Consider the following 54,386-nt stretch of genomic DNA (forward strand, 5'->3'; position numbering starts at 1 on the left):
GGCGATGACATCGCCGCGCAAATCGGCATCAGCGGGCGTGGAAGGTCTTGCCCGACGTCATGCCCTGGGAGGCCGGTGCGCCGACACCGCGTGGGGTCAGCGAAACCCCCATAAAGCGGTTCGGACCATGGCCACCACTGACCTGCTGGATCTCTTGTTCGGTCAAGGGCTGGACTTGTATGTCCCGCGCCTGGCCGGATTGATCCGTGTGCTTGGTTTGTTTCATGCGATTCTCCTGCTGCTTGCTGACGAAGAAAACCGCGTCAGCATCGGCCGAGCAGCAGCGTCCGCACGGCGCCTGCCGCCTCAGGATGCAAACGGAATACGCCGTGTCCGGCGAACGCCGATCTGCTCCGGCCGGACAGTAGCAGCGGGCCGTGGGCGGCGCATCGGTCTTTAGTCGTAGATGGCGGGCGCCGCATCGTCCTGCGCCACGGCCGCCACGGCGGGGCGCGACGCCAGTTCCTCCAGCAGATCCGCCGACGGTACGAAGAACAGCCCGCCCGTCACGGCTCGGCTGTAGTCCAGCAAGCGGTCGTAGTTGCCCGCCGGACGGCCCACGAACATGTTTTCCAGCATCTGCTCGATCGGCGCGGGCGAACGCGCGTAGCCGATGAAATACGTGCCGAATTCGCCCATGCCTGCCCGGCCGAATGGCATGTTGTCACGCAGGATCTTGATTTCTTCGCCGTTTTCTTCCAGCGTGGTCAAGGCGCTGTGGGAAGACGCCGGCTTGATGTCGTCGTCCAGTTCCACGTTGGACAGCTTGTGCCGCCCGATGACGCCTTCCTGGCTTTCCACGGTCAACGCATTCCATGCGGCCATGTCGTGCAGGTACTTCTGCACCAGCACGTAGCTGCCGCCCGCGAACTCGGCGTCTTCATCGCCGATGACGGTGAAATGCACGGCTTCGCGCCCTTCGGGGTTTTCGGTGCCGTCGACAAAACCGATGATGGCGCGGCGATCGAAGTAGCGAAAGCCGTGCACTTCATCCACCACCGTCACCGCGTCGCCCAGGCCGTCCATCAACAAGGTTGCGACTTCAAAGCACAGGTCCATGGCGTCGGCGCGGATATGCAGCAGGATGTCGCCCGGGGTCGACACGGCCACGCGCTCGCCGTCACCGAAGACACGGAACGGGTGCAAGTTGGCCGGGCGTGGCTGCCCGAACAAGGCGTCCCAGGCGTCAGAGCCGAACGCGCACACACAGGACAGGTTTTCCAAGGGCGAGCGCGTGTTGACGGTACGCACACGGGCCGCGACGTCTTCGCACCAGGCCCGCACGGTGGCGGCGGCGGCGGCGCCGGGGTTGATCGTGGCCACGATAAAGATGGCGTGGCGCGTCGTGGGGCTGTGGACGGCTTGGGATTCGGGCGGAAAGTCGGGCATGGGAGGACTCAAGAAGGCGAGGGGAACACCGCCGAAATTGTATCCGGCTGCCCCTACGCCTTCTTGAATGATTGAACGCGCCGTTGAACGATGTATCGCTGCGCGGCCCGCTGTTTTCTTGCCCTTCGGCGCGCGCCCTAGAAGCGGTACATCACCCCCACCGAGCCGAACACGTTGGTCTTGCGTTCGGTCAGCGGGCTGTCGCGCGCGTCGCCCAGCAGCGTGTTGACGCCAATGGTGGACACCGTGCTCCAGCTTGGGTTGATGCGATAAGACCAGGTGGTGTACAGCGCCGCCGACTTGAAGCCGGACGACGGCGAGTACGTCGACAGGCCTTCGCGGCTGCGGGCGGCTTGCGACGAGGTCACGCCGAACCAGGTCTGCATGGCGTCATGGTTGGCCCATTCCGTGCTGACGCCCACCTGCACCGTATGCTGTTCGGTCTTGAGCGCCGCGTAGGACGCGCGCAGTTCCATCGTGCCGCCATAGCCGCTGCGCGCTGCCTGCTTGTAGCCCGCGCCCAGCGAGTAGCGGCCGGGCCGCCATTCCACATAGGCCCCGTAGGCGCCGTGGAACTTGATGTCGTCCAGGCCCTTGGTGCGATCGGCGTCGTCGGCCTTGCGCCCCAGGCTCAAGCCCACGAACACGCCTGCGTCAAGATCAGGCGCCAACGACGTCTTCAAGCCCATGGCGGGCAGGCCCATGCGGGGCGTGATGAAAAAATTGCCGGAATGGTAGTTGATGAGCGGCACGGGCAGCGCGCGATACTCGCTGGACCCTTCATAGACCGGAATGGCTCCGACCCCTAATCCTATGCCGTTCGTGGCCTGCGCCTGCGCGGCGCCGGCGCCGCCAAACACCGCGCCGGCCATCAGGCCTCTTGCTACTATACCCATCCGCATCAGGGCTTCCTTTCGTTCATGACAGTGGCCGTGGGCAAGCGCCCCGGGATTGGCCTGCATTGTCCTGATCAACTTTTAATATTTCTTTAAGACCCCGCCGCGCCGTGCCTGGCGGCGCTCTGGAGTGTGCGTGCGTATCCTGCTTGTCGAAGACGATCCCATGCTGGGCGATGCCTTGCGTGCGGGCCTGGCCGAAGACGGGGCCGACGTGAACTGGGCACGCACCTTGCCCGAGGCGCAACTGGCGTTGGTGGATCACGGCTATCACGCCGTGCTGCTGGACCTGGGCTTGCCCGCCGGCAGCGGGCTGACGCTGTTGAAGACGCTGCGCGGCCGGTTCGACACTACCCCCGTATTGATCATCACCGCGCGCGACCGACTCAGCGAACGCATTCAGGGGCTGGACGCGGGCGCCGACGATTACCTGGTCAAGCCCTTTCAACTGGACGAATTGCTGGCCCGCCTGCGCGCCGTGCTTCGGCGCAGCAGCAACAGCGTGGTGTCGGCGCTGCGTTGCCGCGACGTGGTGCTGGAACCCGCGGGGCGCGTCGTCAAGCGAGGTGGCCAGGAAGTCAGCCTGAGCGCGCATGAATATCACACGCTATTGGCGCTGATGCAGCGCATGGGCCACACCGTCAGCCGCGACCAATTGGAATTGGCGGTCTATGGCAGCAGCGGCACCATCGAAAGCAACACCGTGGCGGTGTACATCCATCAATTGCGGCGCAAGCTGGGCGACGGGCTGATCGAAACGCAGCACGGCCTGGGCTACCGCATGGTGGCGGGCGCGACGCCATGACGACGCTGCGCCGACGGCTTGCCATCACCCTGCTGCTGGCCGTGCTGGCCACGTGGCTGATTGCGGTCTTGCTGGTCTATGTGCAGCAGACGCGCGCCGAAACCGGCATGCTGGACCAAAGCGTGCGCTACGGCGCGCAAAAGGTGCTGCTGTCCTTGCCCACCAGCCTGCTGCAAGCCGAGCCCTTGCACGAAGAAGACCGTTTTGAGTTGCCGGCGTCGTCCCGTTTCGACGGGGAAACCTCGAACTTCCAGGTCTGGTCCTTGGCCGACAAGCGGCTGATCGTGCGCTCGCCGACCGCGCCCGATGCCCCCATGGTGCCAAGCTTTCAAGACAGTTTCCAGGACGTCACGGTGCGCGGCGAATCCTGGCGCGTCTATGCCTTGTCGGATGCAGACGGGCTGGTGCAGGTTCAGTTCGCCAAGTCGATCGATCAAGTGCAGCACGACACCGTGACGCGCATGTGGAACGGGCTGTGGTTCTTCAGCGCGCTTTTCCTCACGCTGACGGGTCTGACGTGGCTGGTGATACGCCGCGCCTTCCGCCCCGTGGACCGTGCGCGAGACGCCATCGTGAACCGCACCGGCATGGACCTGACCCCGGTGCCCACCTCGGGCATGCCGGGCGAACTGCGGCCATTCATCGGCGCCATCAACGGCTTGCTGGAACGCCTGTCGGCATCGTTGGACCGGGAACGGCGCTTTCTGGCCGACGCCGCGCACGAACTGCGCACGCCGCTGGCGGCGCTAAGCGCCTATGCCGACCTGGCCTTGCGCAGCGACAGCGAGCAGGCGCGCGGCCAGGCGGTGGAACAACTGCGCAACGTGGCGTTGCGCACGTCGCGGCTGGCTGAACAGTTGCTGGAACAGGCGCGCATGCAAGCGCAGGGCGAAGGCGAGATCGAGCCCGTGCCGCTGGATCACCTGGTGGAAATGATTGCGCGCGACAGCGAAGTGCTGGCCACCACCAAGCAGCAACGCATCATCCTGGACACCCACGCCACCACTCTGCCCGGCAATGTCGACGCGCTGGGGGTGCTGGTGCGCAACCTGCTGGACAACGCCCTGCGCTACACACCCGAAGGCGGCTGCGTGAAAGTCGGCTGCGGCCCCCTGCCGCAAGGCGGCGCCCACCTGACCGTGGCGGACAACGGACCCGGCATTGCCGTCGCCGAACGCGAGCGCGTGTTCGACCGTTTCTACCGCATGCCCGGCGCCACCGAGCGTGGCAGCGGCATCGGGTTGTCGTTGGTGGCGCAGATTGCGGCGTGCCATGGCGCACGGGTGGAATGGGGCCCGGGACTGGACGGCCGCGGCGTCGGAATCACCATTCATTTCGCCCAGATTCACCCGCCCCTTCGGGTATAGTCTGGAACTCTTTGCCGCCCCCCAGGAAACCCGCGCCACCATGACCAGCGCCCGCGATCTTGTCTATGCGGAACTTCGCCGCCGGCTGATGTCGGGCGTGTTCCTGCCCGGCGAACGGCTGCGCGAAGAACACATCGCGGCCGAGCTTGCCGTCAGCCGCACACCGGTGCGCAGCGCCATCGAACGGCTGGTTGCCGATGGCCTGGTCAAACGCGAAGGCCGGCGCGGCGCCGAGGTGCTGGGCTGGGTGGACCGCGACATCAACGAAGCGTTCGAACTGCGCTTGCTGCTGGAGCCCTACGCCGCGCGCAGCGCCGCCGAACGCGCCACGCCCGAACAGATCGACCAGCTGGAAGAGATCAACCAGCGCATGCTGGACGCAGTGCTGTCTGACGACGCCGACAAGGTGGCGCGCGTGCAGCACTGCAACAACCTTTTCCACCATGCGTTGCTGGACGCGGCGCAGTCCGCGCGCGTGCGCAACATGGTGGAGAACCTGCTGGACATGCCGATCATCATCGGCTCGTTCTACTTCTACACGCAGGACGATATGCTGCGCAGCGTGGAACACCACCGGCAGATCATCGCGGCCTTGCGCGCGCGGGACGCGGCTTGCGCCGAGATTGCCATGCGGTTTCACCTGACGGCCACGCACCTGCTGTTTCGCAGCCAGCGCAAGCCGCCGACGGACGCTTAGTCGTGTCCACGTATTTCTCGTAGTTCACGTCTTCGTCTTCGTCTTCGTCTTCGTCTTCCGCGCATTAAGGCAATTGCTTTGCGCCGACTCCTTTCCTGAAGTCCTCTATGTATTCGCCCCAGATTCTTGTTGCCCTGTTCGTGCTGCTGCTTGCCGTGGCCATTCCGCTTGTGACCATCGTGGTGCAGTTGTTCCGGCTGGCGCAGTGGGCGTCACAAGGCGACCCGACCACGCGCGGCGAGCCTCCGCGCTTCACGGGGCCGGTGCTGGCGCTGTTGTTCAGCGCGCTGGCCGCCAGCGATTTCACGGGGATTGAACCGCTGCGCAGCATTGCCGAACACAATCCAGTGCCGCTGGCCGCGCGCGCCTACTTCACGGTGGCGATGCTGGTGCTGGCGGTGCTGTCGTGGGCCTACGGCGCCACGGTGATGGACCGGCTGCTGCGCCGGTTGGGGCTGAAGCGGGACTGAAGCCCAGGCCTTCACCCGCTTATTGATCAGAGCCCAGCGCTTACGGCTTCCAGCCCTGCGCCTTCATCCGCGCGTCGATCCACGAGGTGTCCAACGTGCCGGCGGCAATCTGCGCCATCATTCGCGCTTCCACTTCCATCTTGGCCGTTGCCGCTGCATAGATCGCGTCCACCTGCTCATACGGCACGCACAGCAGGCCGTCTTCATCGCCCAGGATCAGGTCGCCCGGCGTGATCGTCATGCCGTCCAGCGCAATCACCGTATTGATCTCGCCCGGGCCGTCCTTGTAGGGGCCGCGATGCGTGACGCCCGCCGCGTACACCGGCAACGAACCCCGGCGAATGGCGCCGCAATCGCGGATGGCGCCGTTGATCACAATGCCGGCCAGGCCGCGCGTTTGCGCGTAGGTCGTCATGATTTCACCGATGATGGCGTTGGTGAGGTCACCGCCCGCATCCACCACCACCACGTCGCCCGGCTGGGCCAGTTCCAGCGCCTTGTGCACCAGCAGGTTGTCGCCGGGACGCGTGCGCACCGTCAGCGCGGGGCCCGCCAGCACAGTGCCGTCGTGCATGGGGCGCAGCCGCGCCCCGCCCGCCGTCATGCGCCACATGCAATCGCTGATGTTGGCGACCGGAATGGGGCGGAATTTCTCTACCACTTCGCTGCTGACCGCACGCGCGCGCGGGTGGATGTCAAAGCCGATCATGGGGTGCTCCTGTTGCTGTCGATGTGGGGGGTCATTGCTTCGGAATGCCGGCTTCCTGCACGACCTTGCCGAACACGTCGTGATCGGCGCGATGGCGCTTGGCCAGGTCGGCAGGCGTGCCGGCCATGACGCTGTAGCCGGCGTCCTCCAGCTTCTTCACCAGCTCCGGCTTGGCCTGCGATGCGTTCAGCGCCTTGTTCAGCGTGGCCACCACATCGTCGGGCGTCTTGCCCGGCGCCATCAGCCCCCACCAGATGGTCTGGTTGATGGACTTGAAGCCGCTTTCAGCAAAGGTGGGCACATCGGGCAAGGCGGGCGAACGCGCGTCCGCCACCACGGCCAGCGCGCGCACCTTGCCGCCACGGATCTGCGGCAACAGCGATGCGACGGAACCCGTGTAGAGGTCGATGCGGCCGCTGGCCAGATCGGGAAACGCTTGCGACCAGCCGCGATACGGCACGTGCATCAGTTCCATGCCGGCCGCCTTGCGCCACAGATGGCCGATCAAATCACCGCTGCCGCCGATGCCGGGAATGCCCAGCGACACCTGGCCGGGGCGCGCCTTGGCGGCCTTCACCACGTCATCCAGCGTCTTGTACGGCGAATCGGGCACCACCACGAACACGCTGGGTGACGACGCCACCAGGCCCACCGGCTTGAAGTCCTTGAAGGTGTCGTAGCTGAGCTTGTTGTAGAGCCACGGGTTCAGCACGATGTTGTCCGTCTGCGCCATGACCAGCGTGTGGCCGTCCGGCTTGGCACGCGCGGTGGCGTCCAGCGCCAGGTTGCCACCCGCGCCCGGCTTGTTTTCCACCACGATGTTCCAGCCGGTGTCCTGCGCGATGGCCGTGCCGATCATGCGGGTCAGCGTGTCGGTGCCGCCGCCGGGCGGGAAGGGGGAGATCAGCGTGATCGGGGCGGAGCCCATGTCGGCGGCGCCGGCCGCGGCCGACGAAACGAGCAGCGTGGTGGCCACCAGCAGTTTTTTCAGGGACGTCATTGTCTTCCTCACTATTTTGTATGGATGGTTCGGGCGGCCCTCTTTGGGGCCGGTCCTTGAATCTTGGATCGATCGCGCCGCGTGGGCGGCGCGGGTTAAAAGCGCGGGTCAGAAGCCCGGAACAGCAGCCCCGATCAGGACGTCCGCGCAAGCGGCGTCAGCCAGGCCAGCCGCGCTTCGACGGAATCCGGCACGTTGAACGTGCCGGCCTCGCGCGCCGCTTCGATGCCCTGCGTGGTACGCGCGAAAAGGCGTTCCACGCCGTCCAGCACCAAGGGCTGCAAGCCCGCTTCCACCAACTGTTCACGGGCCTCGCGCACTTCGGCCAGGCGGCGCGGCGCGTGTAGCACGTGCGAACGCACGAAGGAATCCACAAAGGTGGTGAGCGGCGTGCGGTCCATGTCGGACAACACCTCGTACAAGGAAGCCCGCAGGCCCATGCTTTCAGCGGCGACCATGCATTCGACGGCCAGGCTTTCCATGCCCTTGGTCATGATGCTGCGCAACAGCTTCAGGCGAACCGCATCGCCCGCCTGCCCGGCGATGGCCTGGGCCGGCGCGCCGCATCCGGCGGTGAACGCCACGACCGCTTCCGCCCCCGTTCCGGCGCAGAGCAAGGGCGTGCGTGCGCCCAGCAGCGCGATGGCGCCCATGATGGCCACGTCGGTGAAAGGAATACCCGCCGACGCGGCAACGTCGGCCGCCGCGCGCATGTCCGCCGCGCTGGCGGTGGTGAAGTCGGCATAGGCTGCGTCCTGGCGCAGATGCGGCAGAGCCTGCCTGGCGACCTCAAGCGCGGCGTGCCCGAACACGGCCGAGACCACCATGTCCGCCTCTTGCAGCCAGGCGCCCGGTTCCGCGTACAGCGCGCTGCCGAACGACTGCGCGCGCGCCTGCATCTGGGCGTCTTGCCGCAATTCGCAGATGCCCACGATCCGATGTCCGCCCGCCAGCCAGGCCTCGGCATAGCAACTGCCCACTTCCCCACAACCAATCAGCGCAATTTTCATCATCGTAAATACATTAAAAATACATAAAGCGTTATAGCGCAGGAAAAAGGCGGGAATATACCCCGGGCAAACCCTTGGTTTTGCTATACGTAGATACATTAAAAGTACAAAATGGGCGCCAGCACGGGGGTAGGCAATTGCTGGTAGTCTTGCCCCAGCCGCGCGGCTCCCTGCCGTGCCCGCCTTCCCTTATTCAAGCGAGACAATCCCCATGACCCACCCCCTGTACGACGCCTCCGTTCCCGTCATCAAACAGATGCTGTCCGCCCTGTCCGACGTGCTGAAGAAGGCCGAAGCGCACGCCACCGCCAAGAACATCGACGCGGCCGCCTACCTGGGCGCGCGTCTGTACCCGGACATGTTCCCGCTGTCGCGCCAGGTGCAGATCGCCACCGACTTCGCCCGTGGCATCACGTCGCGCCTGACCAGCACCGAAGTGCCGTCCTGGCCCGAGGGCGAGGCCACGTTTGCCGACCTGCAAGCCTTGATCGCCAAGACGCTGGCGCACGTGGGCGCGTTCACGCCGGAACAATTCGCGCAAAGCGCCTCGCTGGAAATCGTGCTGCGTCCGGGCACGCCCAAGGAAAAGAAGCTGTCGGGCAGCGCCTACCTGCTGCACTACGGCCTGCCGCAGTTCTTCTTCCACGTCACCACGTCCTACGCGATCCTGCGCCACAACGGCATCGAAGTCGGCAAGCGCGATTACATGGGTACGTACTAAGTTGGTTTAACCGGTAAGCCCGCCCTCGCCCGTCAGGCGGGGGCCGACATCGTTGACGCTTTCCCTTGGCCTGCACTAAGTTCGCGTGACGCAACGTTGCGTGATGCAGGCAGGCCCCGACAGGAGAGCCCGGATGATGGCGACAACCGTTCTGATAGTGGGTGCAGGCCCCGCCGGCTTGCTCACCGCCGCCGAGCTGCAACGGCGCGGCGTTGACTGCCTGCTGATCGACGCGCACGAGCGCCCGCTGGATTGGGACCGCGCCACCGTGGTCCACCCTCGCTCTATCGAAATCCTGGATGCGCTGGGCCTCGCCGCGCCGCTGCTGGCGGCTGGCGTCAAGCAACGGCGCGCGCGCATCCATGCCGCCGGCCAAGTGCTGGGCGACATCGATCTGGCGCTTTGCGGCAGCCGCTACCCCTTCAATATCGGCATCTCGGAAGAAGTCACCGAGTCCCTCCTGACCGAGCATCTGCAGGCGCTGGGCGGCAGCGTCACGCGCGCCACCACGCTGGTCGGCTTGCAAGAGCGCCCCGACGGCGTGCTGGCCACGCTGGAACACGCCGGCATCCAGTCCGAGGTCGTCGCGCAGTGGGTGGTGGGCTGCGACGGGCATCACAGCACCGTGCGCGGCTTGATGGGCATCGGGCAAGACGGCCACGACATCCATCAGCCCTGGGCCGTGTTTGACGCCGCCATCAGCGGCTGGCCGGATTCGTTCGAGGCCAACTACGCCTATCTGGATCCCACGCCCGTGATACTTACCGCCCTGCCGGGGCGCCGCTGGCGGGTGTATCTGCGGCCCAGCTCGCCACAATCGGACCTGGTGGCCGACGCGCTGGCCACCTTGCAGGGCTACCTGCCCGACGCACGCTTTGAAGACGTAACGCATCCCACACGCTTTGACTGCCACACCAAGGTGGCGCAGCGCTTTCGCCATGGCCGCATCCTGCTGGCGGGCGACGCCGCGCACACGTGCAGCCCCGCGCAGGGCCACGGCATGAACAGCGGCCTGCAAGACGCCTACAACCTGGGCTGGAAGCTGGCGCTGGTCTGCCAGGGACATTGCCCGGACGCCTTGCTCGACAGCTATCACGCCGAACGGCGGCCGGTGGCTGACCACGTCATGGCCTCCGGCGATGCCGCCGAAAGCGCCCAGATGATGTCGGACCCCGCCGCCCGGCAGGAGCGCGACGCCGCCATCCGCGGCGCCTTGGCCGACCCGGCCACGCGCCATCACGAAGCCGTGGCCGAAGCCGAGCTGGACATTGATTACGCCGATTCCCCCATCGTCATGGGCGAGGCCCGGCACGCCGTCTGGCCCGGGCAGCGCCTGCCCGACCATCTATCCATCGAATACGCGACGGGCGGCGCGGGCAAGCTGCATGACTACGCCAAGCGCCTGGGCCACACCGCGCTGCTGATCGGGGGCAGCGCCACCCCGCAGGAAGAACTGGCGCAAACGCGGCGCGACATGGCGCCGCTGTCGGACGGCGCCATCATCGAAATCGTGGTCGCCTTGACGGCCAACGCCGAGGTGTCCGGCGTGGACGCCTACCTGGCGCCTGAAGCCGCCGAGCTGCTGGACGTGAACCGCATGGTGCTGCTGGTGGTGCGCGCGGACGGCCACGTCGGCCTGCGCGCCGACAACGCCCATGCAGAAGCCTTGTCGGCTTACGTGGACAGATTACGCAGCCCGGGTTTTCCCTGATCGAATCGATGTCGATTCTGGTGTCGTCTGTTCGTCGTATCAGTACGACCCACTCACTTCAAAGGCGAACACACCATGACTACCGGCACCGTAACTTTCCACCGCGTTCTGCGCGCCACCCCCGACCGCGTGTACCGCGCCTTCCTTGAGGCCGACGCCGTCGCCAAATGGCTGCCCCCCTACGGCTTTGTCTGCCAGGTCCATCAACTGGACGCCAAGGTGGGCGGCATCTACAAGATGTCATTCCGCAATTTCGGGTCGAACCAGATCCACGCCTTCGGCGGCGAATACCTGGAGCTGGTTCCCTCGGAAAAGCTGCGCTATTCCGACCGCTTCGACGACCCCAACATGCCCGGCGAAATGATCACCACGGTGACCTTGCGCAAGGTCAGCTGCGGCACCGAAATCGCCATCGAGCAAAGCGGCATCCCCGCCGCTATTCCCACCGAAATGTGCTACCTGGGCTGGCAGGAATCGCTGATGCAGTTGGCGACACTGGTGGAACCGGACGTGTCGGAATAAGCCCCAAGACCCCGGAAGGGGAACCGCAACGCGCTATGACCCGCGGCCGCCCTGGAACACCATGGCCGGCCGTACCGCATCGCAGCCCCCTTCCCACTCTTTGCGCATCCGACCCAGGAAGTCGCCGTCGACACGATGTTTTTCGTCGTGCAGCACCTCTTGCATGGCGGTGGCGATTCGGTCGATGACGGCTTCCGGCTGCGCGACGCCGCACACCGTGCGGCCAAACTGCAGCAGCGCCTTACGGGTCGGATATTCCCTTTTCTTGTTCAGCTTCAGCGCCAAGGTGCGATCCGACAGAATGCGCCCGGATTGCGGGTCTTCAAAGTCGTACACGCTGGTGGTCACGACGTCGAACAACGGCGCCAAGGCGGCGGGCGCAGCGCCCGGGTGGCGATACAGCAGGCCGAAATTCTTCAGATGCGCGTCCCCGTTGCGCACCAGGACCGATAGCGTCACGTAGTCGAAAAAGCGGGCAAGGCTTTCGTTGCGGTTCGCGCCGCACAACAAGCCGATCAGTTGCGCAATCGTCTCGTAAGAGCTCAGGTACTTTTCGCGGGCGGTCTTGCGCAACAGCACCGCCATGTCTTCAAACCCCAGTTGCTGGCCGCCATCCAGGTCAAAGCGGCGCATCACAAATAGCGACCCGTCATCCGACAGCCAGAAGTCCGGCACCCGAATGCCCGCTTTTTTCGCGGCGCTCATACACAGGAACTCGTTCTGCGCCAGAAAGGCATAGTCTTCACCGGCGGCTTTCACGATGAGATCAGGCGTGAACGTGGTCGACTTGTCGATGATGGCCTGTCCCGCCACGCCCTCCGCATCCGGCATCAGGACTTTGGGCTGGAAGCCGGAGATTCCGGACGTGAGATAAGCGCTGACCAAATGGTCGAAGAGTTCAACGCTGGCCCCGCTGGCCAATAGCGTCGACAACCCGACCTCGGGGCGCAGCGGCGGCATCTCGCGCCCGGGTTCGCGGTATCGCAATCTGCCGATCTGGTTGCTGCCCGTCAGCGCCAGCAAGCGCATATCGTCCAGCGTGACCGCTTTGCCAAAGCGCTCCCAGAGTTTTTCGTACAGATAGCCCTCGGGGCGGTTCATCGCAAAAATGGGCGGCAATGCGGTGTCGGCGTAGCTTTCGGCGCGATGCGGCATGATCAACGACACCTCGCGGTCCTGCTCGGGGTGGGTGTAGTTGAAGACGAATCTGGATTCTTTTTCCAGCAAGCCCGACTCGCCTTGCGGGGTGCTGATCTCCAAACGCTTGATCTTGTCGGCCTTACTCATCGTCCAGGCGCTCCACGTCGTCGTAGTTGATGCCCGCAGTGTCGATGCGTAGCCCCATGTTCAGGGCAGCAAGCGCTCGCATGATGGCATGCAGGCCGACGTTTTCGCCTTTCTCGATCTGAATGATGAGTTGGCGCGGCACACCCGCGCGCTCGGCTAGCGCAGCCTGGCTGAGCTTGCGCTGCTTGCGTTCCCGCTGAAAATTCGCGCCGAACTGCGCGGGGAAAACGGCGGTGGAAAAGTACGGCATAAACGACATTCCTGGGCCGTAGCGGCCGGATGATGGCTATACCGTACACCTAGTGAGGGTAAAAATGTACGATAAAACAGACTTTTTTATGTTTTTTTAATTAAATGTCTGATATTTCGTACATATTTACCCGTTATGGCGGGCGACTACCCGCCCCTACTTCCGCCGCCCCGCCTCAACCTGGATCTTCAATTCCACTTCCGGCTTGAAGCCCATGTCCAGCCCGAAGTCCAGGCCGAAGTCCTTGCGGTTGAATTCCGTGGACACGTCGGCGCCGCAGACCTCGCGCTTTTCCATGGGATGGTTGATGCACTTGAAGTCGTCGATGTCCAGCTTCACCCGGCGCGTGACGCCGCGCAGCGTCAGGTCACCGGTGGCTTCTTCGGGGCGGTCGCCGTCGAACTTGGTGAAGGTGCCCTTGAACGTGGCGGTGGGGTAGCGGGCGGCGTCGAAGATGTCGGGCGCGACCGCGTGCTTGTTCATTTCATCGTGGCCGAAGTCCACTGAATTGATGTCCACGGTGACTTCCACGGTGCCGGTGCGGGCCTGGCGGTCCAGCACCACCACGCCCTGCGACTTATTGAATTTGCCGCGCCACGTGGACAGGCCGCCGAAGTGATCGGCTTCGAAGCTGGGATAGGTGTGCGAGGGGTCGATGTCGTAGGTGACCGGCGCGGCGGCGGCGGACAGCGACAGGGCCAGCGCGCTTGCGCCCAGCAGGGTCGGGATCAGCTTCATCAAGTCTCCTTGTGGTGAATACACCGGTGAACAAGCCCGTGCGCGGGTGGGGCCTTTGCACGGACTGCGAATCAGACAGACTATTCCGCGTAGCCAGGGTTCCGGCGGTCCAGCCGGCGCAGCAGGCCCGGCCAGGCCAGCGACGCCTTGTAGGCGCGGTCGGCGGGGGATTCGACGGCGGCGCGCGCCAGTACCTCGGGCGGGATGAAGACCAATTCGCCGCCCCCCGCCTGCGCCCGCACTTGCGCCATGCAGGCGGCTTCCAGGCGGTGCATGGCCTGGAAGGCTTCGGCCATGGTCTGGCCCACGGTCAACAGGCCGTGGTTGCGCAGGATCAGGTAGTTGTTGCTGCCCAGGTCGTGCACCAGGCGCGGTTGCTCTTCGGGGTTCAGCGCCAGGCCTTCGTAGTCGTGATAGCTCAGCGAACGCAGCGCAATGAAGGCGAACTGCGACAAGGGCAGCAAGCCCGCCTTCTGCGCGGACACGGCCACGCCGTTGATGGAATGCGTGTGCAGCACGCACATCGCGTCCTTGCGGGCTGCATGGATACAGCTATGGATGGTGAAGCCGGCGGGGTTGATGTCGTATTCCGAATCCATCACCTTGTTGCCGTGCAGGTCGATCTTGACCAGGCTGGACGCGGTGATCTCGTCGAACATCATGCCGTAGGGGTTGATCAAGAAATGCTCGGTGCCGGGCACCTTGGCGGTGATGTGCGTGAAGATCAGGTCGTCCCACCCGAATAGCGCCACCAGCCGGTACAAGGCCGCCAGGTCGGTGCGCACCTGCCATTCCGTTGCGCTGACCTGTTCGCGCACGCTGGCGCCCACGCTGTTGCCTTGCTTGCTTACCGTATCCATCCCGTCTCCTGTTTTCATTGTGAGTCTTCGTGGCGATGGCGCCACGGGTCCGCTGAACACTGTATTAGTTTTGAATCGATTCGGCATCGGGGCCGAGGCATCGTCGTCCGTCTGATGCAAACAATTTTCCTGGCTAGTGCCCACCATCCGCCCTGCCGCCGGGCTTTTCGCTTGCATAATAAAGGCCGCCCCCTCGCCCGGAGACCCGCCATGCCCCAAGGCCCCCACCGCCGCCTGCCGGCATTTTTCCAGTCGCACCTGGAATCGCTGTCTGGCGTAGGCCTGCTGCTGGGCACCCTGTTCTTCGCGGCTTCGCTCACCCCCACGCTGGTTCCCCGCACCCACCTGACTCAGGGCGTGCTGGCGGGCGCCTGCCTTGCGGCGGGTTATGGGCTGGGCGTGTTGTGGCATTGGCTGTGGGCGTATCTGGAACTGCCCGAACCCCGGGGCCGCGCGGCGCGCATCATCAACGCGGCGATCACGGTGGCTTGCCTGGCCGTGCTGGTGCTGTTCCTGTGGCGCGCGGCCCATTGGCAGAACACCATTCGCGCGCTGATGGACATGGAGCCCGTGACCAGCGCGCACCCCTTCAAAGTCAGCGCGATCGCCTTGCTGACCTTTGCCGTGCTGCTGGGGCTGGGCCGGCTATTCAAGCTAGTGACGCGCGCGCTGGCCGCTCAGGTGCGCCGCGTGGTGCCCCGGCGCGTGGCCAACGTGGCGGGCGCGGTCATTGCCATCGTGATCTTCTGGTCGCTGGCCAATAACGTGCTGTTTCGCGCGGCGCTGCACGTGCTGGATGCGTCGTTTCGTGAGTTTGACGCGCTGCTGGAACCCGATCGCCCCCAGCCCACCGCACCGGGCAAGACAGGCGGACCCGAGTCTCTGATCAGTTGGCAGCAACTGGGCCGGGCCGGCCGGGAATTCATCGCCTCGGGCCCCAGCGCTGACGAGATCCGCGCGCAGACCGGGCGTGACGCCCTGGAACCGATTCGCGTCTACGTGGGCCTGCCCGGCGCCGACTCGCCCGCGGCCCGCGCCAAGCTGGCGCTGGCGGAAATGAAACGGGTGGGCGCTTTCGAGCGATCCACGCTGGTGGTGGTGACGCCCACCGGCACGGGTTGGATCGACCCCGCCGCGATGGACTCGCTGGAATACCTGCTGCATGGCGACGTGGCCAGCGTGGCCTTGCAGTATTCCTACCTGTCCAGCCCGCTGTCGCTATTGGCCCAGCCCGAATACGGGTCGGAGGCGGCGCGCGCGCTGTTCGCCGAGGTCTACGGCTACTGGACCACCCTGCCCAAGGCCAGCCGGCCCAAGCTGTACCTGCATGGCTTGAGCCTGGGCGCCATGAATTCCGCGCGCTCGGCCGAGCTTTTCGAGATGATCGGCGACCCCATCCAGGGCGCGCTCTGGAGCGGTCCGCCCTTTGAAAGCCGCGTGTGGCGCCACATTACCGACGCCCGCAACCCCGGGTCGCCCGCCTGGCTGCCGGAATTTCGTGACGGCGCGTTCGTGCGCTTCATGAACCAGCACGGCTCGCCCGTACCGGCCGACACGCCTTGGGGACCGATGCGCATCGTGTTCCTGCAATACGCCAGCGACGCCATCACCTTCTTCGACTTCCGCGACCTGTACCGCCGCCCCGCCTGGATGTACCCGCCCTTCGGCCCCGACGTGTCGCCTGAACTACGCTGGGTGCCGGTGGTGACCATGCTGCAACTGGCGCTGGACATGTCCGTCAGCACCGAGACGCCCATCGGCTTTGGCCACGTCTACGCGCCGCAGCACTATGTGGACGCCTGGCTGGCCGTGACGGGCGCGCCGGACTGGGCCCCGGACGCGCTGGCCAGCCTGAAGCGCCACCTGATTGCGCGCGCCCAAGCCGCCATGGACGACAGCGACGGCGGGCAAGCGGCGTACGAAAATCGCGGGGGATAAGGCAACCCGACATGCCCGACTTGTTGACTTCAATATTCCGCAGCGGCGCCGCGCTGCGCAGCCGCAGCGTCAGCGCGCGTGTGCTGACCGCCACCCTGGATGTGCCTGTTCCACCGCCACGTCTCGTGGCCGATTGGCAGCGCGAGATCACGACCCGCCTGATGCTGGACGCGGGCGATGTCGAGCAGATGCCCCTGGCGCGCACGCAGGCGCGCTGGCCCGAGGCTGCCCGCTGCGTCCAGGCCATGCAGGACTGGACGCGCGCGCTGGGCTGGCAAGACCTGCTGGCGCACAGCGACATGGCCTTGATGGCCTGCCGGGGCGCGCGCTACCACCACGACGGCGGGCAATATGGCGGCGCGGCCTTCTGCAATCTTTTCCTGAGCGAAGACAAGGGGCTGGACGTGCATTTCCCTGGCCCCGGCCATCGCATCCCTCTGGTGCGCGGCACCGCGCTGGTCTTCGACACCTGCCAGCCCCACGCCGTGGTCCCGCGCAATGGCAGCCGCTTTGATGAAGCCGATTTTCCGGCGGACCAGGACTTGTCGCTGTTGTTCCTGAGCTGGGAACTGCCCATCGACACACCCGCCGTGGCGCAAACGCTGGGCATCACCTTCGACATCGCCCCCCAGGCCGCCGCGCGCTGCGATGACGAGCAGGTCTGGGTGAATGGCGCGCGCGCCGAGCTTGATCCGGCATGCGGGCAGTGGCGGGGGTAAGGGTCGTATTCGGTGACGCATGTGCGTGCCGGCAACGTCCCCTGTTTCCATTTCATGGTGATGCCACCGCCGTGGGCTACGTGTCAGCCGCCGCCGCTATACTTTTCCCCACCCGGTGTTTCCGCCCGGCTTTTCAAACCCCAAGTTATTTGCCGCGCAGCGCCCTCGCTGCGCCTTTTTATGCCCGCCTTGATGGACATGCTGCGCCCGCTATGCCGGGCGTTTTGCCGCACTGCCTCCCTCCGCACTGCCGCCCCCGCCGCCGCTCTCCTTGCCGCCTTGGTCATGGCCTTGGCGGGCGCCCCGGCACAGGCCGCCCCACCCACGCTGGCCCAATGCAACGGCATCAAGGACCTGGCTTTCGTCGCCCACCTGGATGATGACCTGCTGTTCATGAACCCCGACATTGCCTCCAACGTCGAGGCGGGCGGCTGCGTGCGCGTCATCTACCTGACCGCCAGCGACGCCGGCGAAGGCGAGCCCTACATGCTGGGCCGGGAACGCGGCGTGCGCGCGGCCTACGCCTACATGGCGCATAAGCCCGACGTCTGGAAAGCGGACTCGGGCATTGCCGCCGGCCGCCAGATTGCGCGCTTCACCTTGCAGGACAATCCGCGCGTGCAGCTGTGGCACATGCGCCTGAAGGACCCGTGGCTGGGCAAGGGCTGGGGCAGCCTGACGCCGCTTAGCCGCACGGAATCCGAGCCCGGCCAGAACGTCGATACGCTGGGCCCCTATCCCGAGACTTACACGCGCGAACAGTTGGTCGACACCCTGGCCGAATTGATCCGCCAATATGCGCCCACCACCGTGCGCCACCTGGACGACACCATCGTCGTGCCCTACACCCAGTTGTGCTGGCGCTGCGCGGGCCATGGCCACCCGGACCACATCGCCAGCGCACGCTTGGCGCGCGAGGCCATGCTGCGCGTGCCCGGCAACTACGCGGAAACCGGCTATATCGACTACCCCAGCCAGGAACGCGCCACCAACCTGACCGACTCCGAAATCGCCAGCAAGTCGGTGATCTTCCAGCACTACGCCTGGAACGACTACCACTATTGCGCCGGCCCCAGCGGCTGCAAAGAACCCGCCGGCCCCGCCGCCGCCTGGGTGCAACGCGCCTATTACGTGTCGCGCCAGGACATCGCGCCGCAGTTGTACCCGGATGGGCGCGGCGGGCTGGTCGTGTTTGCCGCGGGTGAAACCAATGCCGCCGTCAACCGCTGGGACTCCGGCCAACGCCGCTGGCAAAGCCTGGGCGGGCGCACCACCGGGCCTGTGGTCTCGTTCGCCCATGCCGACGGCACGGCCGGCCTGATGGCGCGCGACCCGCTGGGCGGCGTGTGGGCCAACAAGCAACGCCACGACGGCACCTGGCAGGGCTGGCAAGCGCTGGGCGGCCTGCGCGTGACGCAGATTCCGGCCGTGGCGCCGCGGGGCGAAGCCGCCGCCGTGGCGCTGGGCTATGACGGGCTGCTGCACTGGATTGCGCCGTCCGGCATCGACGGCAGTTGGGGCACCTGGCAGGCCCTGCCGGCGCTGGACGGCGCCACCGGGGCACCGGCCGCCGCGCGTGGGGCGGATGGCCGCTACGTCGTCTTCGCCAACACCGCCGAGGGCAAGCTTTTCTACACCCGCCAACTGCCGGCCGCCCCCGGCAAGCAACCCGCCTGGCAGCCCTGGCGCTCCGTCACCGCGCCGGTCGCGGCAGGCGGCCTGGCCGCCATCCGCAACCAGGAAGACCGCGTTGAACTCTATTTCCGCGAGCGTGGCAGCAACCATCTGACCAAGCTGGTGGAAACCGGTGACACCACCGACCTGAACATGGACTGGAACGCCCCCACCGACCTGGGCCTGCCCTTCATCGGACGCCCCGCCATCCAGGCCGACGCGCGCGGCAACGTGATGCTGGCGCTCTTGGAACGCTCGGGCGGCCCGCTCTGGCTGGTCGAACGCGGCATCCCCATCAAGCTGGACGCCGACGCCGCCTCGCCCCCCGCGCTCAACATCATCGACGGCACGGTCTACGTCGTGGCCCGCAGCGCGGGCGGTCCGCAACGCTATCAAGTGCTGTCACGCCGCAACGGCGCCTGGGCGGAACGCCTGACGCTGGACGGTGTGCCGGGCAGCGGCGGCGGCCCCTTCGCCACGATGGCGGCCCGCCCGGCCGACCTGCCTAATCTGGGCGCGAATGCGGCAAACCAAACCGTCGTGGTCCGCCCATCGGGCAGCGACACCGGCACGCTGACGGTGGAACGCATGCCGACCCAGGCATCACGACCCGCCACACCGACGGCGGGCGGCGCCATGTCGACGGGCATGGCGGCAAGCGCCACTAAGCAGGGCGCCACTGCCTCGGGCGCCCCTCTGCCGGGCGCTTCAGCACGCACCGCCACGGTCACGCAGTAGTCACATACCGGTCACGCAGGGGTCTCGTCCCCTTGCGGCCCGCCCCCTGTACTGTCTTCCAACAGGTAACTGGCCAGCCCTTCCACTTCCCTGGCCACTTCCTGCCAAACCCAGCGGATCACGCCGATGGCCTGTTTCTCGGCCGGGTCGCACTCCGCGCAGCGCAAGGCGTCTTCAATGGCCTCGTCCAGCGCCTGTAGCGCCGTGTCCGGCAGCGGGCAGGGCCGCGCGTAGGCTTCGCTGCGCAGCGCGCTTGCCATGCAGCCGATGCGCTGGCGCAGGGCGTCAGCCACGTCGTGCAGCGCCGGCCCCAGTCGGTGGCAGGTGTGGGTGGACAAGGTGAAACTTCCCGCCCGTTCCATAAGCGGCGCCGTGCCCCACAGCCCCTCTACGTACTCATGCAGCCGGAAAACCGAGGCGCGCGAGATCACCAAGTCCAACGGAAACGAGCAGGCTTGCAAGGCCATGTCGCGGGCGCGCGAATGCGAGCGCGCCATGCCGGGCCATTCGTGCAACCGTGGACGCTGGCGCGCCTCGTTGAACGCCGCCGCCCAATCCATCAGCATGTCGCCATAGGCCTCGATGGACGCCGCCTGATTCAGGCGGGCGCTGCGCCGGGCCGACAGCGGCAGCACGGCCACCGCCGCCAGAATGCCCGAGGCCGAACCCACGCCGATGGCCAGCCCCTTGTCGATGGCTCCGCCCAGGATGTCGCCGTTGGGCGTGACGGTCAGTATGGTGACGGTAACCAGGCTGTAGCTCAGCATGGGCCAGCGAATCGACAGCACCGCGGCGGCGCCGACACCAGCCACGATGCTCCAGGTTTCGCTCACCCCCCATACGTCCGCCAACAGCACCAGCGAGACGCCCAGCACCACGCCAAGCAGCGCCCCAAGCATGCGCGCCGATGCCTCGCCCACGGTGCCTTCCACGCTGGCGCGCACGACGAACAACGCAGAGAAAGCGCCCCACGAGATCTCCGGCATGCCGCGCCATCGCATCCATAAACAAGCGAGCAGCACAGCCGCCACGGTCTGCATGGGCAGCCGGAATGCGTCCTCTCCCATAAGGGCGCGGCAGCGGGCGGTAGTGGTCAGTAGTCGGGAAACCAGGGAGGGACGGTCGGCGTTGATCTGGGTGGGCACAGGGTGAGTCGGCACGGGAAAAATACAGGTCAGCGGATGCAGTTTTCATGTCTCAGCAAGTGCCGTGCCTTACGCGATCACATTGACACCGACGAAAAGTCCGTGAAATATCAGCAGCTCAATGGCACACGCCTTCTGCCGCTGTCGTTGATCTGCTTCATGTAGGCCCATTTGATCCGCCGGGTTAGGCAACACCGCAACACCCCGCGGTTGCTTCAACGATCTATCCACGGAGTGTTGAACATGGCGACACAGCAAGCTCTCTCATCCAGCCTGGCCGCGTTGCTCGTGGCGGCGGCGGCAGCGGTAAGCACTACCCCGGTCGCGGCGCAGGAAGCGCGTAAACCCAACATCATTCTTATCGTGTCCGACGACACCGGCTACGGCGACCTTGGCCCTTACGGCGGCGGCGCGGGCCGTGGCATGCCCACGCCCAACATCGACCGGCTGGCCAAGGAAGGCATGACCTTCTTTTCGTTTTACGCACAACCCAGTTGCACGCCGGGGCGCGCGGCCATGCAGACCGGCCGCATTCCCAACCGCAGCGGCATGACGACCGTTGCGTTCCAGGGCCAGGGCGGCGGCCTGCCGGCAGAGGAATGGACGCTGGCCTCGGTATTGAAAACCGGTGGCTACAAGACATTCTTCACCGGCAAGTGGCACTTGGGCGAAGCAGACTATTCGCTGCCCAACGCCCAGGGCTATGACGAAATGAAGTACGCGGGCCTGTATCACCTTAACGCCTACACCTATGCGGATCCCACCTGGTTCCCCGACATGGATCCAGAACTGCGCGCCATGTTCCAGAAGGTCACGCGCGGCGCGCTGTCGGGCAACGCGGGCGAAAAGCCGCGCGAAGAATTCAAGGTCAATGGGCAGTATGTGGACACGCCCGTCATGAACGGCAAGGAAGGCGTGGTCGGCATTCCTTTCTTCGATCGCTACGTGGAAAAGGCCTCGCTGGACTACCTGGATCGCAACGCCAAGTCCGAACAGCCCTTCTTCATGAACATCAACTTCATGAAGGTCCACCAACCCAACATGCCGGACCCCGACTACATCGGCAAGTCGCTGTCGAAAAGCAAGTATGCCGATTCGGTCGTGGAACTGGATGCGCGCATCGGGCGCATCATGGACAAGGTGCGGGCGCTGGGCCTGGACAAGAACACGTTGGTCTTCTACACCACCGACAACGGTGCCTGGCAGGACGTATACCCCGACGCGGGCTACACCCCGTTTCGCGGTACCAAGGGCACCGTGCGCGAAGGCGGCAACCGCGTGCCGGCCATCGCGTGGATGCCCGGCAAGATTGAACCGGGCGCCAAAGATCACAGCATTGTGGGCGGGCTGGACCTGATGGCCACCTTCGCGGCCATGGCCGGCATCAAGCTGCCCGTCAACGACCGGGCCGACAAGCCCATCGTGTTCGACAGCTATGACATGTCGCCGGTGCTGTTCGGCACGGGCAAGTCAGCGCGCAAGGAGTGGTTCTATTTCACCGAAAACGAACTATCACCGGGCGCCATCCGGGTGCGCAACTACAAGGCCGTCTTCAATCTGCGGGGCGACAACGGCGTGAAAACTGGCGGCCTGGCGGTCGACACGAATCTGGGTTGGAAGGGGCCGGAGTCCTATGTGGCCGCCGTGCCGCAGGTGTTCGACTTGTGGGCCGACCCGCAGGAACGCTACGACATCTTCATGAGCAACGTCACCGAAAGAACGTGGACGCTGCCCACGATGAACGCGGCCGCCGCCGAACTCATGAAGACCTACGTGAAGTACCCGCCCCGCAAGGCGCAAAGCGAGGTCTATAACGGGCCGATCACGCTGTCGCAGTACGGGCGGTTCCAGTACATACGCGAGAGCCTGGCGCGCGACGGCTTTACCTTGCCGATGCCCTCGGGGAACTGATCGCACGCCGCGCAGCGGCGCCCGCGTTACGCCACGTGCGGCGCGGGCGCCAGGCGGCGCACGACTTGCAGCACATCGGCGGGCTCGGCCGGTTTGCGCAGGTAGGCCGCATGGCCTTCGCAAGCCGCGCACACCTCGTGTTCGGGCCGGCCGCTCAGCACCAGCACGGGCGTTTCGCTCAGGTAGGCGTTTTCGCGCATGGCGGTCAAGAGCGCGCCACCGTGCATGCCCGGCATGGAAAAGTCGGTGATCACCAGGTCCGGGCGCACCGCCAGCATTTGTTGCAACGCGGTCAGGCCGTCGGTGTGCGTCGTGACCTCGTAACCTTCGTCGCCAAGGAACTCGCTCAACAGCTCGATCAGCACGGGCTGATCGTCGACAACAAGAATTTTCGTCATGGTGTTCAATGCCACATGGCGCGGCGTTGGTATGTTTGGTCGCCCGGGCCAGGTCGCCAGCGCCATCGTGGGGCGGCAGAACGGCAAGGGGCGGGAAAAGGCCTGCGTCGCTTCATGGACTTCCGGCGCTTGCAAGCGTACGCGGAAAGCGCAGGACGGCGGGCGGTATAAGGCGGAATCCTAGGGCATGCGCGTCGTTCATGTAGGAAGGAATTGTATCGGGACGAAACGGACCGGCGGGCGCGTTAAAACCCCGTACCGGCTCATCAGGACACATCTATGGTTGGATCGCAGGTTCGAGTCACCCTGTCGTTGATCGCCCCGACGCTGGTGCTGATCTTCGGCATTACATTTATTGGCATTTGGTGCGTCTACCGGCGTCGTACCTATCTCTTGCATCTGGCCACGGGCTGCGCGCTGTTTGCCGCGGGCGCGGTGAGCCAGATTCTGTATGTGCCGCGTGACTCGGGCGCCAATGCGCTGGTGTCCGGCATGCTGTACACGGTGGCCGTGTGCGCGGCCACACAAGGCATCTTGAACCGAGTAGGCCGGGGGTTGCCGTGGCGCGCCTATGCCGTGTTCTGCGCCGCCATCATGGTGGCGCTTTGGTACTTCTTCTACGTAGACCGCAACTTGCTGGTGCGCGTCTATGTGCTCAATATCGGCTTTGGCGGTTTGCTCTGCGTGGCCGCCTTGCGCATGCGGACGGCGGCCACGGGCAGGCGGATCGACACCGCGCTGTTTGTCGTGCTGCTGGCGTTCGGGCTGCATTTCCTGCCCCGCACCTTGTTGAGCATCGGCGTGCACGCACCCAGCGGGCCGCTCGCTTTCGCCGATTCCCCGTTCTGGCAGTGGTTGCAGCTATCGCTTGCCGTGTTCAGCGTGGGGCTGGCGATTACGCTGCTGCTGGCGATTGCCGCCGACACCATCGAAGAGGTGCGGCATGAAGGCGAAAAAGACTGGTTGACCGGCTTGCTCAACCGCCGGGGTTTCGAAGCGCGCATGCGCCCCTACCAAAACGGCGGCCCAGACCCCGCCGCGCTGATCGTCTGCGACGTAGACCATTTCAAGCGCATCAATGATGTGTACGGGCATGACGGCGGCGACGCGGTGCTCAAGAACGTGGCGCGCGTGCTGGCGTTGTCCGTCCGCAAACGTGACCTGCTTGGCCGCATAGGCGGCGAGGAGTTCGCCGTTTATCTACCCGCCACCGACTTCCAGGAAGCCTTGCATTGCGCCGAACGATTGCGCGCCGCCGTGGCCGACACGGTGCGCGCCCCCGACCAGGCCACGCCGGTCACCATGAGCCTGGGCGTGGCCGCCGCCATCGGCACCGAAAACTGGGAATCCTTGTTCCGGCGCGCGGATGAAAACCTCTACGCCGCCAAGCGCGCGGGCCGCAATCAGGTCGCGGCTTGAGCCGCTACCCCCACGTGCGGATGGCGGCCCACGCCTAGCTCTGCGGCGCATCGCGAAACGAACGCTGGTGCGCCGTGCCGCCCGCCGCGCTCAGGTTGTAGGCGGTATTGACCAGGCCGATATGCGAAAACCCCTGCGGAAAATTACCCACCAGCCGTTTGCGCGCCACGTCGTACTCTTCGGCCAGCAGCCCCAGGTCATTGCGCAGCGACAGCAGGTGGTCGAAGAGGCGGTGCGCGTCGTCCAGCCGGCCCTGCATGATGTAGGCATCGGCCAGCCAGAAGCTGCACGCCAGGAACGCGCCCTCATCGCCCGGCAGCCCGTCGTCGCTGTGTTGCGTGGAATAGCGCAGCAACAAGCCGTCGCGCAGCAGCTCACGTTCGATGGCCTGCACGGTGCCCGTCACGCGCGGATCGTCCGCGGGCAAGAACCCCACTTGCGGAATCAGCAGCAGGCTGGCGTCCAGCGCCGTGCCGCCGTAGTACTGCACAAAGGTGTTGCGTTCCGCGTCATAGCCGTTGGTGCAGATGTCGTGGCGGATCTCGTCGGCAAGCGCGCGCCAGCGGTCCACCGGCCCTTCCAGGCCAAAGCGCTCGCAGGACTTCACGGTGCGGTCCAGCGCCACCCAGCACATCAGCCGGGAATGCGTGAAGGCGCGGGTCGGCCCCCGCATTTCCCAGATGCCGTGATCGGGCTGCCGCCATAGTTCTTCCAGCGGCGTCAGCAACACCTTCTGCATGCGCCACGCTTCGGCCAGCGGCGCCAGTTCCGCCACGCGGGCCGCGTGCAGCGTCTCGATCAGTTCGCCATAAACGTCTAACTGCATCTGCCCCGCCGCGGCGTTGCCCAGGCGTACCGGCTTGCTGCCTTCGTAGCCCGGCAACCACGGAATCTCGTGTTCCGGCAGCCAGCGTTCCCCCGCGATGCCATACATGATCTGCAATTGGTTGGGGTGCCCCGCCGCCGCGCGCAACAGCCACTGCCGCCAGGCCTCGGCCTCTTCGCGGTAGCCGGCGTTAAGCAGCGCGTACAAGGTCAGGGCGGAATCTCGCAGCCAGCAATGGCGGTAGTCCCAATTGCGGCTGCCGCCCAGTTGCTCGGGCAATGACGTAGTGGGCGCCGCCACGATGCCGCCCGTGGGTTGAAACGTCAGCAGCTTCAGCGTGATCAGCGACCTGACGACCGCGTCGCGCCGCTGCCCCGGCCCGTTTTTCCAATGGCAGCGCTTGGCCCATTCATGCCACCACGCCACCGTGCGATCCATGCTTTCCTGCCGGTCCGGCACAAAGTGCGGCGTCTTGTGCGACCGGTGATAAGACAAGGTGAACGGCACGCTTTCGCCTTGGCGCACCGTGAAGGCCGACTCTGTCTTCATGTCGTGCCCTGCCAGCGGAACACCCGTGTGCAGCTCGACGGCATCAGGCCCCGCGATGGCGCTAAGCCCGTAATCGCGGCGCCGCACCCAGGGCACCGCCTGGCCGTAGTTGAAGCGCAGGGTCAGCGCCATGCGCATGTCCACCTGGCCCGACTCGCCCTGCACGATACGCACCACATCCACGCGTTCTTCGTCGTCGCTAAGCGGCATGAAGTCGTAGACGCGCACCACCCCACCGGGCGTTTCATGGCGGGTTTCCAGCACGGCGGTATCGGGCAGATAGCGACGCGTGGTGGCGTGGCCCGCGCCGTCGGGCGCCAGCCGCCAGCAGCCGTGGCTGTCGTCGCCCAACAAGGCGGCAAAGCAGGCGGGGGAATCAAAATGCGGCAGGCACAGCCAGTCGATCGAGCCGTCGCGCGCCACCAGCGCGGCCGACAACATATTGCCGATCAAGCCATAGTCTTCGATGGGTTTGGACATGGCTTAGCCCGCCCCACGAAATTCGGGGTACAGCGTCATGCCGCCATCAACGAACAAGGTGGACCCGGTGACGTAATCGGAATCGTCGCTGGCCAGCCAGGCCACCGCGCGCGCCACGTCCTCGGGTTCGCCGATGCGTCCATACGGAATCAGCTTGAGCAATTCCTTCATGCTTTCCGGCGTGTTCCAGGCCGGCGCATTGATGGGCGTGCGGATGGCGCCCGGCGCCACGGAGTTAACGCGGATCTTCATCGGCGCCAGCTCTTGCGCCAGCGACTGCATCAACAATGACACGCCGCCCTTGGACGCCGCGTAGTTCGACTGAAACGCCCACGGAATGACTTCATGGACCGAGCTGATGAAGATGATTTTGCCGGCGGCTTCGCCTGGCGGTGGTGGTGGCGTCCGATTCAAGAACATCCGGGCCGCCGCGCGGGCGCACAAAAACTGGCCGGTCAGGTTGGTGTCGATCACCTTCTGCCACTGCGCCAGCGTCATGTCCTGAATGGCAGCGGGCTGTTCGATGCCGGCGTTATTGACCAGGATGTCCAACCCCTGAAAGTGATCGGACGCCGCGCGGAACAAGTGCTCGACGTCGTCCTCGCGGCTGATGTCGGCCGGGGCCGCAACGGCCTCGCCGCCCGCGCTGACAATCTCTTGCACCACCTCGGCCCCGCGCCGCGCGGAGTCCTCATTGGGGCGATGGTTGACCACCACCTTCGCCCCCGCCGCCGCCAGCACCAGGGCAATGCCACGCCCAATGCCGGAATTCGCGCCCGTGACGATCGCCACGCGCCCAGACAGATCCACTGCATGCCGCATGTTGTTCTCCGATGCTGTTGCCCCACGCTTGCCGCTTTCAAGCGGACCGTTGACGCCCGCTGTCCAGGACCAAGGGTCAGCGTAGTCCTGAAGCAGCGCAAAATTCAACGGGGTCAGCAATTCTCGTTCCCGCCACCCGCTTGTCGGGGCTGGCAAGACAGATAGCCTGCTGTACAGTAATTCACCCTTCCCACCCGCTCCGGAGATCCGGCCATGGAATTCGTGATACCCAGTACCGCTGATTTGACGCTGTTCATCAGTGCCGCCCTGGTCTTGCTGGCCATACCCGGCCCGGCGGTGCTCTACATCATTACCCAATCGGTCGAGCAAGGCCGCAAGGCGGGGCTGGTGTCGGACCTGGGCATCCACACGGCCACGCTGGTGCATGTGCTGGCGGCGGCGTTGGGCTTGTCCGCCCTGCTGGCGTCTTCGGCGCTGGCGTTCAGCATCGTGAAATATGCGGGCGCGGCGTATTTGATCTGGCTGGGCCTGAAGAAAATTCTGACGCGCCCCGTTCCCGCCGCGCTGGACGCGCCGCCCAAGGCGCGCCGCTATGGCCGCATGTTCCGCGACGGCTTCATCGTCAACCTGCTCAACCCCAAGACGGCCCTGTTCTTCCTGGCCTTCCTGCCGCAATTCGCTGACGTCAGCCGGGGGCACGTGGCTTCGCAGGTGCTGTTCCTGGGAATGGTGTTCGTCTTGCTGGGCCTGCTTAGCGACGCTTGCTATGCCATGGCGGCCAGCGCGGCGGGCCGCTGGCTGCGCCGCAGCCGTGCCTACCTGCACTTTGAACGCTATGTGGGCGGCGCCATGCTGATTGCGCTGGGCATCACGGCGGCGCTGGCGGGCAATAACAGCAAGAAGTAATCGCCAGCGGCGGGGCTAGCTCTCGCGGATCAGCGTCGTCGAAAACTCGTAGCGTCCGGCCGGATGATGCGAGCAGGACACTTCGACGATTTGGCCGGCTTGGTCCTTGTAATGCCGCAGGATGAACAGGCCCGGCGATTCCGGCACCGCGTCCAGTTCTCGCGCCACGGCGGCAGGCAAGGCGCACGCGGATATCGTCTGCTCGACGGACGCGATGCGCCTGCCGTAGTGTTCTTCGATCAGTTCCGACACCAGGCGGTCCGGATGTTCGCGTGCCAGCTTGCGCACGCCTTTGTAGTGCGCGTCCACGTACAGCTCAGTCCACACGACCGGCGGTTGCCCTTCGGCGCCCCGGGTGGATGAAAACTTCAACCACCGGGTGCCAGGCCCCACCCCCAGCCGCACGGCCAGTTCCACGTCCACCACGACTTCCTGAATCTGGCGGATGCTGCGCGGCGTGCGCGCGGCCAGTTGCACCAGGTCTTCCAGCGAACGCAGCGACTGGCTGAAACCAGCCTTGGACCGGGCGGCGATGACCTCCGTGCCGCTACCCCGGCGACGCGCGATCAGGCCCAGGTCCTGCAACTGACGCAGGGCGGCGCGAACGGTATGGCGGCTGGCCTCGAATTCCTCGGCCAGCGCATTCTCGGCGGGCAATACCGTGCCCACGGGATAGACCTCGGCCGCGATGCGTCGCGCCAATTCTTCCGAGATACGGGTGTACAGCGTGATGGACATGGCAAGGGGGGAAATGACGACACCCCGCATTCTATCTGCTGCCCCGGCACTGGCCGGAGCTACGGGTAATCCCCGGCGTTGACGTCCCCTTTTGCGCCTGCTTAAATGTACGTACAACTTTTATAGAGCGTACATTTATGCCCGTTTCCGTCCTTGAATCCGCCTTGTTCAAAAACATGTTCGGCACCGCCGCGATGCGTGCCGTGTTCGACGATGCCGCCACGGTGCGGCGCTATGTGGAAACAGAGGTGGCGCTGGCCCGCGTGCAGGGCAAGCTGGGCATCATCCCCGTCGCGGCGGCCGACGCCATCGCGGCGCGCGCCGACGCCGCCGCCCTGAACATGGACGAACTTCGCGCCGAAACCGAGATCGTCGGCTACCCCATCCTGCCGCTGGTACACCAGTTGTCGCGCCAGTGCGGCGCGGAAGGCGAATACCTGCATTGGGGCGCCACCACGCAAGACATCATGGACACCGCCACCGTCCTCCAGGTGCGCGATGCCTTGAAGATCATCGACGAAGACCTGGCGGCGCTGGACGGCATCCTGGACGCGCTGGCGTTGCGGTATCGCGATACGCCGATGGCCGGCCGCACCCACTTGCAACACGCGCTGCCCATCACCTTCGGCTACAAAGCCGCCGTCTGGCTGCTGATGGTGCGCCGCCATCGCGAGCGACTGGCCCAACTGCGCCCGCGCGTGCTGATCGGCCAGTTTGGCGGCGCGGCCGGCACGCTGGCATCCCTGGGCGACCAGGGCTTGGCAGTACATGCGGCGTTGATGCGGGAATTGGATCTGGGCGCCACACCCATCACCTGGCACGTAGCCCGCGACGGCTTGGCCGAGACCGTGCAATTTCTTGCGCTGGTCGCCGGCTCGCTAGGCAAGATCGCCGTGGACATCATGCTGATGATGACGAACGAACTGGGCGAAGCCTTCGAGCCGTTCGTGAAGGGTCGCGGGGCGTCCAGCACCATGCCTCAAAAGCGCAATCCGATCTCGTGCGAACTGATGTGGAGCGCGTCCAAGACGGTGCGCCAGCATGCCGGCCTGGCGCTGGACGCCATGCTGCAAGACTTTGAACGCGCCACCGGGCCATGGCACATCGAGTGGTCCGCCGTGCCGGAAGCCTTTGTGCTGACCGCGGGCGCGCTGCATCAGGCGCGCTTCATGCTGGGTGGTCTGGAAGTGGACACGGCCCGCATGGCAAGCAATCTGGATCTGTCTGGCGGACTGATCGTGGCCGAGGCCGTGATGATGGGCCTGGCGCCGCACATCGGCCGCCAGACCGCGCACGACGTCGTGTATGACGCCTGCCGCATTGCCGCCACCACGCGCGGCCGCCTGGCCGATGTACTGAAAAAAGATGCGCGGGTCACGCAGCGCTTGGCCGACGACGCCATCGAACGCCTGTGCGACCCCGCCAATTACCTGGGGGCTGCCCCCAAGATGGTGGACCAGGTGCTGGCCCACCCCTACACCGGGCCGGCCTGAACGGCCGCCTTTTCTGATTCATAAAAAGACAACAGCACAACGGAGACAAGTCATGAAGAACTGGATGGCGGCACTGACCGTCGCGGGCGCGTTCGCCTTGCCGATGGGCGCGCAAGCGCAAGACAACTACCCTTCCCGGGCCATAACCTGGATCGTTCCCTTTGCGGCCGGCGGCCCCACCGACGCCATGGCGCGCAACGTGGCGAACCGCGTTGCGCAAGAACTGAAGCAGACCATCCTGATCGAGAACGTGGGCGGCGCGGGCGGCACGATCGGCGCGGCCAAGGCCGCCAAGTCCGCGCCCGACGGCTACACCTTCCTGGTGGGTCATATCGGCTACATGGCGGCGGCGCCGTCCCTCTACGCCCGTTTGCAATACGACCCGGTAAAAGACTTCCAGGCCGTATTCCGCTTTCCCGACACACCGCTGGTGCTGCTGGTGGGAGAATCGTCGCCCTATAAATCCGTGTCGGACCTGATCGCTTACGGCAAGCAGCATCCCGGCAAGCTCAACTTCAGCAACGCGGGCGTGGGGTCTACGTCGCACCTGGTGGCGGCCATGTTCACCAGCCAGGCCGGCATCACCGTCACCCCTATCGCCTACAAGGGCGCGGGGCCGGCGCTCAACGACCTGATGGGCAATCAAGTGGATGCCATGTTCGACCAGACCAATACGGCGTTGCCGCAGACGCAGGGCGGCAAGGTTCGGGCGCTGGGCCTGACCTCCGCTGAGCGCATGCCGCAGTTTCCGAACGTGCCCACCATGGCGGAAAAAGCGATACCGAACTTCCAGGTGTCCACGTGGTACGGCTTGTATGCGCCCAAGGGCACGCCCGACAAGGTGGTCCAAACGATGTACCAAGCCTGGCAGAAGGCGCTGGCCGACACCACGTTCACCGGAAAGATGGTGGAACAAGGCATCAAGCTGCTGCCTGCCGATCAGTACGCGCCTGCCGCCTTCCAGCAGTTCACCGCCGACGAAGGCAAACGCTGGGCGCAGGTGATCAAGCAAGCCGGCATCACCTTGCAGTAAGGATGAGCCATCATGCGCGTCGTCGCTGCCACGGATATTGAATCGAGTATTGCCGACGCGTTGCAGGCCATCAGCCACACGCATCCGGCGGACTTCGTGCAAGCCCTGAAGGCGGCGCACGCGGTCGAGAGCAAGGCGGCGGCCCGCCATGCGCTGCTGCAACTGCTGATCAACAGCAAGCTCAGCGCGCAAGCCCGCCGACCCGTCTGCCAGGACACGGGCGTGGTGCACATCTACGTCAGCATGGGGATGGATGTACGCATCCAGCATGACGGCCCGGGCCCCACGCCCAGCCTGCAAACCATCGTCAACCGAGGCGTCGCCCGCGCCTACGGTTGCGCCACCAACCCACTGCGCGCGTCGATGATTCAAGACCCGCTCGGCGCACGCCGCAACACCCGCGACAACACGCCCGCTGTGCTGCAAGTCGACCTGGTCGAAGGCGAGGAACTACGCTTGACCGTCGTCGCCAAGGGCGGCGGCGGGGATGCCAAGACGCGCTACGCGATGCTCAACCCCAGCGACTCCGTTGCGGATTGGGTGGTGTCGCAATTGCCGGGCATGGGTGCGGGCTGGTGTCCGCCCGGGGTGCTCGGCCTGGGCATCGGCGGCACGCCTGAACAGGCGGTTGCCCTGGCCAAGCGCGCCTTGTTTGCGCCCATCGACATGGCGCAACTGCTGGCGCGCGACGCCGGCAGGCCCGACACCCGCGACGCCAGCGCGCCCGACATGCTTACGCCCGAAGAACAGCTACGCATCGAGGTCTACCAACGGGTCAACGCGCTGGGCATCGGCGCGCAGGGCCTGGGCGGCGACACCACGGTGCTGGACGTGAAGGTCGCCACCGCGCCCTCGCACGCCGCGTTGTTGCCGGTGGCGCTGGTACCCAACTGCGCCGCCACGCGCTTTGTGTCCTTCGACATGCCCGCTGCCGGACCCGCGCGGGTTCCGCCGCCCGACCCAGCAACCTGGGGCGGCATCCCGGACGCGCTGCCCACGCAGGAAGGCAGACGGGTAAACCTGGACACCCTCACACAAGCCGAAGTCGCCACCTGGGCGGCCGGTGAAACCCTATTGCTGTCGGGCAAGCTGTTGACCGGGCGCGACGCCGCCCACAAACGCATGGCCGACCTGCTGAACCAGGGCGCCCCCTTGCCGGTGCCGCTGCGCAATCGTGCGCTTTACTACGTGGGGCCGGTCGACGCCGTGGCCGGCGAAGCCGTGGGGCCGGCAGGGCCGACCACCGCCACACGCATGGACAAGTTCATGCCGCAACTGCTGGCGGACACCGGCTTGCTGGTGACGATAGGCAAGGCGGAACGAGGCCAGGTAGCCATCGACGCCATCAAACAGCATGGCGCCGCATACTTGAGCGCGGTCGGTGGCGCCGCCTATCTGGTGGCGCGGTCCATCACGTCGTCCCGCGTGGTGGCGTTCGCGGACCTGGGCATGGAGGCCATCCATGAATTCGAGGTGCGCGACATGCCGGTCACCGTTGCGGTGGATGCCTTGGGCCGAACCACGCATGCGGTCATCCACATTGAGGTGCAGCGGTAAACACTTTGTGGCAGCATGCCGATCCATGCAGCCGGTGCGGCAGCCAAAGCAGGCAAGCCGCACGGCTCGCGCCCCATCACCACGGAGTGTCACTCGTATGAAACTGAAGGCCTTGACCCTGGGTATTCTGATTGCCGGCGCAGGCGCTGCACAGGCGGCGACGGTAAAGGAAGTCTTCAACGGCGCCATGTTGGGCACGGATCAGCGTTACTTTGAGTCGATCGCCGGCGTGCCCCGCGAATCCTCCGGCAAGGACCACGTTTTCGTGGTGCAGAACTGCCAGATCACGGCGACCATCGGCAACGGCAAAGTGTCAGCGCTGCGCATGGAATTGGCCAAGGGTTGCGAGGCCGACCTGCGCAGCTTCATCGGCGAAGATGCGCCCCGTGCCGGGCAGACGATCACCCCTGGCGTATTTGGCCGGGGCCAGCGCTACACGGCCGACTGCCTGACGCAGTGCGGCAACGCGGCGGACCCGTCGGCCTTCGCGCTGTGGACGGCGCCGCGCTCGTCGGGCGGCATGGAAGTCTTGATGGAAATGGTGCTGGCCGGCGACAAGGCACTGGACGCCGCCGACCAATGGGAAGCCCAGATGAAAAAGGCCGCGGGCGTGGACTACGTGCTGAACACCAAGTTCAACTGCGAAACCCGCTTCGACGACGCTGCCGCCGCCGCGTTCAAGGACGTGCCGGTCAACGCCATCACGATCGGCTACGGCTTGCCCACACAGCGCTGCCAATAGAGCGCAGCCAACAAAGTGGTCTGGTGGTATCCCGAAATGTGGCCTGAATAGACCAGCCACCCCCGCCCTACACTTTCCGCTTTCCCTCCCGGCCGGCAATCTATTGGATGCCGGCCAGGCGCCTTCAAAGTGTGGAGTGATTTCATGAACCCATCGCCGGCCGGCCTGCGCGCCGCCGACTTTTTCTCGCCGACCGTCGCGGCGCGTATTTCCGTGCTGGTGAATTACGGCGGCACGTTCGTGCTGGTGTTCCAGGCGGCCGAACTGGCTGGGTTGACGCCGGGGCAGACCGCGTCGTGGGTATGGGCGGTTTCCGTGGGGGTGGGCGTCACGGGTGCTTGGCTTAGCTTTCGCTACAAGGAACCGATCATCACGGCGTGGTCCACGCCCGGTGTTGCGTTCCTGGCCACGGTGATGCCGTTCACGCCGTATGGCGAAGTGATCGGCGCCTATATTGTTTCCGCGCTGGGCTTTGTGGTGCTGGGCATGTCGGGCGCCTTTGAAAAGCTGGTGCGCCTGATTCCGGGCGGCATCGCGGCGGGGCTGTTGGCGGGCATTCTGCTTCAGTTCGGCGTCAATGCCTTTGGCGGCGCCAGCGTCGACCCGCTGCTGGTGATCGTGCTGGTAATTGCCTACGCACTGCTCAAGCGGTTTACCTCGCGCTTCGCCGTGGTCGGCATACTGGTGATCGGGCTGGCGATGCTGATCGTGCAAGGCCGCATCGATTTTTCCGCCGTTCATTTGAGCCTGGCCACGCCGGTATTCGAGATGCCCCGGTTTTCGCTCAATGCCTTGCTGGGGGTGGCGCTGCCCTTGTTCATCATTACGCTGACGGGTCAATACATGCCCGGCATGCTGGTGCTGCGCAACGACGGCTTCAAGACCAGCGCCAACCCCATCCTGGTGACCACGGGGCTGGGCTCGTTGCTGATGGCCCCGTTTGGCGCGCACGCCTTCAATGTGGCCGCGATCACCGCCGCCATCTGCACGGGCCGCGACGCGCATGAAGATCCGCGCAAGCGCTACATCGCGGGCCTGGCTTGCGGCGTGTTCTACATCCTGGTGGGCACGTTCGGCGTCACGCTGGCCACGCTGTTCATGGTGCTGCCCAAGGCATTCATCACCACGCTGGCCGGGCTGGCCTTGCTGGGCGCCATCGGCGGCAGCCTGGCCAACGCCATGGCCGATGCCCGCACCCGCGAGACCGCGCTCATAACCTTTCTGGCTACCGCCGCGAACGTGACCATGCTGGGCGTGGGTGGCGCGTTCTGGGGGCTGGTGGCCGGTTTGACCGCGCACCTGCTGATTCACGGCGGGCACCGCACGCTGGTCGGCAGCACGGCCAAGTCCTAGGCGCGGCGGGCGGTCAAGACGACGGCGCTTCTGCGGCTACCTGCTTGCCGCTACCGTCTCTGCGACAAGGCTTTGCGCAACCGCAGCACCGCCGCCTCGATCTCGTGCTCCGCCAGCGACGCATAGCCCAACAGCCATCCTTCCAGCCGCTCCGCGCCCGCATACAAGCGGCTGATGCCCGGCAGCACCAGGCCGGCGTCGGCCGCTTGCCGGATGGTCTTGGCTTCGGACCATCCCGGCTGCAACAAGCACGGCACCTGTAGTCCACCCGGCGGCTTCACCGCGGTGGCGATGCCCGCCAGATGCCGGCCGATCGCATCCAGCATGCACGCCCGGCGCGCCGCATACAGCTTGCGCATCGCGCGCACGTGCGCGTTGTAGTGCCCGTCTTCCATGAAGCGCGCCAGCGTCAGTTGCTGCACCTGCGGCGTATGGCCGTCCATGATGCTGCGCGCCCGCGCGAAGGCGCTGACCAACTCGCGCGGCAACGCCATGTACCCCATACGCAGTCCGGGAAACAGCGTCTTGCTGAAGGTGCCCAGATACAAGGTCCGTTCAAACTGGTCCACGCCCTGCACGCAGGCGGTGGGCACACCGTCGTAGTGGAATTCGCTGTCGTAGTCGTCTTCGATGATCCACCTGCCCTGCTCATGGGCCCAGCGCGTCAGCATCAGCCGACGTTCCAGCGACAAGGTGGCGCCTGTTGGATATTGATGCGACGGCGTCACGTAAACGCAGTGGGCGCCGCTTTGGTCCTGGCGCAGCAGGTCCATGCGGATGCCTTGCGCGTCCACGTCGATCGGCACGACTCGGGCTTGCGCGGCCTCGAACGCCTTGCGGGCGCCGAAGTAACCAGGGTTCTCCATCAGGATGGGGCCGTCCGCGTCCACCAGCAATTGCGCGCACAGGTACAGCGCCTGCCGGGTGCTGCTCAACACCAGGATCTGGTCCGCCGAGACCCTGGCGCCGCGCTCCAGGTTCAGATAGGCGGCAATCGCGCGGCGCAGCGGTTCCGCGCCTTGCGGGTCGCCATGCAGCAACGCGCTGTCGCGGTGGTCCTTCACGACCTGGCGCTGCAAGCGTTCCCAGACTTCGGTGGGAAACGTGCGCGTTTCAGGCAGGCCGGTGGCGAACGCCTTGACGGCCTGATAGTCCGCCACGCCACCGCTGTCATGGATCTTCTTGCCGCGCTGGCTCAGGCCGGACCCAGCCAGTGCTGCCGGAGTCTGCGCGCCGGCAACGCGACGCGGAGGCATGCGCCGGCCCGCCGCGCCTTGCAGAACCGCGCCTACCGTGTCGGACACGTAGCTGCCCGAGCCTTCACGCCGGACGATGTAGCCATCGCGGTGCAACTGCACATAAGCGTTTTCGACGGTGTCGCGCGCGACCCCCAGGGACAGCGCCAGCCCGCGCGTGGCGGGCAGTTTCACGCCGGCGCCCAAGGCCCCGTCCAGGATCAACGCGCGTAAGGCCCGCTGGATGCGCTGGTGCAGATCCAGACGCTGAAACTCGGCGTCGCCCATCCGCATCTTGAGCGTATCGAGCTCAAACGTTTTTACCGTAGGGTGCGGTCTCGTTGCCATGCCAGGGTGCCGATCGGGGAAAAGGCGTCAACTTTACCCCGCCGCAGGCCATCGGATCATGGCGCAGCGTATTTCCCGCCCGACCGCCCTGCGGGAATCAATCAGGGCGCTACCTGATAGCCGCGCTGCTGCATGCAGCTGGCATACGCGGAAGACGCCTGGCTCGCGTCCTGCCTGTCGTCGCGGCGGTCCTGGCGCTGGCGCGAGCCGCCCACGACCGCGCCGGCCACTGCCGCGTCCTTGGCCTGGTTCTGTCGGTATTCCTGCTTGACGTCGTCGTCCATCCGGTCGTAGGCCTCTTCATGTTGCCGGCCGCGCGCGCCGGCCACCGCGGCGCCTGCCGCCGCGCCTGTCGCGGCGCCCCGGGCACGGCCGCCCGACGGCGTGCTGTCCGCGCTGCTGGTGCCGCCGGACTGCCCCTGACACGCGGCGATGTCCTGTTGCATGAGTTCGGAAGATTGTCCTTTCAAGGGCGTGACGGTTTGTGCCGTGGCGCTGAATGCCAGCGTCGAAAGCAGAAAGGCAGCGCAGGGAATGATGGATTTTTTCATTGAAAACTCCACACTTTCGGTTGGTAACCCTGGAGTTTTCAATGTAGCCCCGCCTACCGCGCGGGTGCGGGCAGCGGGATACCCAAGATTGGGTATGGCGAATTTGTCAGCAAGTGTCATACCCGCCGGCCGCAGGCAACACGGCCGGCTTCGCATGCTAGCCTCACGCTATCTCCCGCCCTACTTCCAGAGATGAAATCCTTTCTCCAGTCCGAGAAATTCCTGCTGCTGGCGTTCGCCGTTGCCGCTGCGGGATACGCGCTTGATACGCAGCTAGGCGGCTACGGAAAGCTGGTCAGCACAATCGAAACGGTGGTGTTGATAACCGCAATTCTTTGCGCATCGCTTAGCGTGGCGCGCCACGCCGAACGTATCGCGCAAAGGCTGGGTGACCCCTACGGCAGCATGATCCTGACGCTGTCGGCGGTCTTGGTGGAAGTCATCGTGCTGGCCATCGTGTCGTCCAAGGGTGGCTCGCCCACGCTGGTGCGCGACAGCATTTATTCAGCCGTCATGCTCGACATCAACGGCATCCTGGGCGTGGCGGCGCTGATCGGCGGATTCAAGCACGGCGAACAGTCCTACAACGATGATTCCGCGCGCACGTACAGCGTGATGATCCTGACCGCGGTGACCGTGTCGATGATCATCCCCGAATTCGTGCCGATGCCGGACTGGCGTGCGTACAGCGCCTTCACCATCGTGGCGATGCTGCTGCTGTACGGCGTGTTCCTGCGCATGCAGACCGGCCCGCACAGCTATTTTTTTAGCTACAGCTATCCCGAGAAAAAGTCGCGCAGCAACCTGCCCGCCGCCACCCCAAGCAGTTGGCGTCCTTCAGCGGCGGTGATGGCGGCCGGCATCATTGCGGTTGGCGCCCTGGCCGAACTGATGTCGCATTCGCTGGACCGCAGCTTGAAGGGCGTAGACGTGCCCATCGGCCTGGTGGCGCTGATTGTGGCGGGCATTTCGGCGGCGCCGGAAATGCTGACCGCGCTGCGCGCCGCCCTGGCCAACCGCATGCAGTCGGTCGTGAACATCGCGCTGGGCGCTTCGCTGTCCACGGTGATCCTGACCGTGCCCGCCATGGAAGCCATGGCCTTGATCTCCGGCCAGCGCATCGACATGGCGATGACACCGGTGCAGACCTTGATGATGCTGGTAACGCTGCTGGTGGCCGCCATCAACCTGAATGACGGCCAGACCAACGCCATCGAAGGCATGACGCACTTCGTGCTGTTCGGCACGTTTCTGATGCTGTTGGGGCTGGGTCTGTAGGCGCGGCGGGCAAGCTAGAAGCGTTGGCGCTTGTCGAACGGAACCTCGGCCTGCGTCGGTTTTTCAAACGATGGCGCCTCGCCATTCAGGTCGGCCACATGAATCTGGGCAAGGCGCGTGGCTTCGTCAATGGCTGTCTGGGCGGATACGTAGCGTTCGTCGATGGCGATACGTTCTTGCGACGGCGCGTCGCCCCCTGACGTCAGGCAGTAGGCGATGCGCCAAGCACCGTTGTCTTCAACCGGCTGTTCAAGCCTGAAATCCCATTTTTTCGTGTCCATGGTTTCTCCTTTGACACCGACCATGCTACTGCGGTCAGGTCAGAGAAAAAGCCGAACGACATCCACTTTGGAAACAAGATGTCAGGCGCCTGCCGCCTGTCAGGTCAGCGCCATCCCACCATCCACCCGCAATACGACGCCAGTGATGAAGCTGCTGTCGTCCGACGCCAGGAACAAGGCGGCGCGCGCCAATTCGTCCGGGGTCGCCATCCGGCCCAAGGGAATGGCCGAGGCCATGCCCTGTTCGAACGCGGCACGGTCAGCGTCGGCCACGCCCAGCTTTTCCAGGATGGGCGTGTCGGTGGGGCCGGGGCTGAGCACGTTGACGCGAATCTTCCGGGTCTTGAACTCCAAGGCCCAGGCACGCGCAAAGGCTTCGACGGCCGCCTTTGAGCCGGCGTAGACCGCGTGGTTCTCCAGCACCTTGGCGCTGGCGATTGAGCTGGTCAGGATGATGCTGCCGCCATCGCGCATGACCGGCAGTGCCTTGGTCACGCCGAAGAACAGCGCCCGCGTGTTGACGCCGAACTGGCTGTCGTAGCTGTCCACGCTGACCGCCGTGGACGGTTCAATGTGGTTCATGCCGGCGTTGGCCATGTAGATGTCGATGGGGCCGAAGCGTTCATGCACCAGTGCCATCAGGCGGTCGTGCGTGGCCAGGTCGGCCACGTCGCCCACCACGCCGAAGGCGGATGCGCCAAGCGCTTCCACGGCGTGGTCCACCGCGCCCTGCCGCCGCCCCAGAATCGCGACGCGCGCGCCTTGGGCGACAAAGGCCTGGGCGGTGGCAAACCCGATGCCGCTGTTGCCGCCCGTGATGACGGCTGTTTTTCCTGCAAGCTTCTTCATGTGTATTCCTTCATTGAAATCAACGGGCGGCTTGGCGCTTAGAAGTCCCAGATGACCGGCACCCAGCGGTAGGCGTCGCCGTCCACCGCGATGCGGCCGACGGACGGGAACGGCAGGTGCGCCGCCACCAGCAGCCCACGGTTCTGCGCCAACTCTTCGAACAGGCCGATGCGGACGCGAGTCGATTCCTCGGGATCATGTTCAAAACCGTTCTGCCATTCGGGGTGGTCAAAGCCCACCGGAAACATCGCGTCGCCGGCAAAGGTCAGGCGTTCGCCGCCCGACACCAGGTCGACGACGGAATGTCCGGGCGTGTGGCCGCCCGTAACGCGCACGAAGACGCCCGGCGCGACTTCATGCTTGTCCTGGAAGATGTGCAGACGGTCGCGGTATTCGTTGTAGAACGCGGTGGCGGTGGTCTTGAGCACCGCCGGCACCGGATTGGGCATGACGGTTTGCGAGAAATCGGGCGAGGTCCAGAAGTCGACTTCGGCCGCCGACACGTGGATGCGCACGTCCGGCCGCAAGCGCTTCTTTACGTCGTCGACCAAGAGGCCGCCCACGTGGTCCATGTGCATATGCGTGATGATCACGTCGGTGACCGACTCCAGCGCGATGCCCGCGGACTCCAGGCGTTGCGGGAACATCCCCGCACGCGGAAAGCCCGGAAACTGCCCGCCCAGGCCGGCGTCGATCAAGATGGTCTGCTTGCCGCTGCGCGCCACCATCACGTTCAAGGGCCAGTCGAAGGCGTCGGGCGGCATGAACATGTAGTCCAGCCAATTCGCCAGCTCGGCGGGGTCGACGTTGGTGGCCATGGTTGAGGTGGGCAGCGGCAGCACGCCGTCGCTGACGACCAGTGCGTCAATGTTGCCCACTTGCAGGGCGTAGCGGGACGGAACCAGATCCAGCGGTTGGTGGGGGTTGGCTTGTTGGATGTTGTCAGTGGCAAACATGGCAAATCTCCTGAGGGGCGGCCGGGCTGGTCGCAATGAAGAAGGATGATGAACAGTGGTAAAGCGCTGCCGTGAAACACTGCGGCCAAGCACCGCAGCAAAGTCGCTCCGCCGCGCGATCAGGCGCGCAGGAAGGCAAGCAGGTCAGCGTTGATGCGGTCTTGCATCGTGGCGGTCAGGCCGTGCGGGGCGCCGGGGTAATAGAGTTCCTTGGCGTGCTTGACCAGCCGCGCGGCCTTCTTGGCGGAGTCGTGCAGCGGCACGATCTGGTCGTCTTCGCCGTGCATGAAAAGCGTCGGCACGCTGATCTTTTTCAGGTCTTCCGTGAAGTCCGTTTCAGAGAACGCCTTGACGCATTCGTAGGCGTTCTTCTGGCCGCTCTGCATGCTCCACAACCAGAACTGGTCCAGCATGCCCTGCGACACCTTGGCGCCGTTTCGATTGGCGCCGTAGAAGGGCACGGCCAGCTCTTTGTAGAACTGCGAGCGGTCACCGGCCACGCCCTTGCGGATGCCGTCGAACACTTCAATGGGCTGTCCGCCGGGGTTGGATGCCGACTTCACCATCACGGGCGGCACCGCGCCGATCAGCACGGCGCGCGCAACGCGCTTGGAGCCATGGCGGCCGATGTAGCGCACCACTTCGCCGCCGCCCGTGGAGTGGCCGACCATCGTGATGGTCTTCAGGTCCAACGCCTCGATCAGCTGCGCCAAGTCGTCTGCGTAGGTGTCCATGTCGTTGCCGGACGAGGGTTGCGCCGACCGGCCGTGGCCGCGACGGTCATGCGCAATGACGCGAAAACCGTTCTGCGCCAGGAAGTGCATTTGCCCGTCCCAAGCGTCCGCGTTTAGCGGCCAGCCGTGCGAGAACGTGACGACCGGGCCGTCGCCCCAGTCCTTGTAGTAGAGCTGCGTGCCGTCCTGGGTGGTGAAGGTGCTGGATGTCATGCGTGTGCCTTGGGTGGATTGCGGATTGCGTGGAGTGAGTTGCGAACTGGCTTGCGCGCCAAGCGCAAACGCGCTGGGCGCAAGCGCCGCGCTGCCGGCAAGCAACGTGCGGCGGGTGGCGCTGTGGGTGGAGTTGCGGGTGGAGTTATTGCTGTCGCTCATGAGTGCCCCTTGGGTGGAAGAAGATGACGAGCGAATCGTAGGTCTGGCCTCCGAGGCGCGGTAGGTCCTCATCGGGAAGCGCACTGTTGTGCCGTGGACACCAATGCGCAACGCCCGCGAATTGTTGTCACGCGCACAACACCATGCGTCCTTCGCCACGCCTACCGCACTGCGCGCCGCGTCTCTAGCATGGGGTTCGTCGTTGCATGACACGGGGCCGCGCAAGCTCGCCCACTGCAACGCCTGACTTATCCACTTTCCCCATGACGAGGCGAAGAATCGTGAAGACAGATCGTTGCGCCACCTCGACCAGAACCTTCCATGCCGCCGCATGAATGGATCGCGCAATACGGCGCGCTGCTGGTCTTTCTTAACGTGCTGGGCGCGTCGCTGGGCCTGCCCCTGCCCGTCATGCCGACGCTGATCGCGGTGGGCGCCTGCCATGCCGTGCAGCCGGCCGGTTCGTGGGGGGCGGCCATGCCGCTATGCCTGATGCTGGGCGCGGCCGTGGTGGCTGGCGTGCTGGCGGACCTGATCTGGTATGTGGGCGGCGTGCGCTATGGGCCACGCACGCTGAACACCGTGTGCAACCTGACGTTGTCACGCGATGCTTGCGTCACGAAGACCGAGAAGTTCTTCGGCCGCTGGGGCGTGCGACTGCTGTTCGTGGCGCGCTTCGTGCCCGGCCTGTCGTTAGTGGCCGTGCCGCTTTGCGGCGCGATGGGCGTGCGCTTGCGGTCTTTTATCTGGCACGACTGCGTGGGCGTGGCGCTGTGGGCATCGGTGGGCCTGGTGCTGGGCGCCAGCTTCGCGGCGCAAATTCATCAACTGTTGGCTGCGTTGTCGGCGGTGGGTGGGCAGGCGCTGATCGTGCTTGGCGTACTGGCGGCGACGTATCTGGCGTACCGCTGCGCACGGCGCGTGCGTCGGTCCCGGGCGCAAGGCAAACCGCCCATTGGCACGCTTTGACGTGGCGGCTGGACATGACAAGCCCGCCCGCGCGCGGCGTCTTCGCGCTTGTCGCCACCGGCGCGCTGCGGCAAAATACGTGGCTTCACGCCTCCCTTCCCCGGGCGTTGGCTCCCCCCATGACCGACTCCGCGTCCCTCTTCGAGTGTCACCGCCCCCGCCTGTACGCCATTGCCTATCGCATGCTGGGCGCGGTTGCCGAGGCGGAAGACGTGGTGCAGGAAGCGTGGCTGCGTTGGCACGGCGCCGACCGCGACGCAGTGCAGAACGCCGAAGCCTGGCTGGTCACGGCCACCACGCGCTTGTCCATTGACCGCCTGCGCGCCGCCAAGGCCGAACGCGCCCATTACACGGGTGTCTGGCTACCCGAGCCCATGCTGATGGCCGCGCCGCCATCCACCCCTGAACAGATCCACGAGATGGCCGACGATGTGTCGGTGGCGTTTCTGTTCATGCTGGAACGCCTGTCACCCGACGCGCGCGCGGCCTTCCTGATGCGCGACGTGTTCGACGCCGACTACGAAGACATCGCGCAGACGCTCGACAAGACCCCGGCCGCCATCCGTCAATTGGTGCGGCGGGCCAGGTTGCAGTTGCGCCAGGGTGCCCCGCGCGAAACGGTTCCGCGCGCAACCTTGCAACGCCTGCTGCTGACCTTTGCCGACGCCATGCAGCGCAGCGACTTCCACGGCCTGCATGCCTTGTTGAGCGATGACGCCGAACTCATCGGCGACGGTGGCAACAAGGTCACAAGCTTTGCCAGCCTGGTGGGCGGCAAGCGCCTGGCGCAACTGTTCTACGCGGGCAAGCGCCGCTACCGCGATGCCTTGCATGTCGACGTGGTGCAGGTGAACGGGCAATGGACGCTGCTGCGCTTCATTGATGGCCAGCTTGAATCCGTGCAGTCCTACGAGACGGACGGTGAGCGCCTGACGCGGGTGCTGGTGCAGCGCAATCCGGACAAGCTGGCGCGCATCGCGTCGGCGCTGGCGCGGCAAGGCTGATCGCCGCCGTCTACGCCAGGGCGGTGTTGCATGCCGGGCAACATGGTGATCCCTCGCGCGGGCCTACCGCCGCGCGGGCGGCACTTCTACGATGGGCTTGTCACACCTCCACCAAGGACACGCCATGTCGAAGATCACGAAGTTCGGGTTGCCTTTTGCTTTTATTGCCGCCGGCGCGCTGCTGAGCCCGCTTGCCCACGCCGCGGCCCCAGGCCACCCCGCCAAGCCCGCCGACGCCATCGTCACGGAACTCATGACGAAAGCCCTGCCGGATATTCCCGGCAAGGACGCCGTGATGATCACGGTGGACTATCCGCCCGGCGCGGTCGACCCCGTTCACCGCCACGACGCCTATAGCTTCGTGTACGTGCTGGAAGGCAGCATCGTCATGCAGGTCAAAGGCGGCAAGGAAGTCACGCTGACCCCGGGCCAGACCTTTTTTGAAGGCCCGGACGACATCCACACCGTGGGCCGCAACGCCAGCCAGACCCAGCCGGCCAAGTTCGTGGTGGTGCTGATCAAGAAAAAAGGCGCGCCCATCCTGACCCCGATCCAATAAGGGACTTATCAAACCTTGCAGGTCCAAACTGGCTTTCCCTGGTGGAAAGCCAGTTTTTTTTGCGTCCCGTGTCACAAGATTGCCCCGCGCGCCGTCTTAGCAGTAGGATCAACCAAAATCGCGGCGCCGCCATCATGTCGACACCCTACCCCGCCACACCTGCCATCCCCGCCCCCAATGGACCAGATTCCCTGGCCGACAGCTTCGCCACCAGCTATGCCGGCGTGGTGGCGTTTCTTGCCGTTGCCACCGAAGGCAACTTCGCCAAGGCCGGCGACCGGCTGGGCATCGGCCGCTCGGCCGTCAGCCGCAGCGTGCAGAAGCTGGAAGACCAGTTAGGCACCCGGCTGTTCGTGCGCACCACGCGCAGCACCTCGCTGACCACCGAGGGCCAACGCTTCTACGAGCAATGCCATCCGGGCGTGGCGCGCATCATCCAGGCCTTGGACGACATGCGCGAACTGCGCGAAGGCCCGCCCTCCGGCCAACTGCGCGTGTGTTCAACGGTGGGCTTCGGCCGCAAGATCGTTGCGCCGCTGTTGCACGAGTTTCGCGCGGCTAACCCGGGTATCTCGGTGGAACTGCTGCTGGATGACGGCCCCACCGATTTCACGACGGACCGCGTCGACGTGTCGTTTCGCAACGGCCGCATGGAAGACAGCCAGGTGATCGCCAAGAAAGTGATCCCCATGCAGATGCTGCTGTGCGCCTCGCCCGCCTATGCCGCCAAGCACGGCCTGCCGGCCAGCGTTGACGACATCCCGGAGCATCAGTGCGTAAATTTCCGCCTGGCATCGGGGCGCGTTTACGAATGGGAATTCAAGGTGGGGGGCTATCTGCGCAAGGTAGCGCCGCCCGCCATGCTGACCTTCAACGACGCCGACCTGGTGTTGCAGTCGGTGCTGGACGGGCACGGCATCGCGCAAATGGCCGCTTATCAAGTTTGCGACCACTTGCGCGCGGGCACGCTGGTGGCCTGCCTGCCGCAACATGCGCCCGACGACCGCGGGCATTACCTGTGTTTTCTAAGCCGTCAGCATTTGCCGGCACGCATGCGCGTGTTCATCGACTACATGACCGATCGCATCCGTGCCATGGACCTGCAGATTCTGGATAGCCTGCTGCCCAAGATAGCCTAGGCCGCTTGCAGCCCAGGCCGTTATTGGGTCAGGGCGACGACGCTTTCTATGCCGCCCTGCGCCATCTTGGCGTACGGACACAGGCGTTCGGTGTTGCGCACCAGTTCTTCGGCCACGTCGCGGGCCACGCCGGGCAGATGGATGTTGACCTCGGCCTTCAGCGCAAACAGGCCATCGACGGGGTCGCGGCCGAACGACACGGTGGCCGTCACCGACGCATCCGGCAGCGACAGGCCCGAGCGTTCGGCCAGCATGCTCAGCGCGCCATGAAAGCACGCCGCATAGCCGGCCGCGAACAATTGTTCGGGGTTGGTTCCCCCGCCCTTGCCACCCAGTTCAACCGGCAAGCGCAGCTCTACATACAATTCGCCGTCGTCCGAGATAGCGATGCCCGAGGCGCGGCCATGCGCAGCCTCCCCGCCGCGCACCGTCACGCTGGTGGTGTAGAGGGGATGAAATTCCCCTCCCCGGTACTTATCCAGCAGAGCCTGGGAAGGCGGCCGCAGTTTGCTCATGGTGTTCCTTGTCTCCGCCGCTAATTTCCGCCGCTAATTTCCGCTGCTGCTTTCCGCGGCTATTTTTTTGCGCCGGAATTTGCACCCGACTGACTGAACCAAGAGTCGAAGTCGATCTTGCCCAGGCGCGGGGTCGATCGTGGCACCAGTGTGTCGTCGTTGAGCAATGCGCCAAAATAGCGCGCGCCCGGGTCTGCCTGCACGTGGCGAGTGTCGCCGATTTTACCCAGGTAGCGTTGCACCAGATCGGACAGACGCACCCTCTCCGGGCCGGCGATTTCGACTGTGCCGTTCACCGGCGCGCCCAAGGTGGCGTCCGCCATGGCCAACGCCACGTCGTCCGACGCAATCGGCTGCACATAGGCGGGCGACAGCCGAATTTCATTGCCCTGCGCGCCCGACTGCACGATGCCGCCCAGGAACTCGAAGAACTGCGTGCTGTGCACGATGGTGTACGGAATGCCCCCGGCTTCGATCAGGTCTTCCTGCGCGATCTTGCCGCGAAAGTACCCGCTTTCCGCCAAGCGATGCGTGCCCACCACCGACAGCGCCACGTGGTGGCGCACGCCCGCCCGGGCTTCGGCCGCCAGCAGGTTGCGCCCCGAGGCCTGGAAGAACGCCAGCACCGCCGCGTCTTCGAACGACGGCGAGTTGGCCACGTCAACCACCGTGTCCACCCCCGCCAGCGCATCGTCCAGGCCCTCGCCGGTCACCGTGTTCACGCCCGTGGCGGGCGAAGCCGCAATGGCCTCATGGCCACGCGCGATAAGCAGGTTGACGAGTTTGGAGCCGATCAGGCCGGTACCGCCAATGACTAGGATTTTCATGATGCGTCCTTAGCTGAACTTGGCCTTGTCCAGGCCATAGGCTTTATCGGCCGAACCCGGCACGGTGCGAAAGCCGACGTTAAGGCGGTTCCAACCATTGATGGCCATGACCGCGAAGCTGAGATCCGAGATTTCCTTTTCCGACAGCTCGCCGCGCACGCGCTCGTAGATCTCGTCGGACACGCCATGCGCGCCCAACGTGGTCAGCGCTTCGGTCCAGGCCAGGCAGGCGCGTTCGCGCGGCGAAAACTCGGTGGACTCGCGCCAGATCGCCACATGATGCAGGCGCAGTTCACCTTCGCCGTGGATCTTGGCTTCTTTCACATGCATGTCCAGGCAAAAGCCGCAGCCATTGATCTGCGACGCGCGGATCTCAACCAGGCTCAGGATGGACGATTCAATCGCGCTCTTCTTCAAGAGCATGCCGAATTCGACGAACTTCTTGAACAGCTCGGGCGATTGCGCAAAGGCGTTAAGACGTTGACTCATGGTGATTTCCCTGGATAGTTTGGCGCGGTTCGGCTGGGCTTAGCCGACGATTGCGCGTGCTTGAACGACGCCCAAATCGTAGGTCTGCTGGGAGGGCAGCAGTAGACCCGGGCAAGGGACCATGGTGTTGCCTGGCGCGCAACAATCGTGAAACCTGGTATTAAGCCGTGCCGGCTAATCCCGTCCGGAAGGCCATGCCGACAGCCCTGTCGGCGAGACCGGAGAGTGTGCGTCATGCCAGTACCCGTTACCCTTGGACGTGGAGCAATTCTCTGGAGAGAATCCCGATGGCCGAAATCGTTGGATCGAAGTCCCGTATGCGTTTCCTGCTGCTGCATTATTCAAAGGATGCCCAGGCCCCGCTCAGTGTCTTTTTCAATGACAACGACGACACGTTGAAGCTCGGCATGTCCCCCGGTCAAACCTTGGCATCGACTTGATCGCCACCTGCGAGCGCCGGCGTGTCCTACGAGGGCAAACGCTATACGCACATGGCCGCTGCAAACCCTACCTATCAACCCCGCCGATAAAACGCCCCCGGCGACACGCCGAAGTGCTTCTTGAACATGGCCGCGAACGCGCTCTGGCTGGTGTAGCCGTGTTCCAGCGCCACATCCACTACCCGCGCCCCGCCTGCCAGGTGTTCCAGCGCCAGCAGCAGCCGCGCCTGCCGGCGCCACTGCCCTAGCCGCATGCCGGTCTGTTGCTGAAATTGCCGGTGCAAGGTGCGGGTGGACAGATGCAGCCGCGCCGCCCACTCGTCCAGCGTCAACGCCGCATCGGGTTCGCGCATCAAGGCGTCGCAGAATTTCCTGAGGCGCGCGTCCGACGGCATCGGGAGATACAAGGGCAGTACTGGCAGGCTGCGCAATTCCTGCAACAGCAAGTGCAGCAAATGCCAATCGCGGGACCCGGGGCTGGCTGGCTTGGCAAGGTCAACATCCACCGCCGCCACGATCAGTTCCCGCAACAAGGGCGAGATGTCCAGCACGCAACTGCGCGCGGGCAGGTGGGCGGTGGCGCGGCCATCGACGAACACGGTGCGCACCCGCACCGCGCCGTGCATGCGGACGGAGTGCGCCACGTCGGCCTCAAGCCAGACGCCGCGCGTGGGCGGCACCACCCACCGGCCGCCCTCGGCGTCGATGGTCATCACGCCCTGGATGGCGTACAGCAGTTGCGCGCGGTCGTGGCGATGGGGCGCAATGAAATGGCCGTCGGGGTAGTCCACCGCCAAGGCGGCGGCGGGCGCGCCGGAAGCCGCGAAGGTAGCGTCGAACCGGGAATCTTCCATGTTGGCGGTGTTGCGAGTTGGCGGTGTTGCGAGTTGGCGGTGTTGCGAGTTGGCAGTTTTGCGATAACTGGCGACATAGTAGCGTCAGACGGACGCCTGCCCCGGGCGGCACCATGCAAGGCTCGTTCTGGAGACCTTCATGTCCATCACTTCCCTGCTCTTTCCGTTCATGGCCATCGTGCTGTGGGCGGGCAACGTCATCGTGTCCAAGCTGGCCGCATCCGCAATTTCCCCCACGGCCATCACCTTCTACCGCCTGATCCTGGCGCTGGCGCTGATGACGCCCTTTGTGCTGCCGTCGCTGCGACGCAACTGGGCGTCGGTGCGGCCGCACCTGGGCAAGATGGCAGTCAGCGGCCTGCTGGCCATGGCGCTGTTCCAGAGCCTGTCGTACCGCGCGGCCGAAAGCACCACGGCCACCAACATGGCCATCGTCACCGCGCTGGTGCCCTTGTTGACGGCGATACTCAGCGTGATCGTGCTGGGCGAAGCGTTGACGATAGGCATGGCGGTGGGCGGCGTGCTGTCGTTCGTGGGTCTGTTGTACGTGGTGGGCCAAGGCGACATCGCCGCCATCGCGCGCAACGGCGTGCATGTGGGCGACCTGCTGATGCTGCTGGCGTCCTTGTCGTACGCGCTGTATGGCGTGCTGCTGCGCCGCTGGCGCTTGACGATTCCGGCGTGGCAGGCGGTGTACCTGCAAGCCGTGGCCGCGCTGGTCTTCATGCTGCCGTTCTTCCTGATGCTGCCGGCGGGCGCGGCGTCGCTGGACGCGCGCACCTTGCCGCTGATCGCCTACGCCGGCATCGGCTCATCCATTCTGCTGTCGTTCTTCTGGATTCAAGGGGTGAAGCACCTGGGGCCGAACCGGTGCAGCATCTTCATCAATCTGCTGCCCGTGTTGACGGCCGTGCTGGCCGTGGCGATGTTGGGCGAACAGATGCACGCCTATCACGTCATCGGCGGCAGCATGAGCCTGATCGGCGTGCTGATTGCGCAGACGGTGCATCGGCCGCTGCATGCCGCGCGCGCAGGCACCGCTCAATGCAGTTGAGTGCTGTAGTCGACGGGTTCCCAAAGAAACGACTTACCGGTCTTCACCAGGCGGCCGAGGCCGGGGAATGACAGGTGCGAGGCCGCAATCAGCGTGCGGTCTCGCGCCGCGTCGCCGAAGAATTGCAGACGGGTTGCGGCGGCTTTCTTCTCATCCATGTCGAATGCAATGGTCACCTCGGGATGCGGGAGCTGTACCGCGCCGACGTGGATCAGATCGCCGATCAGCAGAAGTCGTTGGCCCTGGCTTTCAACCGCGTAGACGGTGTGGCCCACGGTGTGGCCGTGCGCCGTCAGCGCGCTGATACCGGGCAAGAGTTGCGCGCCGGCGCGAAATGGCACGAGCTTGCCGGCCTGCGCGTACGGCGTCAGCGAGGTGATGGCGCCTTCAAAGAAGCCACGGGCCATGTCATCCGCCTTGCCCATCTGCTCAGACGACATCCAATAGCTCGCTTCGGCCTGCTCCATGCGGATGGTGGCGTTCGCGAACGCCATCTTGCCCTGGACCATCAGCCCACCAAGATGGTCGGGATGAGCATGGGTCAGCAAGATCTCGTCGACTTGCTCCGGCAGGTAGCCGGCCGCGCGCAGGTTGTCGCCTAGCCTGCCAAGCTCGGGGCCCATCAAGCCACCGGTCCCGGCGTCGATGAGCACGAGCTTGTCGCCGGTGTTGACCAGATACGCATTGATGGATGTTTCCACCGGGCTCGTCCGGTGGCTGGCGCGCAGATGGCCGCCGATATCGCCGCCATGACCGTGCAGCAGTTCCTCGGCGGGCAGACCGACGGTGCCGTCGCTCAGCGCGGTGATCTCGAACGCGCCGAGCATCATGCGATAGAACCCGGGCGCTTGCGTTTTCACCATGGGCGCGGCCGCGTGAACGGATAGCGGCAGCGCTGCGCCACCCAGGGACAATGCCACCGCAAGGGCGGCCTGGAGCGGAAAGTTACGGAATTTCATGATCGATATCTTGGTGGTTTATCTCAACGGGTTCCCATGATTCAATAGCCCACCCTCATCAATCAAATCGAATTTAATGATCAGCAATATCAGGGAACGTGATTTACGAGGCGTCGACCTGAATCTTCTGGTGACCTTGTTGGTGCTGCTGCGGGAAAGAAGCGTTTCCAAAGCCGCGCAATGCCTGTACCTGGGCCAACCGGCCGGCAGCGGTGCGCTCGCGCGGCTGCGCGAGCTATTCCAGGACGATCTGCTGGTTCGCACCCAAGGGGGCATGCTGCCGACGCCGCGCGGGCTGGAATTGCAGTCGCAACTGCTGCCGGTGCTGGCCGAGATGCAATCCGTGATTCTGCAAACGCCGACTTTCGACGCGGCAAGAAGCGAACGACGCTTCACGATCGGCGTGATGGATTGGGCCAACGATTGGCTGCTTCCGGGTTTGCTCGCCCGGCTTGCCGCACAGGCGCCCCACGTGCGCCTGACCGTCCTGGCGACTGACCGATTCCGCTTTGCGGACATGTTGCAGCAGGAAGAAATCGATTTGGCCGTCGGCCCCTTCTCAACAGACTTGCGCTGGCAGCGGTCGGAAATGTTGGCGACGGTGCCCTACTGCTGTGTCGCACGGGCGGGCATCTGCTCCCCCCCACGCACGTTGCCATCGTCAAGCATCAAAGCCGCGACAATGACCCGGCCATCCGGTGGTTGGTCGACATCATCAAATCGGTCGGGGCACAGCCCAGGGGCTGACAGGCGCTGCATGCCGCGCGCCTGCCCTCGCCGACTTAGAAGTCCACCGTTGCCGACAGCAGCACCGTGCGCGGCGCGCCGATGGTCAGGCCGTTGGACGAGGCCGACGCCCAGTAGGCTTTGTTGAAGACGTTTTCCACGGTGGCGCGCAGCGTGACGGGCGTGTTGCCGGCGCGCCAGGCGTAGCGCGCGCCCAGGTCCACGCGGGTCCAAGCGGGGATTTCCTGCGTGTTCCTGGCGTCCAGGTATTGCGAGGTTGTGCGCAGGGCGCGCGCCGAAACGGTCAGGCCGGGCGCGAACGGCGTGTCCCATTCCACGCCCACGTTCATGCTGTAGCGCGGCGTGCCGGGGGCCACGTTGCCTTCGGTCGTGGCGTTGCCGGTTTTGGTGAGGCGGCCATCCAGATACATGACGCCGGCCAGCAGGCGCACGTTGTTGACGGGTTCGCCGAACACGTTCAGTTCCAAGCCGCGATTGCGCTGCATGCTGTCGACCGCATACACGCCGGTAACCGGGTCGGTCAGCCCGCTGGGGCGGCGGATCTGGAAGGCGCTGAAGGTGGCGCCGATGTCGCCGTAGTCCACCTTCACGCCGGCTTCGACCTGTTCGGACTTGATCGGCGCGAACACTTCGTTGGCGTTGACGGCGGTGAGCGGCGCGGTGGGGCCTTCGCTCAGGCCTTCAATGTAGTTCGCGTACACCGACACATTCTGCGTGGGCTTGCCCAACAGCGCGATGGCCGGCGTGACTTTGCGCTTGTCGTAACGGCTGGTGCGGCTGCCGGCTTCGTCATACTGCTCGGTAACGACGCGCTGCGACCGCGCCCCCACCGTCAGTTGCAGGCGTTCGTCCCAGATCGACAGCGTGTCCGCCAGGGCCACGCTGGTCAGCCGGGATTCTCCGGATTTGGGAATGTCGGTGTCCAGCCCCGCAAGCGAAGGCGCGGACGTGGCCAGCGGCGTATAGAGGTTGGAGCGGACGGGGTCGAAGTCGTAGCTGAGGTTGCCGAAGGTCTTCTGGAACTGCGTGGCGCTTAGCGATACGGCGTGCGACACCGCGCCCGTGGCAAAGCGGGTGCGCGCGCCGATCTCGCCGGTGTGCACGCTTTCGTCGCGCAGGAAATACGTGGGGCTGGCCGAGAAATTGCCGGCGGCGTCGCGCGCCGTGACGTTCATGCGCAGGAATTTGTAGTCGCCGTCGCGCGCGCCAAACGCGCCGTAGACCATCGTGTGGTCGGTGATGTCGTGTTCGGCGCGCAAGGCGATGTAGGTGTCGCGGGAATTGGCGTAGGTCCAGTCGGGCGCGTAGCCACGGTCGACACGCTTGGCGTCCGGCACGGGCGCGCCGGCGGCGACGCCCACGCGCTCCTGCGGGGCATCGACCTTGCGGTCTTGATGGCCGACGTCCGCCGACCAGCGCGTGCGTTCGCCCCGGTAGTCCAGGCCCAGCGTCATCAAGCCGCGCGTGGTGTGTTGCGAGCCCACGCCCGTGTCGCCGCCCTTGTAGGCGCCATTGACGCGAATGCCCAGTTCACCCTTGTCGCCAAAGCGTTGGCCCAGGTCCACATGGCCGCCCGCCACGTTGTGCGTGCCGTAGCTGGCGGTCACTTGCCGGGTGGGCGTGTCTTCCGCCCGCTTGGGCACCACGTTGATCGCGCCGCCCACGCCGCCCGACGGCGCCATGCCGTTAAGCAAGGCGTTGGGGCCTTTCAACACTTCAACGCGCTCCAGGCTTTCGACGGCCAGCGCGTAGGTGGGCAAGACGCTGTACAGGCCATTGAATGCGATGTCGCTGTTCAGGACCGGAAAGCCCCGAATGGAAAACTGGTCGAAGCGGCTGGTCCGGGGGTTGGTGTTCTGCACCGAGGCATCGTTGGACACCACGTCGGCCACGCTTTGCGCTTGTTGTTGCTGCATCAAGGTGCTGGTGTACGCCGCTACCGAAAATGGCGTGTCCATGATGCTTCGTTCGCCCAGCATGCCGACGCTGGCGCCGCTGGCCACCTGGCCGCCGGCAAACGCGGGCATCAAGCCGCCGGTGTAGGCGCCCGTCACCGTTACCGCTTCCATCTGGGTCACCGCATTGGAGGGCACGGCGGACAAGGTGTATTCGTTGGCCCCGGCCGGAACGGCGCGCAGGCCCGAGCCCGACAGCAGCGCGGCAAAGCCTTCCGCCACCGAGTAGTTGCCTTTCAGCCCCGATGACTGCATGCCTTGCACCAGCGTGCCCGGAAAGGACAGGCGCACGTTGGCCTGGGTGGCAAACTGCGACAAGGCCAAGCCCAGCGGGCCAGCGCCGATGCGGTAATCGCGCGTGACGGACTGGGCGGCGGGCGCCTGGGATTGCGCCATCGCGCCGACGGGCAGCAATACCGAAAAGCACAGCAGCACGGCCGCGCGGACCGGGGAAGAACGGAATTGGGACATGAAGCAAGCACCGCGAGGGAGAGTTTCGGGGAGACGGACAGGGGTCACGCCACGGCCCGATCCCGGCAGGGTTTCAGGGCCTCTATCCTGTACACCGAACGACTCGGAAAAAGATGCCAATGAAGATGCAAGGATGACGGCTACGCGCCACGCGCCTGGATCTGCACCCAATACCGCGTGCGCGTGGCCACGCGCACCGGCAGCGTGCGGGCCAGCAACGCCAGGCTGGCGTCCGTGTCCCGCAATGAAAACGAGCCGTACACGCGCAGGTTCGCGACCTCGCTCGCGCAGTGCAGAAAGCCCGGGCGGTAGCGGGCCATGGCGCGCGTCCAATCGGCCAGGCGCATGTTGTCCGCCGTCAGAATGCCGCTGGTCCATGCGGGCGAAGTTTCCAGCAAGGCGGTTTCGGGCTGCGTCATGGCGGCATTGAACCTGGCCTGCCGACCGGCGCGCACGATCTGGCCGCCGCCATCGTTGGGGCGTACATCCACCGCGCCTTCGTAGACGGCAACCAGCGCGTCGTCTTGTTCCAGGCTGACCGTGAACTGCGTGCCGATGGCCTGCACGCTGCCCATCGGTGTCTGCACCAGAAACGGACGCGCGGGCAAGTGGGCATCCGACGCCGTCGCCACGAAGATGCGGCCTGCCCGAAGCGACAGCAAACGTTGCGATGCCGAATAGCGCACGTCGACCCGCGTGCCAGTATCCAGCGTCATCCGCGTGCCATCAGCAAGCGTTGCCTGCCGAATCTGGCCGGTGGCGCTTTGCAGGTCCGCTTGCGTGGCGCGCCACGCCCAATAGGCCACGGGACCGGCGACCGTGAGACCCAGCAGGCCGGCCGCCAGACGCCGTCGATCCGGCTTGGCCAGCCCTTTCAGGGCGTGGGCGCGCATGGGTTGCGGCACTTGTCCGAACGCGCCCAGCACCCGCTCGGCACGCGCCCAGGCCCGCGCATGCGCGGGG

54 protein-coding genes (1 of these 54 cut by a window edge) are annotated in these 54,386 nt (G+C 65.4%); 26 read left to right on the plus strand and 28 right to left on the minus strand.

Annotated elements, in window-relative coordinates; all coding sequences use genetic code 11:
- Positions 1-28: 28 nt before the first annotated feature.
- The 3 genes from ACE04A_RS21110 to ACE04A_RS21120 form a co-directional block, all read right to left on the minus strand.
- Complete coding sequence (locus ACE04A_RS21110) at positions 29-226, minus strand: hypothetical protein (protein WP_448718013.1); 198 nt, start codon at positions 224-226, stop codon at positions 29-31.
- Between the two features lie 170 nt (positions 227-396).
- Positions 397-1,389: a Dyp-type peroxidase gene (locus ACE04A_RS21115; RefSeq protein WP_485820483.1), complete on the minus strand. Its 993-nt coding sequence runs from the start codon at positions 1,387-1,389 to the stop codon at positions 397-399.
- 137 nt (positions 1,390-1,526) lie between these two features.
- The gene (locus ACE04A_RS21120) at positions 1,527-2,291 is read right to left on the minus strand and encodes a MipA/OmpV family protein (protein WP_259249901.1); all 765 of its coding nucleotides are present in this window, start codon (positions 2,289-2,291) and stop codon (positions 1,527-1,529) included.
- 130 nt (positions 2,292-2,421) lie between these two features.
- Here ACE04A_RS21120 and ACE04A_RS21125 point away from each other — a divergent pair, with 130 nt between their 5' ends.
- The 4 genes from ACE04A_RS21125 to ACE04A_RS21140 all read left to right on the plus strand — a co-directional run bounded on the left by ACE04A_RS21125 (position 2,422) and on the right by ACE04A_RS21140 (position 5,624).
- Entirely contained in the window at positions 2,422-3,090 is a 669-nt protein-coding gene (locus ACE04A_RS21125) for a response regulator transcription factor (protein ID WP_259249902.1), read from the plus strand.
- Positions 3,087-4,457 carry an ATP-binding protein gene (locus tag ACE04A_RS21130; RefSeq protein ID WP_279996569.1) on the plus strand — a complete coding sequence of 457 codons (1,371 nt, stop codon included), beginning with the start codon at positions 3,087-3,089 and terminating at the stop codon, positions 4,455-4,457. Before ACE04A_RS21125 ends, ACE04A_RS21130 begins: the two co-directional genes overlap by 4 nt.
- Before the next feature lie 40 nt (positions 4,458-4,497).
- Positions 4,498-5,154 carry a GntR family transcriptional regulator gene (locus ACE04A_RS21135; protein ID WP_448718011.1) on the plus strand — a complete coding sequence of 219 codons (657 nt, stop codon included), beginning with the start codon at positions 4,498-4,500 and terminating at the stop codon, positions 5,152-5,154.
- 107 nt (positions 5,155-5,261) lie between these two features.
- Positions 5,262-5,624, plus strand: coding sequence for a hypothetical protein (locus tag ACE04A_RS21140; protein WP_448718009.1), 363 nt, complete (start codon positions 5,262-5,264; stop codon positions 5,622-5,624).
- Positions 5,625-5,664: 40 nt separating this feature from the next.
- Here the strand turns inward: ACE04A_RS21140 and ACE04A_RS21145 are convergent, their stop codons facing one another.
- The 3 genes from ACE04A_RS21145 to ACE04A_RS21155 all read right to left on the minus strand — a co-directional run bounded on the left by ACE04A_RS21145 (position 5,665) and on the right by ACE04A_RS21155 (position 8,346).
- The gene (locus ACE04A_RS21145) at positions 5,665-6,333 is read right to left on the minus strand and encodes an RraA family protein (RefSeq protein ID WP_279996566.1); all 669 of its coding nucleotides are present in this window, start codon (positions 6,331-6,333) and stop codon (positions 5,665-5,667) included.
- A 31-nt stretch (positions 6,334-6,364) separates the two neighbouring features.
- On the minus strand, positions 6,365-7,333 hold the full coding sequence (locus ACE04A_RS21150) for a Bug family tripartite tricarboxylate transporter substrate binding protein (RefSeq protein ID WP_279996565.1): 969 nt from the start codon (positions 7,331-7,333) through the stop codon (positions 6,365-6,367).
- Between the two features lie 134 nt (positions 7,334-7,467).
- A complete protein-coding gene (locus ACE04A_RS21155) occupies positions 7,468-8,346 on the minus strand; it encodes an NAD(P)-binding domain-containing protein (RefSeq protein ID WP_448718007.1) in 879 nt (292 codons plus the stop codon).
- 208 nt (positions 8,347-8,554) lie between these two features.
- Here ACE04A_RS21155 and ACE04A_RS21160 point away from each other — a divergent pair, with 208 nt between their 5' ends.
- The 3 genes from ACE04A_RS21160 (at position 8,555) to ACE04A_RS21170 (ending at position 11,297) form a co-directional block, all read left to right on the plus strand.
- Positions 8,555-9,064: a DUF1993 domain-containing protein gene (locus tag ACE04A_RS21160; protein WP_259249909.1), complete on the plus strand. Its 510-nt coding sequence runs from the start codon at positions 8,555-8,557 to the stop codon at positions 9,062-9,064.
- 136 nt (positions 9,065-9,200) lie between these two features.
- Entirely contained in the window at positions 9,201-10,775 is a 1,575-nt protein-coding gene (locus tag ACE04A_RS21165) for an FAD-dependent monooxygenase (RefSeq protein ID WP_448718006.1), read from the plus strand.
- Positions 10,776-10,850: 75 nt separating this feature from the next.
- Entirely contained in the window at positions 10,851-11,297 is a 447-nt protein-coding gene (locus ACE04A_RS21170) for an SRPBCC family protein (RefSeq protein ID WP_100854637.1), read from the plus strand.
- 33 nt (positions 11,298-11,330) lie between these two features.
- Here ACE04A_RS21170 and ACE04A_RS21175 read toward each other — a convergent pair whose 3' ends face one another.
- The 4 genes from ACE04A_RS21175 to ACE04A_RS21190 form a co-directional block, all read right to left on the minus strand.
- Positions 11,331-12,584 carry a type II toxin-antitoxin system HipA family toxin gene (locus tag ACE04A_RS21175; protein ID WP_448718004.1) on the minus strand — a complete coding sequence of 418 codons (1,254 nt, stop codon included), beginning with the start codon at positions 12,582-12,584 and terminating at the stop codon, positions 11,331-11,333.
- Positions 12,577-12,834: a type II toxin-antitoxin system RelB family anti-toxin gene (gene relB, locus ACE04A_RS21180; protein ID WP_050445445.1), complete on the minus strand. Its 258-nt coding sequence runs from the start codon at positions 12,832-12,834 to the stop codon at positions 12,577-12,579. The genes ACE04A_RS21175 and relB overlap by 8 nt, the downstream gene beginning before the upstream one ends.
- Positions 12,835-12,990: 156 nt before the next feature.
- The gene (locus ACE04A_RS21185) at positions 12,991-13,572 is read right to left on the minus strand and encodes a YceI family protein (RefSeq protein WP_100854634.1); all 582 of its coding nucleotides are present in this window, start codon (positions 13,570-13,572) and stop codon (positions 12,991-12,993) included.
- Between the two features lie 80 nt (positions 13,573-13,652).
- The gene (locus ACE04A_RS21190; protein WP_259249917.1) at positions 13,653-14,432 is read right to left on the minus strand and encodes a class II aldolase/adducin family protein; all 780 of its coding nucleotides are present in this window, start codon (positions 14,430-14,432) and stop codon (positions 13,653-13,655) included.
- 210 nt (positions 14,433-14,642) lie between these two features.
- On the opposite strand from ACE04A_RS21190, the gene ACE04A_RS21195 reads away from it, so the two are divergent.
- From ACE04A_RS21195 to ACE04A_RS21205, 3 genes are all read left to right on the plus strand, one after another.
- Positions 14,643-16,370 carry an alpha/beta hydrolase gene (locus tag ACE04A_RS21195; RefSeq protein WP_448718003.1) on the plus strand — a complete coding sequence of 576 codons (1,728 nt, stop codon included), beginning with the start codon at positions 14,643-14,645 and terminating at the stop codon, positions 16,368-16,370.
- Between the two features lie 11 nt (positions 16,371-16,381).
- Complete coding sequence (locus ACE04A_RS21200; protein WP_448718002.1) at positions 16,382-17,089, plus strand: hypothetical protein; 708 nt, start codon at positions 16,382-16,384, stop codon at positions 17,087-17,089.
- A 180-nt stretch (positions 17,090-17,269) separates the two neighbouring features.
- Positions 17,270-19,501, plus strand: a complete 2,232-nt coding sequence (locus ACE04A_RS21205; protein ID WP_485820484.1) for a DUF8189 domain-containing protein — start codon at positions 17,270-17,272, stop codon at positions 19,499-19,501.
- 11 nt (positions 19,502-19,512) lie between these two features.
- Here ACE04A_RS21205 and ACE04A_RS21210 read toward each other — a convergent pair whose 3' ends face one another.
- Entirely contained in the window at positions 19,513-20,568 is a 1,056-nt protein-coding gene (locus tag ACE04A_RS21210) for an FUSC family protein (RefSeq protein ID WP_485820485.1), read from the minus strand.
- A 321-nt stretch (positions 20,569-20,889) separates the two neighbouring features.
- Between ACE04A_RS21210 and ACE04A_RS21215 the strand changes: the two genes are divergently transcribed.
- On the plus strand, positions 20,890-22,557 hold the full coding sequence (locus tag ACE04A_RS21215) for an arylsulfatase (RefSeq protein WP_448717998.1): 1,668 nt from the start codon (positions 20,890-20,892) through the stop codon (positions 22,555-22,557).
- Positions 22,558-22,583: 26 nt separating this feature from the next.
- On the opposite strand, the gene ACE04A_RS21220 is transcribed toward ACE04A_RS21215, so the two are convergent.
- Positions 22,584-22,955, minus strand: coding sequence for a response regulator (locus ACE04A_RS21220; RefSeq protein ID WP_259249926.1), 372 nt, complete (start codon positions 22,953-22,955; stop codon positions 22,584-22,586).
- A 279-nt stretch (positions 22,956-23,234) separates the two neighbouring features.
- On the opposite strand from ACE04A_RS21220, the gene ACE04A_RS21225 reads away from it, so the two are divergent.
- Entirely contained in the window at positions 23,235-24,374 is a 1,140-nt protein-coding gene (locus ACE04A_RS21225; protein ID WP_485820486.1) for a GGDEF domain-containing protein, read from the plus strand.
- Positions 24,375-24,408: 34 nt separating this feature from the next.
- Here ACE04A_RS21225 and ACE04A_RS21230 read toward each other — a convergent pair whose 3' ends face one another.
- The gene (locus ACE04A_RS21230) at positions 24,409-26,229 is read right to left on the minus strand and encodes a glycoside hydrolase family 15 protein (protein ID WP_485820487.1); all 1,821 of its coding nucleotides are present in this window, start codon (positions 26,227-26,229) and stop codon (positions 24,409-24,411) included.
- 3 nt (positions 26,230-26,232) lie between these two features.
- Positions 26,233-27,051: an SDR family oxidoreductase gene (locus ACE04A_RS21235; protein ID WP_485820488.1), complete on the minus strand. Its 819-nt coding sequence runs from the start codon at positions 27,049-27,051 to the stop codon at positions 26,233-26,235.
- Between the two features lie 213 nt (positions 27,052-27,264).
- Between ACE04A_RS21235 and ACE04A_RS21240 the strand changes: the two genes are divergently transcribed.
- Positions 27,265-27,918, plus strand: a complete 654-nt coding sequence (locus ACE04A_RS21240) for a LysE family translocator (protein WP_448717992.1) — start codon at positions 27,265-27,267, stop codon at positions 27,916-27,918.
- 15 nt (positions 27,919-27,933) lie between these two features.
- Here ACE04A_RS21240 and ACE04A_RS21245 read toward each other — a convergent pair whose 3' ends face one another.
- Positions 27,934-28,686 (minus strand): GntR family transcriptional regulator, encoded by a 753-nt coding sequence (locus ACE04A_RS21245; protein ID WP_448717991.1) that lies wholly within the window; start codon positions 28,684-28,686, stop codon positions 27,934-27,936.
- A gap of 107 nt (positions 28,687-28,793) precedes the next feature.
- Between ACE04A_RS21245 and ACE04A_RS21250 the strand changes: the two genes are divergently transcribed.
- The 5 genes from ACE04A_RS21250 (at position 28,794) to ACE04A_RS21270 (ending at position 34,834) form a co-directional block, all read left to right on the plus strand.
- Complete coding sequence (locus ACE04A_RS21250; protein WP_485820489.1) at positions 28,794-30,149, plus strand: class-II fumarase/aspartase family protein; 1,356 nt, start codon at positions 28,794-28,796, stop codon at positions 30,147-30,149.
- 52 nt (positions 30,150-30,201) lie between these two features.
- Positions 30,202-31,182 (plus strand): Bug family tripartite tricarboxylate transporter substrate binding protein, encoded by a 981-nt coding sequence (locus tag ACE04A_RS21255; protein ID WP_448717988.1) that lies wholly within the window; start codon positions 30,202-30,204, stop codon positions 31,180-31,182.
- Positions 31,183-31,194: 12 nt separating this feature from the next.
- On the plus strand, positions 31,195-32,739 hold the full coding sequence (locus ACE04A_RS21260) for a fumarate hydratase (protein WP_485820490.1): 1,545 nt from the start codon (positions 31,195-31,197) through the stop codon (positions 32,737-32,739).
- A gap of 97 nt (positions 32,740-32,836) precedes the next feature.
- Positions 32,837-33,481, plus strand: a complete 645-nt coding sequence (locus ACE04A_RS21265) for a hypothetical protein (RefSeq protein WP_447991307.1) — start codon at positions 32,837-32,839, stop codon at positions 33,479-33,481.
- A gap of 144 nt (positions 33,482-33,625) precedes the next feature.
- On the plus strand, positions 33,626-34,834 hold the full coding sequence (locus ACE04A_RS21270; RefSeq protein ID WP_485820491.1) for a benzoate/H(+) symporter BenE family transporter: 1,209 nt from the start codon (positions 33,626-33,628) through the stop codon (positions 34,832-34,834).
- Positions 34,835-34,884: 50 nt separating this feature from the next.
- Here the strand turns inward: ACE04A_RS21270 and pdxR are convergent, their stop codons facing one another.
- Complete coding sequence (gene pdxR / locus ACE04A_RS21275) at positions 34,885-36,417, minus strand: MocR-like pyridoxine biosynthesis transcription factor PdxR (RefSeq protein ID WP_448717984.1); 1,533 nt, start codon at positions 36,415-36,417, stop codon at positions 34,885-34,887.
- A gap of 101 nt (positions 36,418-36,518) precedes the next feature.
- A complete protein-coding gene (locus ACE04A_RS21280; RefSeq protein WP_279996550.1) occupies positions 36,519-36,968 on the minus strand; it encodes a YMGG-like glycine zipper-containing protein in 450 nt (149 codons plus the stop codon).
- A 192-nt stretch (positions 36,969-37,160) separates the two neighbouring features.
- Between ACE04A_RS21280 and ACE04A_RS21285 the strand changes: the two genes are divergently transcribed.
- Positions 37,161-38,246, plus strand: a complete 1,086-nt coding sequence (locus ACE04A_RS21285; protein WP_485820492.1) for a calcium:cation antiporter — start codon at positions 37,161-37,163, stop codon at positions 38,244-38,246.
- A gap of 14 nt (positions 38,247-38,260) precedes the next feature.
- On the opposite strand, the gene ACE04A_RS21290 is transcribed toward ACE04A_RS21285, so the two are convergent.
- The 4 genes from ACE04A_RS21290 to ACE04A_RS21305 form a co-directional block, all read right to left on the minus strand.
- Entirely contained in the window at positions 38,261-38,527 is a 267-nt protein-coding gene (locus ACE04A_RS21290; protein WP_100854614.1) for a hypothetical protein, read from the minus strand.
- Positions 38,528-38,626: 99 nt separating this feature from the next.
- Complete coding sequence (locus tag ACE04A_RS21295) at positions 38,627-39,376, minus strand: SDR family NAD(P)-dependent oxidoreductase (RefSeq protein ID WP_448716317.1); 750 nt, start codon at positions 39,374-39,376, stop codon at positions 38,627-38,629.
- A 38-nt stretch (positions 39,377-39,414) separates the two neighbouring features.
- A complete protein-coding gene (locus ACE04A_RS21300) occupies positions 39,415-40,332 on the minus strand; it encodes an MBL fold metallo-hydrolase (RefSeq protein ID WP_448716319.1) in 918 nt (305 codons plus the stop codon).
- Between the two features lie 119 nt (positions 40,333-40,451).
- Positions 40,452-41,441: an alpha/beta fold hydrolase gene (locus ACE04A_RS21305; protein WP_485820493.1), complete on the minus strand. Its 990-nt coding sequence runs from the start codon at positions 41,439-41,441 to the stop codon at positions 40,452-40,454.
- A 321-nt stretch (positions 41,442-41,762) separates the two neighbouring features.
- On the opposite strand from ACE04A_RS21305, the gene ACE04A_RS21310 reads away from it, so the two are divergent.
- From ACE04A_RS21310 to ACE04A_RS21325, 4 genes are all read left to right on the plus strand, one after another.
- The gene (locus ACE04A_RS21310; protein ID WP_485820494.1) at positions 41,763-42,410 is read left to right on the plus strand and encodes a DedA family protein; all 648 of its coding nucleotides are present in this window, start codon (positions 41,763-41,765) and stop codon (positions 42,408-42,410) included.
- Between the two features lie 119 nt (positions 42,411-42,529).
- A complete protein-coding gene (locus tag ACE04A_RS21315; protein ID WP_448716322.1) occupies positions 42,530-43,414 on the plus strand; it encodes an RNA polymerase sigma-70 factor in 885 nt (294 codons plus the stop codon).
- A gap of 124 nt (positions 43,415-43,538) precedes the next feature.
- Positions 43,539-43,973, plus strand: a complete 435-nt coding sequence (locus ACE04A_RS21320) for a cupin domain-containing protein (RefSeq protein ID WP_447991322.1) — start codon at positions 43,539-43,541, stop codon at positions 43,971-43,973.
- Between the two features lie 134 nt (positions 43,974-44,107).
- A complete protein-coding gene (locus tag ACE04A_RS21325; RefSeq protein WP_485820495.1) occupies positions 44,108-45,112 on the plus strand; it encodes a LysR family transcriptional regulator in 1,005 nt (334 codons plus the stop codon).
- Positions 45,113-45,132: 20 nt separating this feature from the next.
- On the opposite strand, the gene ACE04A_RS21330 is transcribed toward ACE04A_RS21325, so the two are convergent.
- The 3 genes from ACE04A_RS21330 to ACE04A_RS21340 are packed head-to-tail and all read right to left on the minus strand — an operon-like array spanning position 45,133 to position 46,943.
- Positions 45,133-45,627, minus strand: a complete 495-nt coding sequence (locus tag ACE04A_RS21330) for an Ohr family peroxiredoxin (RefSeq protein WP_448716326.1) — start codon at positions 45,625-45,627, stop codon at positions 45,133-45,135.
- Positions 45,628-45,686: 59 nt separating this feature from the next.
- Positions 45,687-46,454: an SDR family oxidoreductase gene (locus tag ACE04A_RS21335; protein ID WP_448716327.1), complete on the minus strand. Its 768-nt coding sequence runs from the start codon at positions 46,452-46,454 to the stop codon at positions 45,687-45,689.
- A 9-nt stretch (positions 46,455-46,463) separates the two neighbouring features.
- Positions 46,464-46,943 (minus strand): carboxymuconolactone decarboxylase family protein, encoded by a 480-nt coding sequence (locus tag ACE04A_RS21340; RefSeq protein ID WP_100854605.1) that lies wholly within the window; start codon positions 46,941-46,943, stop codon positions 46,464-46,466.
- Between the two features lie 287 nt (positions 46,944-47,230).
- Between ACE04A_RS21340 and ACE04A_RS21345 the strand changes: the two genes are divergently transcribed.
- On the plus strand, positions 47,231-47,383 hold the full coding sequence (locus tag ACE04A_RS21345) for a hypothetical protein (protein WP_448716329.1): 153 nt from the start codon (positions 47,231-47,233) through the stop codon (positions 47,381-47,383).
- 74 nt (positions 47,384-47,457) lie between these two features.
- Here ACE04A_RS21345 and ACE04A_RS21350 read toward each other — a convergent pair whose 3' ends face one another.
- Positions 47,458-48,237: an AraC family transcriptional regulator gene (locus ACE04A_RS21350; protein ID WP_448716330.1), complete on the minus strand. Its 780-nt coding sequence runs from the start codon at positions 48,235-48,237 to the stop codon at positions 47,458-47,460.
- A gap of 139 nt (positions 48,238-48,376) precedes the next feature.
- Here ACE04A_RS21350 and ACE04A_RS21355 point away from each other — a divergent pair, with 139 nt between their 5' ends.
- Positions 48,377-49,291, plus strand: a complete 915-nt coding sequence (locus ACE04A_RS21355) for a DMT family transporter (protein WP_259249988.1) — start codon at positions 48,377-48,379, stop codon at positions 49,289-49,291.
- Here the strand turns inward: ACE04A_RS21355 and ACE04A_RS21360 are convergent.
- Positions 49,279-50,250: an MBL fold metallo-hydrolase gene (locus tag ACE04A_RS21360; RefSeq protein WP_448716331.1), complete on the minus strand. Its 972-nt coding sequence runs from the start codon at positions 50,248-50,250 to the stop codon at positions 49,279-49,281. The genes ACE04A_RS21355 and ACE04A_RS21360 overlap by 13 nt on opposite strands.
- A gap of 76 nt (positions 50,251-50,326) precedes the next feature.
- Between ACE04A_RS21360 and ACE04A_RS21365 the strand changes: the two genes are divergently transcribed.
- Complete coding sequence (locus ACE04A_RS21365; RefSeq protein ID WP_485820496.1) at positions 50,327-51,124, plus strand: LysR family transcriptional regulator; 798 nt, start codon at positions 50,327-50,329, stop codon at positions 51,122-51,124.
- Here ACE04A_RS21365 and ACE04A_RS21370 read toward each other — a convergent pair.
- Together ACE04A_RS21370 and ACE04A_RS21375 are read right to left on the minus strand one after the other, a co-directional pair.
- A complete protein-coding gene (locus ACE04A_RS21370; RefSeq protein ID WP_448716333.1) occupies positions 51,033-53,423 on the minus strand; it encodes a TonB-dependent siderophore receptor in 2,391 nt (796 codons plus the stop codon). The genes ACE04A_RS21365 and ACE04A_RS21370 overlap by 92 nt on opposite strands.
- A gap of 140 nt (positions 53,424-53,563) precedes the next feature.
- Positions 53,564-54,386, minus strand: partial view of a FecR domain-containing protein gene (locus tag ACE04A_RS21375; RefSeq protein WP_485820497.1) — the 3' portion only. It continues 122 nt past the right edge of the window; the window shows 823 of its 945 coding nt (coding positions 123-945); its start codon lies off the right edge, out of view — the gene reads right to left on this strand; its stop codon occupies positions 53,564-53,566.

Source organism: Achromobacter colocynthidis, assembly GCF_057334535.1.

What these genes read in the sequence shown, in the direction of transcription:
- ACE04A_RS21110 (WP_448718013.1), bottom strand. Translation starts at nt 226, where the DNA reads ATGAAACAAACCAAGCACACGGATCAATCCGGCCAGGCGCGGGACATA.
- ACE04A_RS21115 (WP_485820483.1), bottom strand. Translation starts at nt 1,389, where the DNA reads ATGCCCGACTTTCCGCCCGAATCCCAAGCCGTCCACAGCCCCACGACG.
- ACE04A_RS21120 (WP_259249901.1), bottom strand. Translation starts at nt 2,291, where the DNA reads ATGCGGATGGGTATAGTAGCAAGAGGCCTGATGGCCGGCGCGGTGTTT.
- ACE04A_RS21130 (WP_279996569.1), top strand. Translation starts at nt 3,087, where the DNA reads ATGACGACGCTGCGCCGACGGCTTGCCATCACCCTGCTGCTGGCCGTG.
- ACE04A_RS21135 (WP_448718011.1), top strand. Translation starts at nt 4,498, where the DNA reads ATGACCAGCGCCCGCGATCTTGTCTATGCGGAACTTCGCCGCCGGCTG.
- ACE04A_RS21140 (WP_448718009.1), top strand. Translation starts at nt 5,262, where the DNA reads ATGTATTCGCCCCAGATTCTTGTTGCCCTGTTCGTGCTGCTGCTTGCC.
- ACE04A_RS21145 (WP_279996566.1), bottom strand. Translation starts at nt 6,333, where the DNA reads ATGATCGGCTTTGACATCCACCCGCGCGCGCGTGCGGTCAGCAGCGAA.
- ACE04A_RS21150 (WP_279996565.1), bottom strand. Translation starts at nt 7,333, where the DNA reads ATGACGTCCCTGAAAAAACTGCTGGTGGCCACCACGCTGCTCGTTTCG.
- ACE04A_RS21155 (WP_448718007.1), bottom strand. Translation starts at nt 8,346, where the DNA reads ATGATGAAAATTGCGCTGATTGGTTGTGGGGAAGTGGGCAGTTGCTAT.
- ACE04A_RS21160 (WP_259249909.1), top strand. Translation starts at nt 8,555, where the DNA reads ATGACCCACCCCCTGTACGACGCCTCCGTTCCCGTCATCAAACAGATG.
- ACE04A_RS21165 (WP_448718006.1), top strand. Translation starts at nt 9,201, where the DNA reads ATGGCGACAACCGTTCTGATAGTGGGTGCAGGCCCCGCCGGCTTGCTC.
- ACE04A_RS21170 (WP_100854637.1), top strand. Translation starts at nt 10,851, where the DNA reads ATGACTACCGGCACCGTAACTTTCCACCGCGTTCTGCGCGCCACCCCC.
- ACE04A_RS21175 (WP_448718004.1), bottom strand. Translation starts at nt 12,584, where the DNA reads ATGAGTAAGGCCGACAAGATCAAGCGTTTGGAGATCAGCACCCCGCAA.
- relB (WP_050445445.1), bottom strand. Translation starts at nt 12,834, where the DNA reads ATGCCGTACTTTTCCACCGCCGTTTTCCCCGCGCAGTTCGGCGCGAAT.
- ACE04A_RS21185 (WP_100854634.1), bottom strand. Translation starts at nt 13,572, where the DNA reads ATGAAGCTGATCCCGACCCTGCTGGGCGCAAGCGCGCTGGCCCTGTCG.
- ACE04A_RS21190 (WP_259249917.1), bottom strand. Translation starts at nt 14,432, where the DNA reads ATGGATACGGTAAGCAAGCAAGGCAACAGCGTGGGCGCCAGCGTGCGC.
- ACE04A_RS21195 (WP_448718003.1), top strand. Translation starts at nt 14,643, where the DNA reads ATGCCCCAAGGCCCCCACCGCCGCCTGCCGGCATTTTTCCAGTCGCAC.
- ACE04A_RS21200 (WP_448718002.1), top strand. Translation starts at nt 16,382, where the DNA reads ATGCCCGACTTGTTGACTTCAATATTCCGCAGCGGCGCCGCGCTGCGC.
- ACE04A_RS21205 (WP_485820484.1), top strand. Translation starts at nt 17,270, where the DNA reads ATGCCCGCCTTGATGGACATGCTGCGCCCGCTATGCCGGGCGTTTTGC.
- ACE04A_RS21210 (WP_485820485.1), bottom strand. Translation starts at nt 20,568, where the DNA reads ATGGGAGAGGACGCATTCCGGCTGCCCATGCAGACCGTGGCGGCTGTG.
- ACE04A_RS21215 (WP_448717998.1), top strand. Translation starts at nt 20,890, where the DNA reads ATGGCGACACAGCAAGCTCTCTCATCCAGCCTGGCCGCGTTGCTCGTG.
- ACE04A_RS21220 (WP_259249926.1), bottom strand. Translation starts at nt 22,955, where the DNA reads ATGACGAAAATTCTTGTTGTCGACGATCAGCCCGTGCTGATCGAGCTG.
- ACE04A_RS21225 (WP_485820486.1), top strand. Translation starts at nt 23,235, where the DNA reads ATGGTTGGATCGCAGGTTCGAGTCACCCTGTCGTTGATCGCCCCGACG.
- ACE04A_RS21230 (WP_485820487.1), bottom strand. Translation starts at nt 26,229, where the DNA reads ATGTCCAAACCCATCGAAGACTATGGCTTGATCGGCAATATGTTGTCG.
- ACE04A_RS21235 (WP_485820488.1), bottom strand. Translation starts at nt 27,051, where the DNA reads ATGCGGCATGCAGTGGATCTGTCTGGGCGCGTGGCGATCGTCACGGGC.
- ACE04A_RS21240 (WP_448717992.1), top strand. Translation starts at nt 27,265, where the DNA reads ATGGAATTCGTGATACCCAGTACCGCTGATTTGACGCTGTTCATCAGT.
- ACE04A_RS21245 (WP_448717991.1), bottom strand. Translation starts at nt 28,686, where the DNA reads ATGCGGGGTGTCGTCATTTCCCCCCTTGCCATGTCCATCACGCTGTAC.
- ACE04A_RS21250 (WP_485820489.1), top strand. Translation starts at nt 28,794, where the DNA reads ATGCCCGTTTCCGTCCTTGAATCCGCCTTGTTCAAAAACATGTTCGGC.
- ACE04A_RS21255 (WP_448717988.1), top strand. Translation starts at nt 30,202, where the DNA reads ATGAAGAACTGGATGGCGGCACTGACCGTCGCGGGCGCGTTCGCCTTG.
- ACE04A_RS21260 (WP_485820490.1), top strand. Translation starts at nt 31,195, where the DNA reads ATGCGCGTCGTCGCTGCCACGGATATTGAATCGAGTATTGCCGACGCG.
- ACE04A_RS21265 (WP_447991307.1), top strand. Translation starts at nt 32,837, where the DNA reads ATGAAACTGAAGGCCTTGACCCTGGGTATTCTGATTGCCGGCGCAGGC.
- ACE04A_RS21270 (WP_485820491.1), top strand. Translation starts at nt 33,626, where the DNA reads ATGAACCCATCGCCGGCCGGCCTGCGCGCCGCCGACTTTTTCTCGCCG.
- pdxR (WP_448717984.1), bottom strand. Translation starts at nt 36,417, where the DNA reads ATGGCAACGAGACCGCACCCTACGGTAAAAACGTTTGAGCTCGATACG.
- ACE04A_RS21280 (WP_279996550.1), bottom strand. Translation starts at nt 36,968, where the DNA reads ATGAAAAAATCCATCATTCCCTGCGCTGCCTTTCTGCTTTCGACGCTG.
- ACE04A_RS21285 (WP_485820492.1), top strand. Translation starts at nt 37,161, where the DNA reads ATGAAATCCTTTCTCCAGTCCGAGAAATTCCTGCTGCTGGCGTTCGCC.
- ACE04A_RS21290 (WP_100854614.1), bottom strand. Translation starts at nt 38,527, where the DNA reads ATGGACACGAAAAAATGGGATTTCAGGCTTGAACAGCCGGTTGAAGAC.
- ACE04A_RS21295 (WP_448716317.1), bottom strand. Translation starts at nt 39,376, where the DNA reads ATGAAGAAGCTTGCAGGAAAAACAGCCGTCATCACGGGCGGCAACAGC.
- ACE04A_RS21300 (WP_448716319.1), bottom strand. Translation starts at nt 40,332, where the DNA reads ATGTTTGCCACTGACAACATCCAACAAGCCAACCCCCACCAACCGCTG.
- ACE04A_RS21305 (WP_485820493.1), bottom strand. Translation starts at nt 41,441, where the DNA reads ATGAGCGACAGCAATAACTCCACCCGCAACTCCACCCACAGCGCCACC.
- ACE04A_RS21310 (WP_485820494.1), top strand. Translation starts at nt 41,763, where the DNA reads ATGCCGCCGCATGAATGGATCGCGCAATACGGCGCGCTGCTGGTCTTT.
- ACE04A_RS21315 (WP_448716322.1), top strand. Translation starts at nt 42,530, where the DNA reads ATGACCGACTCCGCGTCCCTCTTCGAGTGTCACCGCCCCCGCCTGTAC.
- ACE04A_RS21320 (WP_447991322.1), top strand. Translation starts at nt 43,539, where the DNA reads ATGTCGAAGATCACGAAGTTCGGGTTGCCTTTTGCTTTTATTGCCGCC.
- ACE04A_RS21325 (WP_485820495.1), top strand. Translation starts at nt 44,108, where the DNA reads ATGTCGACACCCTACCCCGCCACACCTGCCATCCCCGCCCCCAATGGA.
- ACE04A_RS21330 (WP_448716326.1), bottom strand. Translation starts at nt 45,627, where the DNA reads ATGAGCAAACTGCGGCCGCCTTCCCAGGCTCTGCTGGATAAGTACCGG.
- ACE04A_RS21335 (WP_448716327.1), bottom strand. Translation starts at nt 46,454, where the DNA reads ATGAAAATCCTAGTCATTGGCGGTACCGGCCTGATCGGCTCCAAACTC.
- ACE04A_RS21340 (WP_100854605.1), bottom strand. Translation starts at nt 46,943, where the DNA reads ATGAGTCAACGTCTTAACGCCTTTGCGCAATCGCCCGAGCTGTTCAAG.
- ACE04A_RS21345 (WP_448716329.1), top strand. Translation starts at nt 47,231, where the DNA reads ATGGCCGAAATCGTTGGATCGAAGTCCCGTATGCGTTTCCTGCTGCTG.
- ACE04A_RS21350 (WP_448716330.1), bottom strand. Translation starts at nt 48,237, where the DNA reads ATGGAAGATTCCCGGTTCGACGCTACCTTCGCGGCTTCCGGCGCGCCC.
- ACE04A_RS21355 (WP_259249988.1), top strand. Translation starts at nt 48,377, where the DNA reads ATGTCCATCACTTCCCTGCTCTTTCCGTTCATGGCCATCGTGCTGTGG.
- ACE04A_RS21360 (WP_448716331.1), bottom strand. Translation starts at nt 50,250, where the DNA reads ATGAAATTCCGTAACTTTCCGCTCCAGGCCGCCCTTGCGGTGGCATTG.
- ACE04A_RS21365 (WP_485820496.1), top strand. Translation starts at nt 50,327, where the DNA reads ATGATCAGCAATATCAGGGAACGTGATTTACGAGGCGTCGACCTGAAT.
- ACE04A_RS21370 (WP_448716333.1), bottom strand. Translation starts at nt 53,423, where the DNA reads ATGTCCCAATTCCGTTCTTCCCCGGTCCGCGCGGCCGTGCTGCTGTGC.